This is a genomic window from Helicobacter pylori, from assembly GCF_011175115.1.
GTDB classification, from domain to species: Bacteria; Campylobacterota; Campylobacteria; order Campylobacterales; family Helicobacteraceae; genus Helicobacter; species Helicobacter pylori_DF.
In genome coordinates this window covers 1-57,671 of sequence record NZ_SHOW01000007.1, presented here as the reverse complement: position 1 = coordinate 57,671, position 57,671 = coordinate 1, and the positions used below count along the sequence as shown (strand labels likewise).

The window sequence follows — 57,671 nt, the reverse complement described above, 5'->3', positions numbered from 1 at the left end:
GGATTTATCGCTCATTAAAGCCATGACTTTTGCGCTCGGACCAATAAATTCCAAAGAATGGTGCGAGCAAATCTCTACAAAATTCTGATTCTCGCTCAAAAACCCATACCCGGGGAAAATTGCATCCGCTTCAAACAATTCCGCCGCACTGATGATCGCAGGGATATTCAAGTAACTCTCGCTGGATTTGGCCCCCCCTATACACACTTTTGCGTTAGCCGTATTGAGGTAGTGGGCGTCCTTATCAGCGATCGAATAAATGGCTATGGATTCTTTACCCATTTCTTGAATGGTTTGGATCGCTCTTAAAGCGATCTCGCCTCTATTAGCGATCAAAATGCGTGAAAGCTCTTTTTTTTCCACCTTTTTGTTTTCTTTATTCATGGATTTTAAAGCTTTTCAACTTTGATGAGTTTCGTGCCGTATTCTACCGGCTGAGCGTCTCCCACTTCAACAGAAACCACCTTGCAAGGGTATTCCACTTCAATTTCATTCATGATTTTCATCGCTTCTACAATGCCCACGATTTGCCCTTTTTTAAGCGTATCGCCCGCTTTGACATAAGGCTCAGCCCCAGGGGAGGGCGCATGATAAAAAGTGCCTACCATAGGCGAAAGCACGAAATCTTCTTTTTTATCTACAATAGGGGTGCATACCATAGGCACAGGGGCTTGAGCGCTTGGCATGCTCGCTTCTACCATAATGGGGGCTGGAGAATGGGCGGAATTTAACGCATTTTTTTTCGCATAAGCGGATTCTTTATCCAAAACCAACTCAAAATGCTCATGCTTTAATTTCAAATGCCCCAAATCAGAAGCTTTAAATTCTTTGATCAACTCTTCAATTTCAGAAAGGTTCATAACGATTTATTCCTTATATTATTTTAAAATATGCTACAAACGCATAATCTTACTAACCATAAGCGTTTTTAGCAAAAAATTATTGTTATAATAACATAATTATTAACAAACTTTAAAGGCTTTGTGCGTATGGGATTGAAAGCGGATTCTTGGATTAAAAAAATGAGTTTAGAGCATGGCATGATTAGCCCTTTTTGTGAAAAGCAAGTCGGTAAGAATGTGATCAGCTATGGTTTGAGCAGTTACGGGTATGATATTAGAGTGGGGAGTGAGTTCATGCTCTTTGATAACAAAAACGCTTTGATTGACCCTAAAAACTTTGACCCCAACAACGCAACCAAAATTGATGCGAGTAAAGAAGGGTATTTTATCTTGCCCGCTAACGCGTTCGCTCTAGCCCATACGATAGAGTATTTTAAAATGCCTAAAGACACTTTAGCGATTTGTTTAGGCAAAAGCACTTACGCCAGGTGTGGGATCATTGTGAATGTTACGCCTTTTGAGCCGGAATTTGAAGGCTATATCACGATTGAAATTTCTAACACTACTAATTTACCGGCTAAAGTCTATGCCAATGAGGGGATTGCGCAAGTGGTGTTTTTGCAAGGCGATGAAGTGTGCGAGCAAAGCTATAAAGACAGAGGCGGTAAGTATCAAGGGCAAGTGGGCATCACTTTGCCTAAAATTTTAAAGTGATTTAAAGAAAGATAAAAGCATTTATCCTTTGGGCGTTGTTTATTTTTAAATACAAACAATACCGCAATTTCTCAAAAATGTATTATAATACGAAACTTCAGTTTGATTGAGTTACACACTCTTTGAGAACAAAACGCTAAACCATTTAGGAAATTACCATGCTAAAACTCGTTAGCAGAACGATTTGTTTGTCTTTAATCGGCTTATTCAACCCTTTAGAAGCCTTTCAAAAACACCAAAAAGACGGCTTTTTTATAGAAGCTGGGTTTGAAACTGGGTTATTAGAAGGAACGCAAACTAAAGAAGAAGTCATAACCACCCAAAAAATCTATGAAAACCCCCTAACCCACCCCCAAACTAAAGAACAGCCTAAAGAACAAAACAAAAGCGATACAGCCACCCCACAAAGCGTCTATGGGAGATACTACATCCTCCAAAGCACCATTTTAGAAAAAGCGACCGAACTATTCACCACGGACAATATAGAGAATGGCTTAACTTTTTATTCTCAAAGCCCTGTGTATGCGAATATGGTTAATGGGAGCGTAACCATACAAAACTTTCTGCCTTACAATTTAAACAATGTTGAGCTGAGTTATACAGACGCTCAAGGCAAGGTAGTCAATTTAGGCGTGATAGAGACTATCCCTAAGGATTCTCAAATCATTCTGCCTGCAAGCTTGTTTAATGATTCAGAATTTGAACAAGCTGATAGCTTTAATTACCAACAACTTCAAGCCACTGCCACACAATTTTCTGACGCTAACACGCAAAGTTTGTTTGAAAAGCTCAGCAAGATCACAACCAATGTAACGATGAGTTATGAAAACGCCGATACCAACAATTTTAAAGGTAATTGCAATGATTGTGTGTCAGATTTCACCCCACAAACCGCAGAAGAATTGACCAATTTAATGCTAGATATGATAGCGGTGTTTGACTCTAAATCGTGGGAAGAAGCCGTTTTAAACGCTCCTTTCCAATTTTCTAACAGCCCATCAGAGTGCGGCTCTGACTTTCCTAAGTGCGTGAATCCTTTCAATAACGGGCGTGTCGCTCCCATCTATGAAAAATACGTGCTAACCCCACAATCCGTTATAAATGCGTTTAGAAGAGCGATCAATCTTGAAGTGAATATCCTAAAATCAGGGTTTGTAGGGCTAGGGTATGAACTTGATGATAATGATGGTAATCTGGGGATAGAAGCTTCTGCCTTAAATCCCGAAAAATTGTTTGGTAAAACTTTGAACAAAGTTGATATTGTGGAATTAAGAGACATTATCCATGAATTTAGCCACACTAAAGGCTATACGCATAATGGGAACATGACTTATCAAAGGGTGCGCTTGTGTCAAGAAAACGGCGGAGCTATACAAGAATGTGAGGGTGGGAAAGAAGAATTGGTCAATGGAAAAGAAGAACTAAAATTTACAAACGGAAAAGAAGTAAAAGATCAGGATGGTTACACCTATAATGTATGTTCTTTTTATAAGGACAACCACCAAGTCTATACAGCGGGCAATTACCCCAATTCCATCTACACCAATTGCGCTCAAGTCCCCGCTGGGCTTATAGGCGTTACCACCGCTGTCTGGCAACAGCTCATCAATCAAAACGCCCTCCCCATTAATTTCGCTAATTTAAATAGCCAAGCCAACTATTTAGACGCCAGTTTGAACGCAAAAGCTTTTGTTGGCTCTGTGTTTAACGCATTCAATCAAAGTTTTTTAACTTCTAGTGCCCAACAATCTTTTAGAAGCCCTATTTTAGGCGCTAATATTAAAATAGGCTACCAACATTATTTCAACGACTACATAGGGTTAGCCTATTACGGCATCATTAAATACAACTACGCTCAAGCTAACGATGAAAAAATCCAACAATTAAGCTATGGTGGGGGAATGGATGTGTTGTTTGATTTCATCACCACTTATACCAATAAAAAGCAAAACAATCCCACTAAAAAAGTTTTTGCTTCCTCTTTTGGGGTGTTTGGGGGGTTAAGGGGCTTATACAATAGCTACTATGTTTTCAACCAGGTCAAAGGAAGCGGTAATTTAGATATAGTTACTGGGTTTAATTACCGCTACAAGCATTCTAAATATTCTGTAGGCATTAGCGTTCCTTTAATCCAAAGCGATATTAAAATCGCTTCTAATAATGGCATCTATGCGAACTCTGTTGTTTTGAATGAGGGGGGCAGTCATTTTAAAGTGTTTTTTAATTACGGATGGATTTTCTAGGATTTAAAATCCCCAATAACCCCCTAAATTTGCGCGATACTCGCCACAAACACGCATGCACTCTCAGACTTTAGCACCATATCTAACGGGATGCGATAAATTTCACGCTCTTTAAAATATTCTCTTTCTGGTTCGCTAAAGCCCCCTTCAGGCCCTATGATAACGCCTTTTTCAAAACCCATGCTTGTGGGCAAAGTTTCGCCCTTAAAATCCAAAACGCTCGCTTTTGGGTAGGCGTTTAACACCTCTTTGGTGTTTGAAAACGCTTCCAATTCCATTAAAGCGCTGCGGCCGCATTGCTCGCAAGAATGGATCAAAATCTTTTGAAAACGCTCTAATTTGGCGCTGTCTATCTTTTCATTGCGTTGGCTAAAATCCGCATAGAATAAACTCAACTTGCTCACGCCTAACTGATTTAAAAAGGGTAGGATTTTTTCAATGCTTTTGATTTCAATCACGCTTAAAATCAAATGCGTTTTTTTATTAGCCATAATCTCTAATGGTTGCGCGCCCACTAGCCTTAAAAGGGCGTGTTTTTTAGTGATTTCTGCATGCTCATAGGTGTATAAAAATCCGTCTTTTAAATTTCTTAAATCCAAACGACTCGCGCTTTTGATACGCCTTGAGCGGTATAAATGGATATAACTCTCGCCTTCTATTTTTAAAACAGGCTCTTTGGCTAAAGGGTGGTAGACAAAACGCATTCAAAGGCCCATTAACACAACAATAAGAATCGTTTCTAAAAAATACAGGATTTTAGCCTTTTTGATATACGCTTCCATCCTTTCTTTTTTAGTGATAGCGAATTTCACGCTTTTATGGCGTTTGATTTCTGCGATAAGCATCAACAATAACCCTAAAAGCATGATAACAGCGCTAAAAGAAAATTCAAATTGCTGCATCGCCCAAATAAAAACCCCGCTCAAGAAAGCGATGCTTAAAAGAATGTAAATCGCTGGCATGACAAGATAGATTTTTTTGTTCAATTGGATAAAATTCTTTTCTTTAAAAAGGGTGTAAAGATTGATCATAAAGGCTAGGGAAAGCAAAGCGGCAAAAAAGGCATGGACAAGCAAGGATTGAGCCATCACAGAAGAATCTTGTGTATTTAATGCTTGCAAACTCATCTCTAACATTAACTTCTTTCTAACGATTTATTTTTTATTAATCGTTTTATTTTAGCATGTGCTAATGAATTTAATCAATGAAAAGCTTAATAATTTAAAAAATAACGCCATAAAATCCCCTAAAGAAGCGGTCATTCTTTTGAATATGGGAGGGCCTAACAGCCTTTATGAAGTGGGGGTGTTTTTAAAAAACATGTTTGATGACCCCTTTATCCTTACCATTAAAAATAATTTCATGCGTAAAATGGTGGGTAAAATGATTGTCAATAGCCGCATAGAAAAATCCAAAAAAATCTATGAAAAATTAGGAGGCAAATCCCCTTTAACGCCTATCACATTCGCCCTTACAGAGCGTTTGAATGAATTAGATCCTTCTCGTTTTTACACTTATGCGATGCGTTATACCCCCCCTTATGCGTCTATGGTCTTGCAAGATTTAGCCTTAAAAGAGGTAGAAAGCTTGGTGTTTTTTTCCATGTATCCGCAATATTCTAGCACCACCACGCTTTCTAGTTTCAATGACGCTTTTAGCGCTCTCAAATCTTTAGAAACTTTCCGCCCCAAAGTGCGACTAATAGAGCGTTTTTATGCCAGCACAAAGCTTAATGAAATCATTTTAAACACGATTTTAAGCACCCTAAACAACCGCAAAAGCCAGGATTTTGTCTTAATCTTTTCCGTCCATGGATTACCTAAAAGCGTTATTGATGCCGGCGATACTTACCAGCAAGAATGCGAACACCATGTGAGCTTGTTAAAAGAGTTGATGCAACAAAAAAATATCCCTTTTAAAGAAGTTTTACTCTCTTATCAATCCAAGCTAGGGCCTATGAAATGGCTAGAGCCAAGCACTGAAGAGCTGATAGAAAAGCACCGCAAGTCTAATATCATTATCTACCCTTTAGCTTTCACGATTGATAATTCTGAAACGATCTATGAATTAGACATGCAATACCGCTTGATGGCAGAGCGCTTGGCGGTTAAAGAATATTTAGTTTGCCCATGCTTAAACGATTCTATAGAGTTTGCAAAATTTATCATTGGATTAGTTAAAAACCTTAAAAGTGAGTGAAATTTGCATAAAAAACGATTATTATAGTAAAATACCGAGTTTTCAAATCTATTAAAAAATAAAGGTTATTACATGTTTTCACTTTCTTATGTTTCCAAGAAATTTTTAAGCGTTTTATTATTGATTTCGCTGTTTTTAAGCGCTTGCAAATCCAACAATAAAGAAAAGTTAGATGAAAATCTTTTAAGCTCTGGCTCTCAAAGCTCCAAAGAATTGAACGATGAGCGAGACAATATAGACAAAAAGAGTTACGCCGGTTTAGAAGATGTTTTTTTAGACAATAAGTCTATTAGCCCCAATGACAAATACATGCTTTTAGTTTTTGGGCGTAATGGTTGCTCCTATTGCGAAAGGCTTAAAAAAGATCTCAAAAATGTCAAAGAATTGCGCGACTATGTTAAAGAGCATTTTAGTGCTTACTATGTCAATATCAGCTATTCTAAAGAGCATGATTTTAAAGTCGGCGATAAGGATAAAAATGATGAAAAAGAAATCAAAATGTCTACAGAAGAATTAGCGCAAATTTATGCCGTCCAATCCACCCCTACGGTTGTTTTATCCGATAAAACCGGTAAAACCATCTATGAATTGCCCGGCTATATGCCCTCTACGCAATTTTTAGCCGTGTTAGAATTTATCGGCGGTGGGAAGTATCAAGACACAAAAAACGATGAGGATCTCACTAAAAAATTAAAGGCTTACATCAAGTATAAAACCAACCTTTCTAAAAGCAAATCCAGCTAGGAAAGTCTAATGAAGAATCTCAAAAGCCTGCTTTCTTTTTTGCTGGCTTCTTTTTGGGTCGCTATCCCTTTAATCGCGCTCTATGCCTTAGCGTGCGCGATAGCCACTTTTATAGAAAACGATTACGGCACGAGCGCGAGTAAGGCGATTGTGTATAACGCCCCTTGGTTTAATTTCTTGCATGCGTATTTGTTGGTGGTTTTAATAGGCACATTCATTAGCTCTAAAGCTTTGAAGCGCAAAAGATACGCCAGCCTTTTTTTCCACAGCTCCTTGATTTTAATCATTTTGGGGGCAGCCATCACGCGCTTTTTTGGCGTGGAAGGGCTTATGCATGTGCGAGAAAATAGCGCGCAAAGCTCTTTTGAAAGCGCGGACACTTACCTTAATATCACTCTTAATGACACCACTAAACTTTCTTTAAAAACGCCTTTAACTTTTTATTATTCCAAACGATTAAGACCCATTCATGCCACTTTAAATCACAAGCCTCTGATTTTAGAACCTTTAGAGATTTACAAGCAAAACGCCATTAAAAAAGATGACGCTACCATTTTAGTGTTAAAAGCGACCTATAACGGCGTGAGCCGCAAATTCAACCTCATTAAAAACAACAGGAATGAAGGCATAGAAGAAAGCGAGATGTTTAAAGACGACAAGCTCTCTTTAAGTTTTGGATCCGCTTACATTGGATTGCCCTTTCAAATCAAACTGAAGCGTTTTGAATTAGAGCGCTACGCCGGCTCTATGAGCCCTTCATCTTACGCTTCAGAAGTGGAAGTGTTGAAACTGGATAACACTTTAATCAAGCCTTATAGGATTTTTATGAACCATGTTTTAGATTATGAAGGTTATCGCTTTTTCCAATCTTCTTATGACATGGATGAAAAAGGCACGATCCTTTCTGTCAATAAAGACCCGGGTAAAATCCCCACTTATTTAGGGTATGCGATGCTTATTTTGGGGGCTTTGTGGTTGCTTTTGGATAAAAATGGGCGTTTTTTAAAGCTTTCACGCTTTTTAAAATCCCAACAAGTTGCTACTTTCTTATTCGCTTTAATTCTAATCAGCCCTTTTACTTCTTCGTTCGCCAATGAAGGCCAAATTGACATGCATGGGGGTAAAAGCGCTAAAATAGAACGACAGAATGTAGAAAATCCCGCCAATAAAGAGGATTCTAAAAGCACGATTTTAGAGCGTTTGAAACATTTAAGAGAGTATTCCAAAGACCACTTAAAAGCCTTTCAAAGACTTCAAGTTCAGGATTTTGACGGGCGTATCAAACCTTTAGACACCATTAGCATTGAATATATCCATAAGATTTTAAAAAAAGATGATTTTCAAGGGCTAAACGCCATGCAAGTGCTTTTAGGAATCATGTTTTTCCCCAATGATTGGCGCAGTATTAAGATGATTTACACTTCCACTAAAGCCTTAAGAAAGCTTATCGGCACGCCTTTAGACGAAAGCCGTATCGCTTTTAGAGATGTTTTTGATAGCCGTGGGTATAAATTAAAAAATCTGGTTGAAGAAGTCAATCAAAAATCCCCTAACGCGCGCAACGAGTTGGATAAAGATGTCTTAAAAGTAGATGAACGCATCAATTTAGTTTATACGCTTTTTAGCGCTCAATTTTTACGCATTTTCCCTAGCGATAAAACCAGCGCTTGGCTCTCGCCCATTGAAGCGATCAACAGCCCCAATAAAGAAATTTCAAGCGTGGCAACGGAGTTTTTAAAAAATATTTTTAGCGGGTTTGATGACGCTTTGAAAACCAACCAATGGGATAAAGTAGAAAAAACCCTAAAAGATTTGAGCGTCTATCAGCAAGAGCATGCCAAAAATCTCTATTTATCTTCTTCTAAAGTGGATTCTGAAATTTTTTTAAACCACACCAATTTTTTTAACAGCCTGACCTTGCCTTATATCCTTCTTGGGTTATTGCTTTTTATCGTTGTGATCAGCTCTTTGGTTAAAAACACGATTCCAAATATTTGGCTCACTAAAATCCTTTATATCGCTATTTTGCTTTGCGCGATCGCTCATTCTATGGGGCTTGTTTTGCGCTGGTATGTGAGCGGGCATTCGCCTTGGAGCAACGCTTATGAGTCCATGCTTTATATCGCATGGGCTTCTGTTATTGCAGGGTTTGTTTTACGCTCCAAACTCGCGCTATCGGCCTCTAGCTTTTTAGCCGGTATCGCGCTCTTTGTGGCCCATTTAGGCTTTATGGACCCTCAAATTGGCCATTTAGTGCCGGTGTTAAAATCCTATTGGCTCAATATCCATGTTTCTATTATCACCGCTAGTTATGGCTTTTTGGGCTTGTGTTTTGTGCTAGGGATTTTGAGTTTGGTTTTGTTTATTTTGCGCAAACAAGGGCGTTTCAATTTGGACAAAACCATTCTCTCCATTAGCGCTATCAATGAAATGAGCATGATTTTAGGCCTGTTCATGCTCACAGCCGGGAATTTCTTAGGTGGGGTGTGGGCGAATGAATCTTGGGGGCGCTATTGGGGGTGGGACCCTAAAGAAACTTGGGCGTTGATTTCTATTTGCGTCTATGCTTTAATCTTGCATTTGCGTTTTCTAGGCTCTCAAAATTGGCCCTTTATTTTAGCGAGTAGCAGCGTTTTAGGGTTTTATTCGGTTTTGATGACTTATTTTGGCGTGAATTACTACCTTTCTGGCTTGCACAGCTATGCCGCAGGCGATCCCTTGCCTATCCCTACTTTCTTATACTTTTTGGTAGCGATACCTTTTGCTCTCGTGATCTTGGCGTCTTTCAAACGCCATTTGAGTTTGCCTAAATTAATTTAAAGGATAAGAATGTTTCAACCTTTACTAGACGCTTATACAGACAGCACCCATTTAGATGAAACAACCCATAAACCCCCATTAAATATAGCCCTAGCCAATTGGTGGCCATTAAAGAATAGCGAAAAAAAGGATTCAGAGACTTCATTTTACATGTCATCCTAAAACAACGCTATAAAATCATTCTCCACCAAAACCCCAACGAACCTTCAGATCTAGTCTTTGGCAATCCTTTGGAACAAGCCAGAAAAATCTTATCGTATCAAAACACCAAAAGAGTGTTTTATACTGGCGAGAATGAAGCGCCTAATTTCAACCTCTTTGATTACGCCATAGGCTTTGATGAATTAAATTTCAACGATCGTTATTTGAGAATGCCTTTGTATTATGCCTATTTGCATTATAAAGCCGAGATTGTTAATGACACCACTTCACCCTATAAACTCAAAGCTGACAGCCTTTATACCTTAAAAAAACCCTCCCATAAATTTAAAGAAAACCACCCACATTTATGCGCGCTAATCAATAATGAAAGCGATCCTTTGAAAAGAGGGTTTGCCAGTTTTGTAGCGAGCAACGCTAACGCTCCTGTTAGGAACGCTTTCTATGAGGCTTTAAATTCTATTGAGCCAGTGGCTAGTGGAGGGAGCGTGAAAAACACTTTAGGCTATAATGTCAAAAACAAAAACGAATTTTTAAGCCAATACAAGTTCAATCTCTGTTTTGAAAACTCACAAGGCTATGGTTATGTAACCGAAAAAATCCTTGATGCGTATTTTAGCCATACTATCCCTATTTATTGGGGGAGTCCCAGCGTAACGAAAGATTTTAACCCTAAAAGTTTTGTGAATGTGCATGATTTCAACAACTTTGATGAAGCGATAGATTATATCAGATACTTGCACACGCACCAAAACGCTTATTTAGACATGCTCTATGAAAACCCTTTAAACACCATTGATGGGAAAGCTGGCTTTTACCAAAATTTGAGTTTTGAAAAGATCTTAGATTTTTTTAAAACGATTTTAGAAAACGATACGATTTATCATTGCGATGGCTCTTCTTATTCTGCTTTGCATCGTGATTTGAATGAGCCGTTAGTTTCCATTGATAATTTGAGAAGAGATCATGATAATTTGAGAAGAGATCATGATAATTTGAGGGTTAATTATGATGATTTGAGGGTTAATTATGATGATTTGAGGGTTAATTATGATGATTTGAGGGTTAATTATGATGATTTGAGAAGAGATCATGAACGCCTCTTATCAAAGGCTACCCCTTTATTGGAATTATCCCAAAACACCTCTTTTAAAATCTATCGCAAAGCTTATCAAAAATCCTTGCCTTTGTTGCGCGCTGTAAGGAGATGGGTTAAAAAATTGGGTTTGTAAAATTGGGGGTAATCAAACCCCTTGCGCTATCATCGCAGACGCCACTTTTCTAAAACCAGCGATATTAGCCCCTAAAACAAAATTAGTAGGGTCTTTAAACTCTTTAGCGGTTTGAGAAACATTCTTATAAATCTCTTTCATGATGTGGTGTAATTTCGCATCCACCACTTCAAAACTCCAAGGGTGCATGCTCGCGTTTTGCGCCATTTCCAAGCCGCTCACGCTCACCCCCCCAGCATTAGCCGCCTTGCCTATACCATAAGAAATCTTAGCCTGTAAGAACAATTCAATCGCTTCATTGCTTGAGGGCATGTTCGCCCCTTCAGCCACGCATTTACACCCGTTAGAAAGGAGGGTTTTAGCGTCTAAAACGCTCAATTCATTCTCAGTCGCGCTAGGAAAAGCCGCAAAACAGGGCACATGCCACACCGCATTCCCCCCTTTGGGGTAATTTTCTGTTGGGGTGTATTTCGCGCTAGTTTTTTCTAAAGCGTATTCTTTGATCCTCCCACGACGCGCCTCTTTAATCTCTTTTAAAAGCTCTAAATCAATGCCGTCTTTATCATAAATCATGCCATTAGAATCGCTCGCCGTTACCGGTTTGGCTCCTATTTGAAGCAATTTTTCAATGGTATAAATAGCGACATTACCGCTCCCAGAAACGCTGCAAACCTTACCCTCTAAAGAGCTGTTCCTTTCTTGCAACATTTCTTCAGCAAAATACACGCACCCATAGCCGGTAGCTTCTTTTCTGCACAAGCTCCCCCCATAAGTGAGCCCTTTACCGGTCAATACGCCCTCAAAACGATTGACTAATTTTTTATATTGCCCAAACAGATAGCCAATCTCTCTTTCGCCCACTCCAATATCCCCGGCTGGCACATCAGTCGTGGCTCCAATATGGCGGTATAATTCGTTCATGAACGCCTGGCAAAAACGCATGATCTCATGCTCGCTCTTCCCTTTAGGGTCAAAATCGCTCCCCCCCTTAGCGCCCCCCATAGCCAAAGTGGTGAGCGAATTTTTCAACACTTGCTCAAAGCCTAAAAACTTGATCACGCTTTCATTCACGCTAGGGTGGAATCTCAAGCCCCCCTTATAAGGGCCAATAGCTGAATTGAATTCAACCCTACACCCCCGATTGACTTGGATTTGATGGTTATCATCTAGCCAACACACCCTAAAAAAAATCTCCCTTTCAGGCTCAATCAAACGCTCTAAAATCGCATGCTTTTCATAGCTTTTATCGCTGTCTAAAAGGGGTTTTAAGGAAGTGATAGCTTCATAGACAGCTTGATGGAACTCTTTTTGATAAGGGTATTTTTTCTGTAAAGACTGGAGGATTTTTTCAACATACATGAGCGGCATCCTTTATTGTTTTAAGTGTTTTTATTGTAACATTAAAAGGGTAATTAAATTTTAACTTTATCTTAAAAAACTTTTTAAAACGCCTATAAACCCTCTATCAAAGCCGCTCAAATCCTTGTAAAACTCTGCATCATAACCGCAAAATTCCAAGCATTCTTTCAGGCTTTTTAACTGATCATGCCCCATTTCACAAGCCAAAAAAGGGATTTTTAATGCAGCGGCTAAAAAGATGATTTCTTTTAAGATTTCATCGCCTTTAACCCCCCCAAAAAGGGCTTCATGCGGTTCTTTGAGAACGGATTTTTCCAAAGGATAACCTCTAGCGATATAGGGCGGGTTAGAGACAAGCATTTGTATCGTTGGCATGCGATCCCAAAGATGCGTTTTTTTTAAGAAAACACGCTCTTTTAAATTAAAGCGTTCAATATTTTTGGACGCCACTTCTAAAGCTTTTAATGAAATATCGCTCGCATGAATGGAAATTTTGGGGTTTTCTAAAGCCAAACTGACAGACACGCAAGCGCTCCCTATGCCTATTTCGCCTATCTCTTTTAAATGGTATTGAGAAATAACATCAAGGGCTTTTTTGACTAAAATCTCCGTTTCAGGCCGTGGGATTAAAACATGCTCATTCACAAAAAAAGAGCGCCCATAAAAATCACAGCTTTCTAATAAATACTCTATGGGGCAGTCATTCAAACGCTTTTCTACCAATTCAAAAAAGCATGCCTCTTCTTCGTGGTTTAACTCTAAATAAGCATGCGTGTGCAAAAAAACCCTTTCTTTTTGCAAGACAAAGCCTAATAAAATTTCAGACTCTAATCCCCCCCTAAAACCTTTTTGCGACAATCCTTTTTTGGCTTTGTTTAGGGCTTGTGAAAGGGTCATTCAATTTCATAATCCAAAGCTTTCAAGCGCTCTAATAAGGGCGGGTGCGTGAAATGCAAGAAAACATAAAAAGGGTGCGAATGGGGGAACGCTTTATTTTCGCTCACAATAGACACTAACGCTTTGGCTAAAACCTCTTTGGAGCTTAAACTCGCTCCAAATTTGTCCGCATTGTATTCATTCTTTCGGCTAAAAAACCCGATCAAAGGCATAGCGTAAAAAGAAAATACCGGCAAAAACAAGAGTAAAATCGCAATCAAACTCGCTGGCGTTTGTGAAACATTAAAGCCTTCAAAAACGATCGGTGGCAAATGAGCGATCAAAGCAAAAACAAGAGCGAGCAACCCTCCCATAATCCCTAAACTTTTCAGTAAATCCTTATTTTTAAAATGCCCTAATTCATGCCCTAAAATGGCTAAAAGCCCTTCTGTCCCAACTTTAGAGATTAAAGTGTCAAACAACACCACCCGCTTGTTTTTACCCAAGCCCCCAAAATACGCATTCAAACGCCCGTTCCTCTTGCTAGCGTCCATCACAAAGATGCCTTCGGATTTAAAACCCACCTTATCCATCATGCTCTCAATTTGACTCTCCAAATCCCTATTATTCAAGGGGGTGAATTGGTTGAAAAGCTGGGCGATTTTAGGGTAAAAAAGATTAGCCAAGATCATAAAAACAAACACGACAAAAAACGAGCTAATCTCCCAATGTTCCACATGTTCAATGATCATAATAAGAGTGTAAATCAACAACAATCCCACGCTCAAAGTGAGCAATAACCCTTTGAAAAAATCCTTAAAAAACAACGACAAGCTCACCTTAGAAAAGCCAAATTCCTTATCCAAATGCATGGTGGTGTAGTAGCTAATGGGTAAGGATAAAACGCTTTGAATCGCTAAAAACAACAAGGCAAACACCAAGTAACCTAGCGTTTCAGAAAGGTTTAAATAATGCGTGAGATCTTCTAAATGCGTCAAACCAAAAAAGACCCAACCAGCAAAGATTATCCCGTCTAAAATTTGAGAAATAATGGATAATTGCATTTTCCTAATGGCATAATTTCCCGCTTCTTCATAATCCTTTTGTGGGAGTAAAACAGGCTTCTCGCAGAGCTTTTGACGGATAAATTTCAATTGCAAAATATCGCCTACAATGTAAGGAGTCGTAAAAAAGAGCAAATAAAAAATACAAATTATCATATCTATCCATATGTCAAGCATGTTCTAAACTCCTTTCTCCATTAAATTTACCAATAAAAGTGTAGGAATTATAACAATTTTTCAAAAATTTACCATAAAATTAAATAAATATGGTAGAAAAAAGAGGCTGTTTTTGAGCGTTTTTAATCCAATCATAAAAAAGCCGTGTTATCCAACCCGCTATCAATAAAAAGGTCTGTCATGCCCTATTCTTTTAAAAAGCGTTTTTTAATCGTTTATACCCTTTCTACCTTGCTTTTAGTGGGGGTTTTGTTAGCGTTATTTTTCTTTTATGCGAAAAATAACCTATTAGAAAACACCCAAATACGCATGCAATACACCGCTGATGCGATCGCTAAAAGCCTTTTAGAATTAAATAATGTCTCTTCTTTAGAGCCTTTAAAAATCTTAGAAGAACGATTCAAAAACACCCCCTTTGTCTTATTAGACGCGGATAACAAAGTCAAGTTTTCTAATATCGGGGCGTTTGTGGCCTCTTTTAAAAATGACGCTTTGATCAAAACCCCTTATTTTGCACTTAAAAAACAGGGCTTTTATCTCACAGACAGCGCCCCAACTAACCGCTTAGGGGTTTCTAAAATCATTATTGCAGAAGAAGAAATTCAAAAAAATTTTATCCCCCTTTATAAAATGATAGGCTATGCGTTTTTGGGCGTGAGTTTGTTTGTCGCGCTAATAGCCGTGTGGCTTTATAAAGTCCAATAAAACTATTTTTCCACCAACACAGGCTTATTTTTAAAGCTTTTAGTTGCATTTTCAAGCTGTTTTAGGGCTTCTTCTTTCGTTTTATAAGGGCCAATCAAATAATGCGTGAGGGAGTCTTTTTTCTTTATTTGGTAAGGGAAAGTTTTGAGCGTTTGCAAAAAATCCTTACTGGGCGCGTTCAAAAAAGCCCCAATTTGCAAGTAATACCCTTTAGGGACACTCGCATCTTTTAAGCTAGGTTTTACTAAGCTCTTTTTATTCTCGCTTTTAGGCGGTTCTTTTTTTAAGGGCTGGGATTGCTTAATAGCAACCTCTTGCTTATGGGCTTTCTTGATTTTTCTTTTCACCTTTTTGCTCTCTATATAAAAATCATATAAATCATGGATTCTTTGCTTCACATAAGCTTCATAGCAATTCTTATAAATCGGGCTATTTTCAATAGAAGCCTTAGGGCTTATTAGCATGACCAACGCCACGCATTCTTCATGGGCGACTTTGAGCCATTCTTCTTCGCTTTGCTCTAGGATTTCTTTGATCTTAGGGAATTCATACTGCGTGCTTTTTCCCATATTGTCTAACATTTTAATCAGATCTTCATGGGCTTGGTCAAGCCTTAATTGGATAGGGGGTAAATTTTTGGGCGTATTTTGAACGCTTTTAGGATCGGCTTTTTTATCCTCTAAACCAACAGCGTTTCTTAAAAAGAGGAAAACCAACAACAGAGTCATTTTTAATATACTTTTTTGCATTTACCACTCCCATGTCAAGCTTTCTATCTTGTTACTTTATGGTAATCAAAAATACCAAATACCGCCATAAGAATGGTTTAAAACATGGGGTTTTAGTTACTTTATTTTATGCTAAAAGCCATTACCTTAAGGGGATAGGGGTATTTTGCGATAATTCAATAGCTTTGATATAATAACTTTTAAAAACCATGAAAGGCTTACTATGCAATCTTTAAGTTTATTAAACCAATTGGGCGCTAAAATTGATGAATTGATTGAAAAAATCCAAAAACAAGAAGAAGAGTTGAACGCTTTACGCCAAGCAAACACCACCTTGAATGCACAAAATGAAGAAAAAGACATTCAAATCGCTATTTTATACGATGAATTGAGCGCTAAAGATAAGGGCATTCAAGGTCTTTATGACAAAATCTCTGATTTATTGTCATAAACCATTAAAAACATGTCTTTAGAAAACGATAGCTTAGAAATCACTTATTTAGGCAAACGCTATAAAATCTTTCTCAATAACACCTTTAGCGATGAGATGAAACGCACCCTAAAGGAGCGTTTCCATAACCAAGAATTAAACGCCTTAGAGCTTTTAAAGGACTATTTGCATGAAAGTTGCCAGAACGAGTATTTGCACAATGAACTCCAAAAGCTTTTAGAAAAAATCTCATCATGTTCTATTACTTGATCGCTCCTTTAAAAAATAAAACCCCCCCTTTAACTTACTTTTCTAAAGAGCGACATAAAAAAGGAGCGTTAGTCAATATCCCCTTAAGGAATAAAACGCTTTTGGGCGTCGTTCTTGAAGAAGTTTCAAAACCCTCTTTTGAATGCCTAGGGTTAGAAAAAACCCCTTATTTTTTACTCCCCTTTCAAATAGAGCTCGCTATTTTTATCGCCCAATATTACTCGGCTAATCTTTCTTCAGTCTTAAGCCTTTTCACCCCTTTTAAAGAATGCGATTTAGTGGGATTAGAAAAAATTGAGCCTACCCTCAATGTTTTAAGCCAAACGCAAACCAACGCCTTAAAAGAATTGCAAAAGCATTCAGCAAGCTTGCTTTTTGGCGATACGGGTAGCGGGAAAACCGAGATCTATATGCATGCAATCGCTCAGGCTTTAGAGCAAAAAAAAAGCGCTTTGTTGTTAGTGCCAGAAATCGCCCTCACCCCTCAAATGCAACAACGCCTTAAAAGGGTCTTTAAAGAAAATTTAGGCTTGTGGCATAGCAAACTCTCTCAAAATCAAAAAAAACAATTTTTAGAAAAGCTTTATTCGCAAGAAATCAAATTAGTTGTAGGCACACGAAGTGCGTTGTTTTTACCCCTTAAGGAGTTGGGTTTAATCGTTGTAGATGAAGAGCATGACTTTTCTTATAAATCCCATCAAAGCCCTATGTATAACGCTAGGGATTTATGCTTGTATTTATCCCATAAATTCCCTATTCAAGTGATCTTAGGCTCTGCTACGCCAAGTTTGAATAGTTACAAACGCTTCAAAGATAAGGCTTTAGTGCGCTTAAAGGGACGCTACACCCCCACGCAAAAAAACATTATTTTTGAAAAAACGGAGCGTTTTATCACGCCCAAACTCCTAGAAACGCTGCAACAAGTGATAGACAAAAACGAGCAAGCCATTATTTTTGTGCCTACAAGGGCTAATTTCAAAACCTTGCTGTGCCAAAATTGCTACAAAAGCGTTCAATGCCCTTTTTGCAGCGTGAATATGAGTTTGCATTTAAAAACCAACAAACTCATGTGCCATTATTGCCATTTTTCAAGCCCTATCCCTAAAATTTGCAACACGTGTCAAAGCGAAGTTTTAGTGGGTAAAAGGATAGGCACCATGCAAGTGCTAAAGGAATTAGAGAGCCTTTTAGAGGGGGCTAAAATAGCGATTTTAGATAAAGATCACACCAGCACGCCAAAAAAACTCCACAATATTTTAAACGATTTCAACGCTCAAAAAACGAATATCTTAATCGGCACTCAAATGATAAGCAAAGGGCATGATTACGCCAAAGTGAGTTTGGCGGTTGTTTTAGGCATAGATAATATCATTAAATCTAATAGTTACAGGGCTTTAGAAGAAGGCGTGTCGTTACTTTATCAAATCGCTGGGAGGAGTGCTAGGCAAATTTCTGGCCAAGTGTTCATTCAAAGCACCGAAACGGATCTATTAGAAAATTTCTTAGAAGATTATGAAGATTTTTTACAATACGAATTGCAAGAAAGGTGCGAACTTTATCCGCCTTTTTCAAGGCTGTGTTTGTTGGAGTTTAAGCATAAAAACGAAGAAAAAGCCCAACAATTGAGCTTAAAAGCCTCCCAAACCCTTTCTTTGTGTTTAGAAAAGGGCGTAACGCTCTCTAGCTTTAAAGCCCCCATTGAAAAAATCGCCTCTTCTTACCGCTACCTGATTTTATTGCGTTCTAAAAACCCTTTAAGCCTAATCAAAAGCGTGCATGCGTTTTTAAAAACCGCCCCTAGTATCCCTTGCAGCGTGAACATGGATCCTGTGGATATTTTTTAAAAAACTTTGTATATTATTTCAAAAAACTCATGTTTTTCTGGCGATCAACAGCGTGAAATTCACCCATTTAAACAGCGCTTCCACATGCTTAAACCCCACGCTTTCTAAAAGAGCGATATTTTCTTTTAAACTATAAGGCACAAGCACATTTTCTAACGCTTCCCTTTTGAAAGCGATTTCATTGTGGCTGTAGCCTTGATTTTGTTTATAAAGGTAGTATAGCTCTATCATTTGCTTGTCTAATATCCGATCTTCGCTCATGATCTTTTCGCCCACCAATAAAACCCCATTCAACGCAAGGCTGTTATAAATCTTTTTGAGCAACACCTCTCTTTGCATGGGGCGGACAAATTGCAACACAAAAAGCAATGAAAACGCGCTCGCTTCTTTAAACTCAACCTCTAAAAAATCCATGCATTCAAAACGGGCATTGTTAAAATCTTTTAATTTTTCTTGCGCTTTTTTAAGCATGGGCATGGAATTGTCAATCCCTACAAGCTCAATCTCTTGTTGGATTTGCCGGTTAAGCGCGATAAAAAAGTTCCCGGTAGAACAGCCCAAATCATAAATCAAGGGATTAGGATTGAGATTTTCTTTTAAGTTTTGAGCGATAAAATACGCCCCCAAATCCAACATTTCATAATAATAGGGGATGGAGCGCTCCAGCATGTCATCAAAAACATGGGCGACTTTCTCATCAAAGCAAAAGCGTTTGTTTAGGGATTGATTAAACAGAGTGTCTTTCATTCAAAAAAGAAGCGTGGTTTAAAAATCTTTAAACCACAATAGCCGTAACGCTTAAGCTTTTTTATGCACCAACTCATTGATGTAATAATCCACTGAGCCTAAGCCTTCTTTTTTCGCCCACTCATAGCATTGAGAAACGAAATGCCAATTGATATGCCCATAGAATTTTTCCAAATACACAGGGCGCGCGTTTTTGTGGTCAATATAATAAGCATGCTCCCACACATCCACCACTAAAAGCGGCACTTTTTTATCCGTAACCGGGGTTTGAGCGTTGCTCGTTTGAATGATTTCAATTTTTTGAGTGTCTAAATTATACGCTGCCCAATTCCAACCAGAGCCAAACAAAGTGGTCGCGCTCTTAATGAAGTCTTCTTTAAATTTTTCCAACGATCCGAAATCTTTTTCTAAAGCCCCTTTTAACTCATCGCTTAAAGCAGTCGCTTTGGGGCTTAGGCAATCCCAATAAAAATCGTGGTTATAAATTTGAGCGGCGTTATTAAACACGCCTCCGCTAGACTTCGTCAAAATAGCGAACAAAGAACTTTTCTCAAAATCCGTACCTTTGATGAGATTGTTCAAATTATTCACATAAGTTTGATGGTGTTTCCCATGGTGGAAATCAAACGCTACAGGGCTTAAAAAATCCCCCATGCTGTCTTTAGCAAAAGGCAATTCTCGTAATGTAAACATGTTTTCTCCTTGTGATTAGGTGGGACTATTGTAATCATTTTTTAACACTTTTTGGTAAATCTTTTCTTAAAAATTAAATCGTTATGCAAATTTTGTAGATTTTAAGGGGTTTTTTAAAATGAAAACAACTTTTTAAACAAATTCTTTTTAAATTTTTTAAAAGTTAATCTTAATTGACTATTATTCTAACGCAATATAGCAATTCATTAGAAAGGATTTAACCATGCAAAAAGTTACTTTTAAAGAAGAAACATACCAATTAGAAGGGAAAACCTTAAAAGTGGGCGATAAAGCCCCTGATGTGAAATTGGTGAATGGCGATTTGCAAGAAGTCAGTTTATTGAAGCCAGGCGTGCGTTTTCAAGTCATTAGCTCGCTCCCTAGCTTAACCGGATCGGTTTGCTTGCTCCAAGCCAAGCACTTCAATGAGCAAGCCGGCAAACTGCCTTCTGTGAGTTTTAGCGTTATTTCTATGGACTTGCCTTTTTCTCAAGGGCAAATTTGTGGTGCTGAAGGCATTAAGGACTTAAGAATCTTAAGCGATTTTAGGTATAAGGCTTTTGGGGAAAATTACGGCGTGCTGTTGGGCAAAGGCTCTTTTCAAGGCTTACTCGCTCGATCGGTGTTTGTTCTTGATGATAAGGGAGTGGTTATCTATAAAGAAATCGTTCAAAACATTTTAGAAGAGCCCAATTATGAAGCGCTTTTAAAAGCGTTGAAATAGGAAATCCTTAAAAGGAGGGGGCTACAATTTAGTGAATCTCAATGCAAAAAGCCCCACTTGTTAAAAAGCGTTGGCGATAAAAACTAAAAAATGAGAAGTTCTCTTTAATCCACTTAAAAAATTTTCACGCTATTTTTAAAAGAAAAGATTGAAAAAGACTCTATTTTCAATCAAACACTACCGCTTGATTTTAATCAAGCTTTTAATGGGGTAGGTCTTTCTCAAAACCCATAAGGGTTTGATAGAAAAGGTTTTAAAAGTCTTTTTTTAAGATTTCTTCCACTCTTAAAATGGTTACGAGTCTGTCGTTTTGTTTCCCAATGCCATAAGTTAAATTATTATTATCGCTCAAAGTCTCTGGCACTGGGTCAATATCCGTTTGCTTGATGCGAATGGCTTCAGTTAAGCGATCAATGAAAAACCCAGCGATCTGATCGTTATGGCGCACCACCAAATAACGAGTGTCTTTGTTTTGTTTTTCAGCTTTCAAGCCAAATTTTAAACGCAAGCTAATCAATGGGAAGACATTACCCCTTAAATTGAACACGCCAAGCACATAGTTTGGGGTCTCAGGGACTCGTGTGTAACCAATGGGTTTGACGATTTCTAAAATGTTCAAAATAGGAATGGCGTATTCTTCATCGCCAATGATAAAGCCGATGAATTGCAAAATTTCTTCATTGTCTTCTGGTTTAGAGCCTGCACTAGCTTCTTTTTGTCTTTCAAATAAATCTTTTAATTGATTGCTCACGATTCGCCTCCTTCTAATTTAATACTGCGCTTCACTACGGTGGTTAAATATTCACCGCTATAAGGTTTGGTGATGTATTCAGTCATGCCGGATTCAACGCCACGCATTCTGTCCGTTTTAGTCACCCGACTGGTAACGGCGATCAAGGGCAAGTTTTTGAATTTATTGTATTTACGCACTTCAGAGGCGAAAGTGTAACCATCCATTTTAGGCATTTCAATATCCACTAAAATAGCGTCCGGAATCTTATCGCCATTTTTAAGCATTTCTAAGCCCTCTAACCCATTAGTGGCCTCTAAAAGCGTGATGCCTAATGGTTTTAAACATTTGCGGATAATCGCTCTATCCGTGCTGCTGTCATCAATCGCTAAGACAATATAATCGCTAGGGGAATTTTTGCTCTTCGTGTTTTCGGATTCGTTCATTAAGGTAGTGATATTGACCTTGATGCTTTTTGCCATATCCATCATCGCCCCCACATCTACAATAAGGGTGATTTTCCCATCGCCTCTCACCGTAGCGCCAGCAATGCCTCTAGTGTTTTTAAGATAGTAACCTAAAGATTTAATGACCACTTCTTCTTGACCGATCAAATAATCCACAATCACGCCAATTTTTTGATCAGCCAAGCCAATGATGACCACATACACATCAGAGTTGGATTCTAAAATAGCATCCACTTTAAAAATATCAGAAAGGCGTACCAAAGAAAGCACCTCATCTCTCAAACGCAACACGCTCTTGCCATCAACGGTGTAAATTTCATCCTGGCTGATGCGCACGGTTTCTAAAACTGAAGAAAGCGGGATAGCGTAATATTCTTCTTGAACGCCCACGAGTAAAGCTTGAATGATAGCTAAAGTGAGAGGGATTTTAAGCTTTTGAGTCGTGCCTACCCCCACTTCTGAATCGATTTCAATGATCCCATTAAGCTTTTCAATATTGGTTTTCACCACATCCATGCCCACGCCTCTGCCTGAAACATTGGAAACGACTTTTGCGGTAGAAAAGCCTGGCTTGAAAATGAGGTTAAACGCTTCCCTATCGCTCATGCCTTCAGCGTCTCTTTCGCTAATCACCCCTTTTTCAATCGCTTTTTCTTTAAGCATCACAGGGTCTAACCCCTTGCCATCATCAGAGATTTTGATCACAATGTGATTGCCCTCATTATACGCGCTCAATTGCACCTTACCGGTTTCAGGCTTGTTAAGCCTTCGTCTTTCTTCTAAAGGCTCAATCCCATGATCGCATGAGTTGCGGATAATGTGGATGAGTGGATCGCCAATCTCTTCTACAATGGATTTATCAAGCTCGGTTTCTTCGCCCTCAATAATCAATTCAATGCTTTTGCCTAATTCCCGGCTCAAATCCCTCACCATGCGAGGGAATTTATTGAACACTTTGCCCACTGGTTGCATCCGGGTTTTCATCACCGCAAGCTGCAAGTCTGTCGTTACCGCTGAAATAGAAGAAACCACCTGGTTTAATTCCTCTAAAAACTTTTCCCCATCATAGCGTTCTTCCACATCGCCATAAATTCTAATCAAGCGATTCTTCCCTAACACAAGTTCGCCGATTAGATTCATCAAGTGATCCAAGCGGCGCACATCCACCCTAACGGTTTGCTCCACGCCAATAGAAGGGGCTTTATTTTCTTCGGTATCGGCTTTAGCCTTAGCTTTAGTTTCGGTTTTAGGGGCTTTGGGGGTTTCTGTTTTGGGGGGTTCTTTTGTTGGGGTAACTTCTTGTTTGGCTTCTTGTTTTTTTTGGGCTCTTCGTTCTTTATCGGCCTCTTGGCGTTTGTTAAGCAGGCGTTCAATTTCCGCTTCCACTTCTTCAGCGCTCATGTTAGCATAATCCAAATCCGGCTCATCGGCTAGCGGGTTATCGCTTGCGGTGTTTTCTGCAGTAGGGGCTTTTGCCTTGTTTTCTTTATTTTCTTCTTTTGCTTCTTCTTTATTTTCTTTTTGGGGGGTTTCTTTAGTCCCTGAAGTTTCTTTAGCACTCTCTAAATTTTGACTCGTAATGGCTTGAAGCTGTTTGACCGCTTCTTCAATCTCGTTTTCCTTGCCGTTATTGGTATCCGATCCGGTGTCTCTAATCGTTACGAGCAAGGTTTTCATCAAATCAATGGAGCGCAACACGACATCCATAATATCCGGCGTGATTTTAATTTCGCCCTTTCTGGCGCGATTTAAGACATCTTCCATGTTGTGCGTGAGGTGCGTAAGGATATTAAGATTCAAAAATGAGCTAGAGCCTTTAATGGTGTGAGCGACTCTAAAAATGCGATTGAGCAAGTCCAAATCTTCAGGGTTATGCTCTAATTCCACTAAATCCTGATCCAACTGCTCGTTCATTTCAAAGGCTTCAATCAAAAAGTCTTCCATTATTTCTTGCAAATCATCCATTTAAAACCCTTTTTAGCGTTTGAGATAAGAGTATTTTACAATTTTATAAAAAGAATTATGCATTCTTGTCTAAAATCTTAGAAATTTCTTCGGTGAATTTTTCTGCGTCAAACTTGACTAAATACGCTACAGCCCCCATTTCTTTAGCCCTTTCAGCACTATAATTATCGCAAATAGAAGAATTAAAAATCACAGGAATATAAGCGAACCTGGGGTCTTTTTGGAGCTTGAATAAGAAATGATAGCCATCCATTTTAGGCATTTCAACATCTGAAATAATGAATTTCAAATGTTTCCTCAAATCGTCCCCGTATTTTTTGAATAACATTTCTAATTTGTTCAACCCGTCTTCCCCATCCACAGCTTCCGTGATGCTAAAACCCAATTTGCTCAAATGGTTTTTTAAGGTTTTCCTCGCCGTTCTGCTATCGTCTAAAAATAACACTTCGCCTTCAAAACGCTCTTTAGGGGTGTCTTTGGTGTTTTTAGCGTCTTCATTAAGTTTTAAATCGTCTAAAATGCTTTCTAAATCCAAAATAAGCAGGGTTTTGTCGTTTTCAATGCGTGTCGTGCCGGTGATATTTTCTTTATTGATGCTATTAGAGGCGCTAAAGGATGCAGGCTCCACATCTTTCCAGCTAATGTGCCTGATACGCCTAGCGGAATGGACCAAAAAGCCCATTTTAACGTTGTTAAATTCAGTGATGATGACGATTCTTTCATTTTCCTTGCTTTTATCCGGGACAATCCCTATCCATTTGGCCAAGTCTATAAGCGGAATGATCGTGGAGCGCAAATCAAACACGCCGATAATGTAATCCAGATTAGTGGGGTATTCAAAAAGGGTAGGCATGGGGATGATTTCTTGGACTTTAGCCACATTGATGCCATAAATCCCCTCATAAGGGACGCCCTCTTGCATGCCATAAATACGAAAATCCACGAGTTCTATCTCGCTTAGTTTTAAATCGTTAGCTGTTTTTTCTGCCATGTTAGGCGTCCTTATTTTGAGATGGTTCTAAAACGCTTGATGATACCTTAAAAAGGCTTTGTTCGTAATAAAAGGAAGGCAGTGGGCAGTAAATAGGCGCGCTTAAGGGGATTTTTGCGTTGCTTTTGAGGTGAAAATGCCCCTCTATAATGCCGTCAATGCTATCAATGTTAAGATCTTTAATGTAGTTTTGATAGGCTTTTAGGCGCTTTTCAATAAAGGCTTTTAATTCTTTTGGCTCTAATTCCCAAAGACGGATGGGTTTTTGATAGATGCGTTTTTTCAAAAAAGGGTATAAGGTTTTAAAACTTAATAAATTTAAAAAAGTTAAAAAAAATCTAGCCCAAGTGGAAGTGAGCTGCGTGATGTAAAATTCATACGCTTTAGTAATGAATAAATCCCCATGGGCTAGTAAAAAGCGTTTGTTATCGTATTGGAATAATACGGGCTGGTTTTGGCGCTCAAAAACCATTACTTTGGAATCGAATACAAAACGCATGGAAAAATCATGGTTGCCTTCAAAATAAAAGACTTGTGAAATTTCGCTTAACGCATGGATTAAATCAATGATTTTTTGCTGCTCTCTATCTAGGGGTAAATAGCCCACAAGCACATGGAAAATATCGCCCATGAAAAAGACTTGTGGGGGTTTGGCGCTTAAAAGTTCTTGAAGCGTATGGATTAAATGAGGGCTTTTAGGCAAAAAATGCGCATCAGAGATAAAAACAGCCCCATTTTTAAGCGCATAAGTTTCTAGCATCTTACTCTTTGAACAAAAAAGAGCCAATCCTTAAAAGATTCGCCCCGCAAGCAATCGCTAATTCAAAATCATCACTCATGCCCATTGAAAGAACGCTCGCATTCTTTATTTGGTCAAAAAGCTTTTTGGTGGTGATAAAGGATTTTTCAATTTCCTTTTCATCATCGGTGTGTGCCCCTATACACATAAGCCCCTTAAGCTTGAGGCACTTGCAAGTTTCACTGATTTGAGAATAAATTTCTAGCGCTTCTTCAGGCACCACCCCGCTCTTACTTTTCTCATACGCGCTATTAACCTGTAAAAGAGCGTTTAAATTGACGCCCAATATTTCGCAACGCTTTTCTATTTTCAAAGCGAGTTTTAAAGAGTCTAAAGAATGCAAAAGGGCGGGTTTTAAATTCAAAAGCGCATTGATTTTATTTTCTTGTAAAGAGCCTATCATGTGCCATTCAAGGGGTAAATGCTCTAAAGAGTGCATTTTAATCTTTAAATCTTGAACTCTATTTTCTCCAAAAGCCCTTTGAGAGCAGTTGTAGTAATGTTGGATAGCTTCTGGGGAAGCGTTTTTTGAAACAGCCACGATTTTGACAATATGGTGCCTTGAATAGGCGGTGCGAGCCTTTTCTATTTTGGTGATGAGAGTATCAATCTTTTGGCGGTAATCTAACATAATCCTTCTTTATGGCTTCTTCTTTATAGATCTTCTTTGTGCGTGCTGAAAGAATGCGTGAGATGGAATTTTTGATTTAAAGTTTCAAAATCTTTTAAAAGCCCTTTCTTTTTCAAATTTTCTATGACTTCCATGGAGCAATTGGTTTCGGTGGGCCATTCTCTAAAATGTTTATCCATAACGCCCTTATTGGTAGCGTCTATAAAAAAACAATGTTTAGAGGTGAGAATATCACGCTGCGCATCAATATTATTAACGATGCGCCATAACAGCATGTAAGGGTTGTTCAAATCGTTGCTGGTATGCTCTACAAAGATGACAATGCGTAAATGCTCTTCAAAACCGAGCAAGTTTTTAGCCAATTCAATGACGCTTTTGTCTTTCTTTTCCACGCTAATGACGCAAATGGGGTTACGAGTGTGCGGGTAATATTGCTTCAAAAGAACGATATTTTGCATTTTATCTTGTAAAAGCGCTAGTAGGGCGTTATCGTTTAAAAGCGTGGGGTGGGGGGTATTGCTTTTAGAGGTCGCATCAATACCGAGTTTCCCCCCCATAGCGTATTCAGGGCTTGCATGATCTAAAGCGTCGCATACGCCTTGAGAGATGAGCGCGTTTTCTTTAGAAAAATTTTCCAGTATATACTCAATGATAGCGTTGGTGTCTCTTAGATTAGGAGCGTCTTCATTGACAAAAATTGCATGTTTGACAAAGCTCATCTGCCCCACACCCCAAAAAGCGTGCATGACTTGTTTGGCATGAGCGTTATAGCGCGTGTGTATTTTAGCTAAAATCAAATTATGAAACACCCCATTTTCTGGCATGTAATAATCTATGAGATTGGGGGCGTTCATTTGAAGTAAAGGCAAGAACAAGCGTTCAGTCAAATACCCCATGTATTTATCTTCTAAAGGAGGCTTACCCACCACAGTGGCTAAGTAAATGGAATCTTTTTTATAGCTAATGGTTTTGACTTCTAAAACAGGGTAAGGCTCAATGGGGGTATAATAGCCAGTGTGATCCCCAAAAGGCCCTTCAAGCTCTAGCTTTTCGCAATCCACAAACCCTTCTATCACAATATCGCAATCGCTTGGCACGCTCAAAGGATTGCTCAAGCATGGCATTACGCGTGCTTTTTTTCCTCTCATAAACCCATAGAGCATGAGTTCATAAATCCCATAAGGTAAGGGGGCTGTCGCGCACCATGTGTAGAGCAAATCCCCGCCAATAGCGATACTGACAGGCATTTTGACTTTAGCCTTAGCGTATTCATGGAAAAAGAGTTGGGAGTCTTTATGGATTTGCCAGTGCAAGCCTAAATGGTTTTTATCATAAACTTGCAAGCGGTACATGCCTAAATTCTTTTTTTTATGATCTAGGCTTTGGGTATAGACTTGCCCCATAGTGATAAAAGCCCCGCCATCTTTTTCCCAAGTTTTTAAAACGGGCAGATCCAACAAATTGACTTCTTTATCTTGCTTGGTGATGAGATCTTTGGGGCGAGCGGTTTTTTTAGGGAAAACGTGTCTTAAATCCCATAAATCTTTTAAAGCTTTCAAACCCTCAGTGAAATTTTTAGGAGCACTAAAGTGCAAGAACGCTTGCATGCGTTGTTGTAAATCCTCTATAGGGGTTTTTAACAAAAGATCCAAGCGTTTGAAAGAGCCAAAAGCGTTCATCAAAACAGGCATGCCAAAGGTTTTGATCTGGTCATGCTCTTTTCTTATGGGTTGCGTGAATAAAAGGGCTTTGCCTCCATCAGGCTTTTTCGCTTCTATATACGCCAGATGAGCGATTTCTAAATCCACTTCAAGGGGGGTGTCAATGACTTCTAATTCATTATGTTTTTTTAAAAGCTTTAAAAAATCTCGCATCCAACTACCTTAAATAACCACATAATGAACGCTTAAGCATGCAGGAATGTTTTTAAGCTCTTCTAAAACTTCCAAAGAAACTTCTTCATCTACAATAATGAGCGCTAAGGCTTCTTTTTGCGTGTTGCGCCCCAAACGAAAATCAGCGATGTTAATCCCATGCCTAGCGAACGCATTCCCCACACTCCCAATAACGCCTGGAATATCCGTATTCCTGAATAAAAGCATTTTACCCTTTGGCTCTATATCAATATGAAACCCATCAATCTCGGTGAGTTTTAAAATATCTTCTTCAAACACCGTGCCGCTCACGCTGATTGCGCCATTAGCCGCATTGAGAGTTAAAGAGAGCATGTTTTTATAGGGCGAAGCGCTTTCTTTAAGGCTAACCTTGATTTCAATGCCTCTTTCTTTGGCCACAAAGGGGGCGTTAATGTAATTGATCTTATCCCCTACAACGGGTTTTAACACCCCTACTAGCGTAAAAGCGACAAGGGCGTCTTTGAATTGGTTGATCTCCCCACAAAGACTGAGTTCAATTTTTTGGCACACGCCCTTATGGATTTGACTGGAAAAATAACCCAGTTTTTGCGCTAAATTCAAGTAGGCTTTAGCGCTTGCATCAAAAGCTTGCATGGGTAAATTTAGAGCATGCGGGTGGCTTGAACCCCTTAAAGATTCCATAACCCCTTGAGCGGCTTGTTTGGAAATTTCTTCTTGGGACTCTAAAGTGTTCGCGCCAATATGGGGGGTCGCATACACATTAGGCAAGTCTAAAAGTTTGTTATGAATGCCAGGCTCTTTAGAAAAGACATCAATGCCAAGCCAACGCACTTTTTTGGTTTCTAAGGCTTCATAAAGAGCGTCTTCATTATAAAGCCCCCCTCTAGCGCAATTGATCAAAATAACCCCTTTTTTCATGCGTTCAATCTCTTTAGCGCCTATCATGTTAATGGTTTCTTTGTTTTTAGGGGTGTGGATAGTGATCATATCGCATTGCAAAATGTCTTCAAAATTTTTTGTGTAAATGACCCCTAAATCAGTGGCTTTTGAAGAAGGGATATAAGGATCATAGGCTAGAACCTCCATTTCAAAAGCTTTAGCCCTAATGCCCACCCTAGAGCCAATATTCCCAAAACCAATGATGCCCAGCTTTTTATTTTTCAATTCCGTGCCATACCAATCTTCTCTTTTCCATAACCTTTGGTGTTTGATTTGATCATTTGCGCAAGGGAATGAACGCACCGCATTGATCAAATGCGCCATGGTCAATTCCACAGCGGCAATCGTGTTAGCGGTAGGGATATTCATCACCACAATCCCTTTTTGAGAGCAGCTTTCTAAATCAATATTATCCACTCCCACGCCCGCTCTCACAATGGATTTTAAGTGGGTTAAGGGCTTTAAAAAATCGCTTGTGATAGGGGTCATGCTGCGAGTGATGAGCGCATCCATAGGAGTGAGTTTTTCTAAAAGCTCCTTTTTGGGGCATTTGGAATAATCATGCAAGACAATGTCTTTTTGAGCTTCTAAGATTTGAATGCCTTTAGCATGGATGGGGTCGCAAATGGCTACTTGATACATTTTTATCCTTTGAATTTAAAAAACAGCATGATAGCGTATTTTATAATAGTCTAAATCAGCTAAAAAGCGTTCTTTTTTATTTTCATCTAAATAGATGATGAGGTTAGGTTGGTTTTTGGTGCTATCGTAAGCGTAATCAATTTGTTCTTTTTTAAGGATTTCTTTTAAACACCACCATTGATAGTCCTTTAAATCCTTAATGATAAGCTTTGAATACTCCCTTTTTTTTTCTTCAAAAGGGATTTCAAAATGATGCTCTATAACGGGGTAATTGATAGATTCTTGAGCATCAAGATTTTGAGAAAGGGCGTTATTGCGATCTTCTTCGTTATGGGAGGCTTTTTCATCGTTAGGGGTATTAGGATTATTGGGGCTTTCTTCTAGGTTGATTTCATGGCTTTTTGCATCTGTTTGAGAGAGGCCTTCATTGGTTTGAGAGATCGCATGAGAAGTAGCGGGCATTTCTTTTTTAACGCTTAAAAACAAATAGGCTAAAACGCCAAGAGCGACAGCTAGGGAAATAAAAGCAACAACACCCTTAAATCTCATGCCATTCTCATGTTTTTAAAATCGCTCTTTAGAGTTTTTCTTTAAGAATATCCCCTAAAGTCATTTTATCATCGCTCGTATTAAAGGCTTGCAATTCTTCTTTTTCTTTTTTGCGCTCTAACCTGTGCACAGAAGCGCGCACCTTGTTGTTAGACTTTTCAATCGCAACAACCACGCAAGTGATTTCTTGCCCTATTTTGATTTCATCTTTTTTCAAGGGGTTCAAATCTTCATTTTTGATCAGCACATCAATGCCATCAGCATGAATGAAAACGCCAAAATCCTTGATACTCACCACTTTGCCTTGAATCACGCTGTCTGTTTTATGCTTTTGAGCGAATTCTTCTGTAGGGGAAGTAACCAAGTGCTTCGCACTCAAAGAAATCTTTTTATCTTTTTTGTTGATTTTAAGGATTTTGACTTTGATCACATCGCCAATTTTATAGTGGTCTTTGCATTTTTTATCTTTATCCCAAAAAGCGTCGTGATTGTGGAGCAAGCCATCCACCCCACCCAGATTCAAAAACGCCCCAAAATCCGTTAAAGTCGCCACTTTGCCCTCTACAATATCCCCCACTTGGTGTTTGGATTCAAAAACATCAAAAGGCCTGTTAGTGAGTTGTTTTAAAGAAACCCTTAAGCGGCGGTTTTTAGGATCAATGTCAATGATCTTCACATCAATCTCTTGCCCCACGCTCAAGTAATGGTTAGGGTGGCTGACATTTTTATCCCAAGAGATTTCAGAAACATGCAAAAAGCCTTCAATATCATTACCAATATCCACAAACACCCCATAATGTTCAATATTGCTCACCACCACCTTAATGGCGTATCCGGGTTTTAGCTTGTCTTGGATCTCTTCCCATGGGTCTTCTATGGTCGCTTTTATGGAGAGTGAAAGGCGTCTTTTTTCTTCATCATAAGCGATAGCTTTGACATAGACTTCATCGCCCTCTTTGTAGTATTTTTCAGGGTTTACTGGTCCTTTATGGCTGATTTCAGAATAATGGACCAAGCCCTCAATCCCCTTAACTTCTACAAAAATACCAAAAGGGGTGATCTGGCGCACGACCCCTAACACCGGCTCTGTGGCTTCTAACAATTCTTTAGAAATCTCAAGCTGTCGTTTGTCATTGACTTCAAAGAACCGTTTGCGAGAAATATTGATAGAATGGTTTTCCTTATCCACACGAATGATGCACGCTTTAATGCGTTTGCCGATATGGTTTGCGTCATTCTTTAAAGAAGAGTGCGAGCGGGAGAGGAAATACTCCACGCCTTGAGACTCCACGATATAGCCTCCTTTATTCTTACCTACAATCTTGCCCTCAATAATGGCGTTTTCATAGTTTTCGCCCAATTCTTCAATTTTAGCTTGAATCTTTTGTTGGGAGATGGCCTTTTTGTAAGAAACGCTAGGGTGCTCGCCTTTTTCGGACACATGCACGACAATGGGGTCATTTTTTTGATACATCAATTGCCCCTTTTCATCGGTGATCTCATTCAAAGCCAAACGGCCTTCTGTCTTACCGCCCACGCTCACCATGGCATACCCATCATTCTCATTGATGGAAACGATTAGCCCTTCTTTAATAGTGCCTTTTTCTAGAGTTTCTTCTTTTTCTAAGAGTTTTGCGAAGTCTTCCTCCTCGTCATTAAAATACTGATCATCTGCTATCTTGCTCATTGACTGCCTTACTATAAAATAAATATAAAATCCTTAAGGGCATTGTATCCTTTTTTGGCTTACAAAATCGTTTAAAAACTAACAATTAGCGGTTTTTTTAAAGAAAATTTTCAAAATGTGTTAAATCGTGCTGATTTTTTGCTTGACATTTTCTATAATCCAGTCCGGCGTGGAAGCCCCAGCGGTAATCCCGCACAATTTTTTATCCTTAAACCACGCTAACTCTAATTCGTTTTCATCTTCTACCAAGTAGCTGTCTTTACAATGCTGTTTGGCGATGCTTAAGAGCTGTTTGGTGTTTGAAGAAGTTTTACCGCCCACGACTATCATAATATCCACTTCCTTACTCAAATCCAAAGCGGCTTTTTGGTTGTAGGAAGTGGCGTTACAAATCGTGTTAAAAATACGCACTTCAGTGCATCTTTCCACCAAATAGGAAGCGATTTGCAAGAGTTTTGGGGTTTGTTTGGTGGTTTGAGAAACTAAAGCCACTTTTCGTTGCAATTTTTTTTCTTGCAATTCTTCTAACGAATTGACGACCAAAGCCTGGTTAGTGGCATAGCTGATCACGCCCTTGACTTCAGGGTGGTTAATATCCCCAAAAAGCACGATTTGATACCCTTCTTTACTCATGGATTCCACAATTTGTTGAGGTTTGATCACATACGGGCAAGTCGCATCAGTGATTTTAACCCCCTTATTTTTCAAGTATTCTAAATCCTGCTTAGGAATGCCATGGGTTCTTATGATCACGCTCTTATTTTTAGGGATTTTTTTGGGATCTTCTTCAATTTTCACATTGAAATTTTTTTCCAAACGATTGATTTCTTTAGCGTTATGAATGAGCGAGCCAAAAATCAAGCTGTTTTGATTTTTTTCAGCGATTTGTATCGCTCTTTTGACGCCAAAGCAAAAACCATAATCCTTAGCCATTTTAATTTCCATTAAAACTCCCTTTTTTGAATAGATTGAGTAAGCGTTTGAATTGCGGGAAAGAAATGTTTGCACATTCTAAATTATCAATTTCTAAAGGCAACGCTAAAGTTAAAACAGCAAAACTCATCGCAATCCTGTGATCATTGAAGCTTTTGATAAGGGGGGGTTTAATCCTAGAAAAATGCTGTTTTAATGGGCTTATATCTTCTAATCCCTCTATGTAAAACCCGTCTTCAAACTCTTCGCACTCAATCCCTAAAGCTTTGAAATTAGAAACAACCGCTTTAATCCTATCGCTTTCTTTAGCCCGTAAATCTTTAGCGTTTCTCACCATGCTTTTGCCTTTTGCAAAAAGCATAGCGATGCTTAAAGCGGGGATTTCATCAATAAGGCTGGCGGTATTTTGATCAATACTGATCGCTTTTAAAGGGGCATGCTCTATATAAATATCGCCAATGATTTCTAAATCTTTAGATTGGATAACATACTCTATATGAGCGCCCATTTTTTTCAAAACTTCAAAAGCTTCTATGCGAGTGGGGTTGAGCAAGACATTTTTTAAAAGAAGGCGGCTTTTTGGCGTAATCGTGCAAGAAAGGGCGAAAAAAAACGCGCTAGACGGATCATTGGCTATGGTAAAGTCAAAGGATTCTAGAGGTTTTTCTAGGGGTGAAATCGTTAAAATGCCGTCTTGATTTTGAATATCAGCTCCCAAGCTTTTAAGCATGATTTCTGTGTGGTTACGGCTAAGCTCATTTTCTTTATAGGTGCTTGAGTCTTGAGCTTGTAGGGCGCTTAAAATAAAAGCGCTTTTGACTTGAGCTGAAGCGATAGGGCTTTCATAATCGCAAGCTTTTAAAGGACTCCCTAAGATCACTAAGGGGGCGAAATGGTTATCCTCTCTCCCTAAAATCTTTGCCCCAAAAGCTTTCAAAGGCTCAATGATTCTTTTCATGGGGCGCGCGTTTAAGGAATTGTCCCCGCTTAAAACAAAAAGGCCTTTTTGAGCGCTTAAAAGCCCGCTGTATAAACGCATGCTAGTGCCAGAATTGTTGCAATTTAAAATCTTGTTAGGCTCTTTTATAGCCGTTGGGGGCGTGATTTTAAAAGAATTTTTGGCGGTATTTTCCACTTTAGCCCCTAAATTTTGAGCGATTTCCAAAGAACTTAAACAATCTTCTCCCATTAAAAAATTCCGCACGAAACAAGGCTTTTGAGCGAGTAGGCTAAAAATAACGGCTCTGTGCGAGAGCGATTTATCGCTAGCGTTAATGTCAAGCTCTATCACGTATTATCCTTTGCTATCTTTTATCCTTTAAGGCGGGCGTTAAATTCTTTTTCTAAAATTTCAAGCGCTTTTTGCACGGCTGAATTGACCTCTTCATCATTTAAGGTTTTTTCTAAAGAATGGATCACACAACGCACGCTTAAGGCTATGGAATTATGACTTTCTTTAAAAATATCAAGGGGTAGAATCTCGCTTAAATTAGGGATTTGAGCGTCTTTTAGGGCTTTTTTAATCCCACTAAAAGCGGTATTTTCATCAATGATGAGAGTCAAATCCCTAACACTGCTAGGGTAAATGCTAAAGGGTTTTAATAGCATAGCAGGGCGTTTGAGTTTAGAAGCGTCTATCTCAGCGTAATAGCTTTCAAACAAATCTAATTCCTGGATCACTTTGGGGTGGATTTTAGCGATTACGCCTATGATTTCATTGTTTTGAATGATTTTAGCGCTCTGGTAGGGGTGGTTAATGGGGGTTTGAATGGTTAGTTTTTCTAGGCTAAAATCCCCTATAATTCTTGAAACGCATTCAGCGAAAGAGTAAAAATCCCAAGCCTTGCCCTTAGCGTAAGGGTAGCTCTCTTTCTTTTGTAAGCCGCTTATTAAAAAGCCTAGTTTTTGGATCTCTTCTCTTTTAGAGTTATACACGCTCCCTTTTTCATAAAGGGCGATGCTTTTAAACCCTAAATTTTTATTCCTTAAGCTGGCGTCTAAAAGCCCGCAAATAAGACTCGTTCTTAGGGTGTTTAATTCCGTTGTGATAGGGTTTTGCAATTCTAGGGGATCTTCTAAAACTTCAAAGCCCAGTTTTTGCTGTTTTTCTTTAGAGTAAAACACATAATGAATGACTTCTTTAAAACCGCAAGCGAGAGCCTTGTGTTTAAGGTTTTCAAAAAAGCGGTGCGTGTCATAATGGGGGTTTGAATTTTTGCTACTGACGCAATTAAGGGGCTTTGAGATCAAATTATCAATCCCTACAAAGCGCAAGATTTCTTCAGCAATATCTTGGATCGTTTTAATGTCATGCCTGAAATTGGGAACGATAACCTCTAAAATTTGGGGTTTTGAGTTTGGCTCTTTTGCACTAACTTTAAAACCTAAATTTTTTAAAATGCCTTGAATTTTTTCTGCTTCTATAACAAGCCCCAAAATTTCGGTGATGTCTTCAAGTTGGAATTTAAGGGTGCGATCTTTTAAAGAATGCTTGGTTTGTTTGCTTTCTAAAATCGTGGCTTTTAAATGAGCGCTTAAAAAATTCAAGCCGTCTGATAAATTAGGGTTACTCCCCCTAGCGCTCCTATAAACAAGGGCGTTGTTTTTTTGAAGCGTTTTATCTTTTAGGGCGTGTAATTTTAAAGACAGGCTTATCGGATCAATATAGCTTGCTTCTAAAAGCAAATGCTCGCTCAAATCTTTTTGAACTTGATGCTTGATAGCGATCGTGGAGCGTTTTTGATGGTTGATATAAACGCTTTCAAGGTTGTTTTCATCGTTTTTGACGATCAAATCCATAGGGGTTTTATTCAGGCTATAAGCGTTCATTATTACCCCACTAAAATGCATGCCAAATTCTATGAAATTGTTCAGGTCGTTCTCGCTTAAGGCGTTATTGTGAGCGAGCGAAAGCTTGATATTTAAAGGGGTTTTTAAAGAATGATTATAAATCAAATAATAAGCCAGATGCGATTCAATATTTTCACCCGTAATAAGCGTGATCAAATCGCTTTTTGGCGTCAAATTTAAAGCCTTGATAGGTTTTAGGGGCGTGTGATAAAAGGCGCTAATTTCTCTGGCAATACCTAAAACGCTCAAGCAATCCCCACGATTGGGAGTCAATGAAATTTCTAAAACATGCGTGTTGAAAGGGGCGTATTCATTTAATTCTTTCCCTAAAACCAACTCCCCAACGCTCTCATCTAATTCCAAGATGCCATCATTGATTTTAGGGAAGCCTAATTCGCTGCTAGAGCAAATCATGCCATGGCTTTCAACCCCCCTAAGCTCCGTTTTAGCGATGGTGGTTGAGCCTATGATCGCTCCTTTGAGGGCGACTGGCACAAATTGGTTTGGGGCGACATTTTTAGCCCCGCACACGATTTGCAACACTTCTTTACCCACATCCACTTGACACACGCTGAGTTTTTCGGCGTTTTTATGGGGGGCTTTTTCTAAAACCTTACCCACAACCACATTTTTAGGAGCGACACAAGGGATACAGCTTTCCACTTCTAAACCTAAGCAGCTCAAATTTTCACAAAGTTTAACTATATCTTTAGGCGTATTGACAAAAACATTCAAATCATTAACGCTCAGTTTCATTAAAAGCTCTCCAACACCCTCAAATCAGTTTCAAAGAAACTGCGCAAATCATTGATTTGGCAAGTCAGCATGGCTAATCTTTCAATCCCCATGCCAAAAGCAAACCCGCTCACATTTTCATACCCTATGGCTTCAAACACCGCATTATTGACCATGCCACAACCCAACACTTCCAGCCAGCCTGTGTGCGAGCAAACCCTACAGCCTTCTTGCTTGCAAAACACGCAACTAATATCCACTTCAGCGCTTGGCTCTGTGAAAGGGAAAAAGCTAGAGCGCCATCTTAATTTCACGCCCCCAAAGAAATAATGCAAAAAGTCTTCGATCACGCCCTTTAAGTGCGTGAAACGGATATTCCCTTTTTGATCCACGACAAGCCCTTCAATTTGGTGGAACATGGGCGTGTGGGTCAAGTCATAATCGCGCCTAAAGGTTTCGCCTAAACAAATCATTTTAATGGGTGGGGTTTGTTCTTGCATGGTGTGGATTTGCACGGGCGAAGTGTGGGTCCTTAAAAGCTTGTGATCTTTAAAATAAAAAGTGTCTTGCATGTCTCTTGCAGGATGGTAAGGGGGCAAGTTTAAAGCACTGAAATTATGGAAATCATCTTCCACTAAAGAGCCGATTTCAAGCTTGTATCCTAATGGGGTGAAAAATTCAATGATTTTATTTTTAGTATAATTCAAAGGGTGAGAAGAGCTTGTTTTGATAGCGTTAAACAAACTCACATCAATTTTTTCTTTTTTCAAGCGTTCTTCTAATTCAAGCTCCAAAATAGCCTTTTTTTTCAATTCAAAGGCTTTTTCAAACGCTTGCTTATAATGGTGGATTTCTTTAGCAAAGGCGTTTTTTTCTTCGCCGTTTAGATTTTTGAGTTGGTTGAATTTATCCGCAAAAACCCCTTTTTTACCCAAAGCGTTCAAGCGCGCTTCTTCTAATTCTTTGCTGTTAGTAACCTTTTCTAAGCGTTCTATTAAGGTGTGCAATAACGATCCTTATATTTTTTATTTTTAAAAAGCTATAATACAACTTTAATAAAAGAAAAACCTTAAAAGGGAGCAAAAAGAGCATGAATGTGTTTGAAAAAATAATCCAAGGCGAAATCCCTTGTTCTAAGATTTTAGAAAACGAGCGTTTTTTATCCTTTTATGACATTAACCCTAAAGCCAAAGTGCATGCGTTAGTGATCCCTAAGCAAAGCATTCAGGATTTTAATGGCATCACCCCAGAGCTTATGGCGCAAATGACAAGTTTTATTTTTGAAGTGGTGGAAAAATTAGGCATCAAAGAAAAGGGATACAAGCTTTTAACGAATGTGGGTAAAAACGCAGGGCAAGAGGTGATGCATTTGCATTTTCATATTTTAAGCGGAGACAAACATTAAAAGCGTTGGTGGTATTTCGTGCAAGCGTTTTTAAACAGGAGTTTTGCTCCCTTACTCAACCCTAACGAGAGTCCTTTAGAGCAAGTTAAATCCAGTATTATCTTAAAAAAAGGGGTGTCTTATTTTGACTGGGGGGCTTCAGGTTTAGCGAGCACTTTAGTGGAAAAGCGCGTGAAATCCTTACTGCCTTATTACGCGAACGCTCATTCTGTCGCTTCTAAACATGCGATTTTAATGGGCATGCTTTTAAAAGAGTGCCAAGAAAAGTTGAAGCGTTCTTTAAATTTGAGCGATGGTTATTGCGTCTTGAGCACGGGGTATGGGGCGAGTTCAGCGATTAAGAAATTTCAAGAAATTTTAGGGGTGTGCATCCCTTCAAAAACGAAGAAAAATTTAGAGCCGTATTTGAAAGATATGGCTTTAAAGCGTGTGATTGTAGGGCCTTATGAGCATCATTCTAATGAAATCAGCTGGCGTGAAGGCTTGTGTGAAGTGGTGCGTATCCCTTTAAATGAACATGGTTTATTGGATTTAGAAATTTTAGAGCAAACTTTAAAAAAATCCCCTAACAGCTTGGTTTCTGTGAGCGCGGCTTCTAATGTGACCGGAATTCTTACGCCTTTAAAAGAAGTTTCATCATTGTGTAAGAAATATAAGGCCGATTTGGCTTTGGATTTAGCGAATTTTAGCACGCATGCTAACCCTAAAGATTGCGAATACCAAACCGGTTTTTATGCACCTCATAAGCTTTTAGGGGGTATTGGAGGGTGCGGTCTTTTAGGCATTGCTAAAGATTTGATTGACACGCAGATCGCCCCGAGTTTTAGCGCAGGGGGCGTGATTAAATACGCTAATTGCACACGGCATGAATTTATTGATGAATTGCCTTTAAGAGAAGAGTTTGGCACGCCAGGATTGTTGCAATTTTACAGGAGCGCTCTAGCGTATCAATTGAGAGATGAATGCGGTTTGGATTTTATCCATAAAAAAGAAAACAACCTTTTAAGAGTGCTAATGCATGGCTTAAAAGACTTGCCCGCTATTAATATTTATGGGAATTTAACAGCGAGTCGTGTGGGGGTAGTGGCTTTTAATATTGGGGGGATTTCGCCCTATGATTTAGCGAGAGTTTTAAGCTATGAATACGCTATTGAGACCCGAGCAGGTTGCTCTTGCGCGGGGCCTTATGGGCATGATTTATTGAATCTTAACGCTCAAAAGTCAAGCGATTTTAACGATAAACCCGGATGGCTTAGAGTGAGCTTGCACTTCACGCACTCCATAAACGATATTGATTATTTGCTAGACAGCTTGAAAAAAGCGGTTAAAAAATTGCGTTAAGCTAAAACTATTTTTAAGGAAAGATTTGGATATTTTAGATTTGAACAAAGCGCAAGCGGTGCAACAAAATGAACAAGAGGTAGAGAATAAAGAAAAAGAGTCTAAAGAGCCGGTGGTTTTAGAAGATTTGAGTGCTTTAGCATGGCTTGAATTAGAAGAGTTTAGCCGCCTTTCAGGGATTCCTAAAGAAAGGATCTTAGAATTAGTGAATCTTGGTAAGATTAAAAGCAAAATAAGCCACAACAAGCTTTTAATTGACGCGAGCAGCGGGACAAACGCTTTAATCAAAAAGGTAGAAAATAATTTGATTTCTATGGATATGAACGGGCGTTCTTTAGAGCCTGTGTTTGTGGAAAAGACCATTAACACGATTTTAAACTTGCATGATAAGGTCATTGGCGCTAAAGACGAAACGATTTCAGCCTTTAAAAATGAAAACATGTTTTTAAAAGACGCTTTAATCTCTATGCAAGAAGTCTATGAAGAAGATAAAAAAACCATCGATCTTTTGCGCGATGAACTCAATCAAGCGAGAGAAGAAATTGAATTTATGAAGAGGAAATACCGCTTGATGTGGGGGAAAGTCGCTGACATGAGCAGCGTGAATAAAAAGTAGTTTTAAATTAACGCCCATGCTTTGAGGGATCATTAGCGGTAATTTTAGGTGAATACATGTTAGAATTTGGGGTGTTTTAACAGAATGCAAGCTTGAAGGAGAACCATGTCCATTTCACGCAGAAGTATCCTAACAAAAATCCCAATCGCGCTCGCTAGCGCTAATGTTTTAAAAGCTGTTGGTGTTTTTGAAAAAGTAGAATCCATTCCGCATGCAACGCATTTTGGCCCTTTTATCGCAAAGGTTCAAAATGGAGTGATTAAAGATATTGTCCCCCAAAAGAGCGATTATAACCCTACCATGATGTTAAAAGCGATGGCAGATAGGGTGTATTCAGATAGTAGGGTGAAGTATCCTTGCGTGCGTAAGAGCTTCTTAGAAAACAAAAAAAACCACAAAGAATTGCGCGGGAGAGAAGAGTTTGTGCGCGTGAGTTGGGATGTGGCGTTGGATTTAGCGGTTAAAAAGCTTAAAGAAATCCCTAAAGAAAACATTTATAATGCCAGTTATGGTGGTTGTGGGCATGCGGGCAGCTTGCATCGTTGCCATCATTTAGCATGGCGTTTTTTTAATACGACTTTAGGGGGGGCTATTGGCACTGATGGGGAATATAGTAATGGCGCGGCCGCAAGAATAAACCCTATGATTGTAGGGGATATGGAAGTTTATTCGCAACAAACCACGCATGAAGAGATGATTAAAAATTGTAAGGTGTATGTCATGTGGGGGGCGGATTTATTCAAGTGCAACCGCATTGATTATTTTGTGCCAAACCATGTCAATGACAGCTACTACCCTAAGTATAAAAGAGCCGGTATTAAATTCATTAGTATTGATCCCATTTATACCGAAACCGCTCAAGCCTTTAACGCTGAATGGATACCCATTCGCCCTAACACTGATGTAGCGTTAATGCTAGGCATGATGCATTATCTTTATACAAGCAATCAATACGATAAAGCGTTTATCGCTAAATACACTGATGGTTTTGATAAATTTTTACCCTATTTGCTAGGAGAGAGCGATAATGCGCCTAAAACTTTAGAATGGGCGTCTCAAATCACTGGAGTGAGTGCAGAAAAAATCAAAGAATTAGCGGATTTATTTGTCTCTAAGCGCACTTTTTTAGCGGGTAATTGGGCCATGCAAAGAGCTCAGCATGGCGAGCAACCGGATTGGGCGTTAATTGTTTTAGCCAGCATGATTGGTCAAGTGGGCTTATCGGGTGGGGGCTTTGGCTTTTCTATGCATTATGGAGGAAACGCTCAAGCGAGCTCAGGGGCAAGAATTGTTCCTATGATTTCGCAAGGGCATAATTCTGTAAAAAGCGTTATTCCAGCATCTAGGGTTTCTGAAGCGATTTTAAATCCGGATAAAGAAATTGATTTTATGGGTAAAAAACTCAAATTACCTAAAATCAAAATGATTTATAATTGTGGGGCGGATTTGTTAGGGCATGAAGCTGATACAAACGAGCTGATTCGCGCTTTAAGGACCTTAGATTGCGTGATCGTGCATGAGCCTTGGTGGACGCCTACGGCAAAATTTGCTGATATTGTCTTTGCTTCTACTAGCACTATGGAAAGAGATGATATTACTTTTGGAGAGAGTTATTCTAAGAACGTGGTTTATGCCATGCGTAAAGTGGTAGAGCCTGTTTATGAATCCAAAGACGATTATGAGATTTTCAGACAGCTTGCTTTACGCATTGGGGGCAATGAAACAGAGCAGAAATTCACTGAATCTAAGAGTTACATGGAATGGATTAAGGGCCTTTATGAAAAAAGCGATGGCCCTACTTTGAAATCGTTTGATCAATTTTGGAGGGATGGCTTTGTGGAGTTTGAAATCCCTGAAAATGCGAGAAAGTTTGTGCGTCATGCGAAATTCAGGCAAGACCCTATTAATAATAAGCTGGATACAGAGAGCGGGAAAATTCAAATTTTTTCTCAAAAATGCGCGGATTTTAAACTGGCTGATTTTAAAGGGCATCCTGCTTGGTTTGAGCCAGCTGAGTGGCTAGGCTCTAAAATGGCTGAGGCTTATCCGTTTCATTTAATTTCTCCGCACCCAAAATACCGTGTCAATTCACAGCTTGATAACACTTGGGTTAGAAATGTGTATAAAATTCAAGGCAGAGAGCCTGTAATGATCAACGAACTAGACGCTAATAAATTAGGCATTAGGCATGGTGAAATTGTAGAAGTGTTTAACGCTAGGGGGAGGTTGTTAGCAGGGGCGTTTGTAACTAAGAATATCCGTCAAGGGGTTTTGAGTATCCAAAAAGGGGCGTGGTATGACCCAGAAGATGAGAGGGTTAGAAACCCACGATGCAATGCAGGGCATGTGAATACGCTCACTTCTTTACGCCCCACAAGCAGCATGACGCAAGCCATTTCAGCCAATACCGCTTTAGTCAATATCAGAAGACTTAGAAGGTATGAATTAGTCAAACCCTATCATTCTATTTCAACACCAAGCATCATTGGGGCTTAAACGGAGTGAAAATACTAGCATGAGAGTGTTTTAGAAAGACTTAAGCGCTAAAGACTTGAGCACTAGCCAAGCTAAAGCGTAATTCTCAATTTTTATATTATAATACCCAATCAATGCGTTTAATTTCTGTTTTCAATATTGACACTTAAAGGATAAAAGATGAATATTTTTCAAACGAGTTTGAAATGTTGCGTGGGGTTGGTTTTATTTATAGGGGTCTTATTAGGGGATTCTAAAGCTTTTAAGGTTAGGGTGGATAAAAGTTTGACTCCGCCCTTTTTGAATGTGCTTTCATTAGCTTTTAAACAAGACATGAAAAAAGAGATCATTTTTGTGGTTACCAAAAGCAACAAATTGAGTAAAAAAGTGCTTTGTGATTTTGACGCTTTTTTATTGCCTGAGACTCTGATGAGTGGCATGCCTAAAAAAGCGCTATTCCATAAGGAGTTTTTATTCCAATCTAAAGAAAATAAGACGCTCTATGTGTTTTCGCTGATTGATTCTCAATATTGCTCAAAAGGTGGAAATTACAGATACGAACTAGAAAAATTAGAACGCTGGTTTGTGCAAAAAGCGCCTGAGTTGGCTGAAAGCTATAGGGTGAATTACAAAAATCAATACAATAAAACACAGATCCCACAAAAATAAAGAATGAGCGATGATTTTAGTATTAGATTTTGGGAGCCAATACACACAGCTGATTGCTAGAAGATTGAGAGAGAGCGGGATTTATGCAGAGATAGTCCCTTTTTTTGAAAGCGTAGAAAATGTTCAAAAAAAAGCCCCTAAGGGATTGATTTTGAGCGGGGGGCCAGCGAGCGTGTACGCTAAAGACGCTTACAAGCCCAATGAAAAAATCTTTGATTTGAATTTACCGATTTTAGGGATTTGCTACGGCATGCAGTATCTGGTGGATTTTTTTGGGGGGGTAGTGGCCTATGCGAATGAGCAAGAATTTGGTAAGGCTGTTTTAGAAATCACTCAAAATTCTGTGATTTTTGAAGGCGTGAAGATTAAAAGCCTTGTGTGGATGAGCCACATGGATAAAGTCATAGAATTGCCAAAAGGCTTTACTACCCTTGCAAAAAGCCCTAATTCGCCCTATTGCGCGATTGAAAGCGATAAGATTTTTGGCTTGCAATTCCACCCAGAGGTCGTTCAAAGCGAAGAAGGAGGCAAGATTTTAGAAAATTTTGCCCTTTTGGTTTGCGGCTGTGAAAAAACTTGGGGGATGCAGCATTTCGCTCAAAGAGAAATTGTGAAACTGAAAGAAAAAATCGCTAACGCTAAGGTTTTGTGTGCGGTGAGTGGGGGAGTGGATTCTACGGTGGTCGCTACGCTATTACACAGAGCCATTAAGGATAATTTGATCGTTGTTTTTGTGGATCATGGCTTGTTGCGTAAAAATGAAAAAGAAAGGGTGCAAGCGATGTTTAAAGACTTGCAAATCCCTTTAAACACGATAGATGCTAAAGAAATCTTTTTGTCTAAATTAAAGGGCGTGAGCGAGCCTGAATTGAAGCGAAAAATCATCGGCGAAACCTTTATTGAAGTGTTTGAAAAAGAAGCCAAAAAGCACCATTTAAAAGGCAAAATTGAATTTTTAGCCCAAGGCACTTTATACCCTGATGTGATTGAATCTGTGAGCGTTAAAGGGCCTTCAAAAGTGATCAAAACCCATCATAATGTGGGCGGACTGCCTGAATGGATGGACTTTAAACTCATAGAGCCTTTAAGGGAGTTGTTTAAAGATGAGGTGCGTTTGTTGGGTAAGGAATTGGGCGTTAGCCAGGATTTTTTAATGCGCCACCCCTTTCCAGGGCCTGGGCTTGCTGTAAGGATTTTAGGCGAAATCAGTGAGAGTAAGATCAAACGCTTGCAAGAGGCGGATTTTATTTTTATAGAGGAGCTTAAAAAAGCTAATTTGTATGACAAGGTTTGGCAAGCCTTTTGCGTGCTGTTGAATGTCAATTCTGTGGGGGTGATGGGGGATAATCGCACTTATGAAAACGCTATTTGCTTAAGGGCAGTAAATGCGAGCGATGGCATGACGGCGAGCTTTTCATTTTTAGAGCATTCTTTTTTAGAAAAGGTTTCTAACCGCATCACTAATGAAGTGAATGGTATTAATAGGGTGGTGTATGATATTACTTCTAAGCCACCAGGGACGATTGAATGGGAATGATTATCTTAAAAATAGCGCTAAAAGTGGGATTTTTTGGGTAAGATTAGGAATTGATTTTAAAGAAAAAGAAAGAAAGGAATTTAATGAAAAAAGGTAGTTTGGCAATCGTTTTAGGATCGTTATTAGCGAGTGGGGCGTTTTATACGGCTTTAGCTGATGGAATGCCTGCAAAGCAGCAGCACAATAATACGGGCGAGTCCGTGGATTTGCATTTCCACTATCCTATTAAAGGCAAGCAAGAGCCTAAAAATGGCCATTTAGTTGTCTTAATCGATCCTAAGATAGAGGCTAATAAAGTTATCCCTGAAAATTATCAAAAAGAGTTTGAGAAGTCTTTATTCCTCCAATTGAGTAGTTTTTTAGAGAGAAAAGGCTATAGCGTTTCGCAATTTAAAGATGTTAGTGAAATCCCTCAAGACATCAAAGAAAAAGCGTTGCTCGTTTTACGCATGGATGGGAATGTGGCTATCTTAGAAGATATTGTAGAAGAGAGCGATGCGCTTAGCGAAGAAAGAGTGATAGACATGTCTTCAGGGTATTTGAACTTGAATTTTGTTGAGCCAAAAAGTGAAGACATTATCCATAGTTTTGGTATTGATGTTTCAAAGATTAAGGCCGTGATTGAAAGAGTGGAATTGCGGCGCACCAATTCTGGAGGTTTTGTCCCCAAAACTTTTGTGCATAGGATCAAGGAAACCGACCATGATCAAGCCATTAAAAAAATCATGAATCAAGCCTATCACAAAGTGATGGCGAATATCACCAAAGAGTTAAGCAAAAAACACATGGAACATTATGAAAAAGTTTCTAGTGAAATGAAAAAGCGAAAGTAGTTTTTTAGAAACGAAAAGCTTAGAATCATTTAGAGCTGTTTTTAAAAAAAAGTAGCTTTTTAAAAGGGTGGGGGAGTTGGATTAATATAATTTTTGAGTGCCGCTTCTGATTTTAGCGGTATTTTTGAAAAATTACGCTCAAAAATTAGAAAATTCAGTTATAATAACGCTTCATGTGAAAATTTCGGGGCGTAGCGCAGTCTGGTTAGCGCACTTGGTTTGGGACCAAGGGGTCGAAGGTTCGAATCCTTTCGCCCCGACCACTTTTTGCGTAATTTGTTGTTCTGTTTAAAATTCTTTGGTAAAATATCGCTTCCTTTCATTGAATGGTGGGAGTAGCTCAGTCGGTTAGAGCATCAGATTGTGGTCCTGAGGGTCGTGGGTTCGATTCCCATCTTCCACCCCATCTCATAAAATAAGCGTTTTACCGAGTTTATGTTAGTTATTCCTTTATTTGAATTGTAAGCGTTCGTAGCTCAATTGGATAGAGCACCAGACTTCGGATCTGGGGGTTAGGGGTTCGACTCCCTTCGGGCGCACCACCTAACGCCAGTATCATGCGCTTGTAGCTCAGCTGGATAGAGCAACAGCCTTCTAAGCCGTAGGTCGCAGGTTCGAGTCCTGCCAAGCGCACCACTTTTGACATTCTTTAAAGAGGAGTTATGGATTCTTTAGAGTGGGGATTACTCATTTTCTTAATTCTTGTTTTTCTTATAGGCATAGGATACTACATTTTTATGGTTTTTTCTTCTAAAGATTGATCATTAAAATAGTCCAATCACAAGAAGGTAAGGTTGGAAATCTCTAAAACATAGATCTTACATGAAAACATTAATAAAATATAAAAATATTAAATAAAGCAAGACTTGTTAAAAATTAAGGCTCTGTTTTTAATTGAACTTCAATCATAAAATTAAAAAATACTCAAAGCCATCAAGCAGTATAGCGATCTGAAAAGAGACTCACAATTGGGATAAAGCCCGCTTTTTAGGGATAAATAAAAAGCGCTTTCAAATTGCATGGGCAACTTTATGGGGTGAAGCGTTTCTAATTTTTGGTATAATCGCTAGAAATTGTGAGAAAGATTTTATCTTGTTTTAGTGGGGTTTTGCATGCGTTTATTGTTGTGGTGGGTATTGGTATTATTATTGTTTTTAAATCCTTTGAGAGCGCTTGAAGAGCATGAAACAGATGCGATTGATTTGTTTTTGATTTTCAATCAAATCAACCAACTCAATCAGGTCATTGAAACTTACAAGAAAAACCCTGAAAGAAGCGCTGAAATCTCTCTGTATAACACCCAAAAGAATGACTTGATTAAAAGTTTGACTTCTAAAGTGTTGAATGAAAGGGATAAAATTGGCATTGACATCAATCAAAACTTAAAAGAGCAAGAGAAAATCAAAAAGCGTTTGTCTAAAAGCATTAAGGGCGATGATTTCTACACTTTCATGAAAGATAGATTGTCTTTAGATATTTTGTTGATAGATGAAATTTTGTATCGTTTTATAGATAAAATTAGGAGCAGTATTGATATTTTTAGCGAACAAAAAGACGTGGAAAGTATCAGCGATGCTTTTCTTTTGCGTTTAGGGCAATTCAAACTCTACACTTTCCCTAAAAATTTAGGCAATGTCAAAATGCATGAATTAGAGCAGATGTTTAGCGATTATGAATTGCGTTTGAACACTTACACTGAAGTCTTGCGTTACATTAAAAACCACCCTAAAGAAGTGCTTCCTAAAAACCTGATCATGGAAGTGAATATGGATTTTGTGTTAAACAAAATCAGCAAGTTTTTGCCTTTCACAGCCCATAGCTTGCAAGTGAGTAAGATCGCGCTGGCTTTGATGATTTTAGCCTTATTGTTGGGCTTAAGGAAGTTGATCACTTGGCTTTTAGCTTTATTGCTGGATTGGATTTTTGAAATCATGCAACGCAATAAAAAAATGCATGTCAATGTGCAAAAAAGCATTGTTTCGCCGGTTTCTGTCTTTTTAGCCCTGTTTAGTTGCGATGTGGCTTTAGATATTTTCTACTACCCTAACGCATCGCCCCCTAAAGTTTCTATGTGGGTGGGCGCGGTGTATATCATGCTTTTAGCATGGTTAGTGATAGCGCTTTTTAAAGGCTATGGGGAAGCGTTAGTTACGAATGTGGCTACCAAAAGCACGCACAATTTTAGAAAAGAAGTGATCAACTTGATCTTAAAAGTCGTGTATTTTTTGATCTTTATTGTCGCGCTTTTAGGGGTTTTGAAACAACTGGGGTTTAATGTTTCAGCCATCATCGCTTCTTTAGGGATTGGGGGGTTAGCGGTGGCTTTGGCGGTTAAAGATGTGTTGGCGAATTTTTTTGCTTCTGTCATTTTATTATTAGACAATTCGTTTTCTCAAGGGGATTGGATCGTGTGCGGTGAAGTGGAGGGCACGGTGGTGGAAATGGGGTTAAGACGCACCACGATCAGAGCCTTTGACAACGCTCTTTTGTCCGTGCCTAATTCAGAATTAGCCGGAAAACCCATCAGGAATTGGAGCCGTCGTAAAGTGGGAAGGCGTATTAAAATGGAAATAGGTTTAACTTATAGCTCCAGTCAAAGTGCTTTACAGCTTTGCGTGAAAGACATTAAAGAAATGTTAGAAAATCACCCTAAAATCGCCAATGGAGCCGATAGCGCTTTGCAAAACGCGAGCGATTACCGCTACATGTTTAAAAAGGATATTGTTTCTATTGATGATTTTTTAGGGTATAAAAACAATCTGTTTGTCTTTTTAGACCAGTTTGCGGACAGCTCTATTAATATTTTAGTGTATTGCTTTTCTAAAACAGTGGTTTGGGAAGAGTGGCTAGAAGTCAAAGAAGATGTGATGCTAAAAATCATGGGGATTGTGGAAAAGCACCATTTGAGTTTTGCTTTCCCATCACAGAGTTTGTATGTGGAGAGTTTGCCAGAAGTTAGCCTGAAAGAAAGGGCTAAAATCTAAAATTATTGGTAGATGTATTCTTTGGTTAAGGGGAAAGTGTTATCCACGCTGTTGGTTAAAAGCAATTGGAATAAATCCGCACTCCCCACCCTAAAGGCGGACGCGCAAGTCCTTAAATACAGATCCCACATGCGGATAAAGCGTTCGTCATAGCCGAGTTTTTTCACTTGATCTAGATTGTGGTTGAAGTTGTTTCGCCAAATGTCTAAAGTCTTAGCGTAATGGATGCGTAAGCTTTCAGCCATGAGCAAGTGGAAGTCGCATTCGCTCATCACGCTCATCACTTCCCTTAAAGAGGGCAAGTAGCCACCCGGAAAGATGTATTTATCCACCCATGCGTTAGTCTTGCCTTCAAAACAGCATAAAATGGAGTGGAGCAAAAACATCCCGCCTCTCTTTAACACTTCTTTAACTTTTTTGAAATAAAAGGGCAAATTATCCTTACCCACATGCTCAAACATGCCCACGCTCACCACTTTATCAAAGCGGTACAAACGCCCGTCTAAATCCTGGTAATTCAATAACTTGATCGTTACCCTATCTTCTAAGCCTAGCTCTTGGACTCGTTTGTTGGCCTGTTTGTATTGCTCGCTAGAAATGGTGATCCCCATCACTTCCGCCCCGTATTCTTGCGCGGCTTTTACAGAGAGATAGCCCCAACCACAGCCTATATCCAGCAGTTTTTCGCCAGGCTTTAAATGGAGCTTTTTTAAAGTGTGATCTAATTTTTGGAGCTGGGCGGCATGGAGGGTGTCATCGTCTTTTTTGAAATACGCGCATGAATAGCTTAAGGTTTCATCCAGCCAGATAGAATAAAAGTCATTCCCTAGATCGTAATGTTTAGAAATGTTGGAGCTTTCTTTGATGGGTTTTTGGATAGCTTTAGCATTGTCATGTTTGTGCAAATGCTCATAATTGGTTTGCAAATACAAAGAATGCATCACCTCATCCATAGAGCCTTCAATATCAATCACGCCGTCCATATAAGCCTCAGCGATCGTCAAAGACATGTCTTTTTTAATATCGCTAAATTTTAGGGGGCGATGGATTTTAAGGGTGAATTTAGGCGAATGTTCGCCATTCCTATAAACGCTATTATCCCAAAAAACGACCTGATAATCGCCGTTTTTCCACTGCTTGAACATGCTTTTGAGCAAAAATTTTGAAATCATCTGTCTATTCCTTAACTCATTTTTCAATTTTTTGAGCGTTAATTATAATGAATTTTAAGCTAAAAACACCCCACAAATAAGCATAAATGCAATCTCTATTCTCTAAATTTTTAAAAGCATGTTAAAATTAAGAGATTTAAACAAATTTAAGGTAACACGATTATAAAGATGCAAAAATCACTGATCACAACCCCCATTTATTATGTGAATGATGTCCCTCATATTGGCCATGCTTATACGACTTTGATTGCGGATACTTTAAAGAAGTATTACACGCTTCAAGGCGAAGAAGTCTTTTTTTTAACCGGCACCGATGAGCATGGGCAAAAGATCGAACAAAGTGCGAGATTGAGAAATCAAAGTCCTAGAGCTTACGCCGATAGCATTAGCGCGATTTTTAAAGACCAATGGGATTTTTTCAATTTAGATTATGATGGTTTTATCCGCACCACAGACAGCGAGCATCAAAAATGCGTGCAAAACGCCTTTGAAATCATGTTTGAAAAAGGGGATATTTATAAAGGCGCTTATAGCGGGTATTATTGCGTGAGCTGTGAGAGTTATTGCGCGGCTTCTAAAATGGACAATACGAACGATAAAGTCTTATGCCCTGATTGCTTGAGAGAAACCACGCTTTTAGAAGAAGAGAGTTATTTTTTCAGATTGAGCGCGTATGAGAAGCCTTTATTGGATTTTTACGCTAAAAATCCTGAAGCGATTTTGCCCATTTATCGTAAAAATGAGGTAACTTCTTTCATTGAGCAGGGTTTATTGGATTTATCTATCACGCGCACGAGCTTTGAATGGGGCATTCCTTTGCCTAAAAAAATGAACGATCCCAAACATGTGGTGTATGTTTGGCTGGACGCTTTATTGAATTATGCGAGTGCGCTAGGGTATTTGAATGGTTTAGACAATAAAATGGTGCATTTTGAACGCGCTAGGCATATTGTGGGTAAGGATATTTTGCGCTTCCATGCCATTTATTGGCCAGCTTTTTTGATGAGTTTGAATCTGCCCTTATTCAAACAGCTTTGCGTGCATGGGTGGTGGACGATAGAGGGCGTGAAAATGAGTAAGAGCTTGGGTAATGTTTTAGACGCTCAAAAAATCGCTATGGAGTATGGGATTGAAGAATTACGCTATTTTTTATTGCGTGAGGTGCCTTTTGGGCAAGATGGGGATTTTTCTAAAAAAGCGTTAATAGAACGGATTAATGCGAATTTGAATAACGATTTGGGGAATTTGTTGAATCGTTTGTTAGGCATGGCTAAAAAATATTTTAACTATTCTTTAAAAAGCACCAAAATCACCGCATATTATTCTAAAGAGCTAGAAAAAGTGCATCAAATCTTAGATAACGCTAATTCTTTTGTGCCTAAAATGCAGTTGCATAAAGCTTTAGAGGAATTGTTTAACGTTTATGATTTTTTGAACAAACTCATCGCTAAAGAAGAGCCGTGGGTTTTGCACAAAAACAACGAATCAGAAAAATTAGAAGCCTTATTGAGCTTGATCGCAAACGCGCTGTTGCAATCAAGTTTCTTGCTCTATGCGTTCATGCCAAAGAGCGCTATGAAATTAGCGAGCGCTTTTCGTGCAGAAATCACGCCCAATAATTACGAACGCTTTTTTAAAGCTAAAAAATTACAAGATATGGTTTTACAAGACACCGAGCCTTTATTTTCCAAAATGGAGAAAATTGAAAGGACTGAAAAAGCGGGAGAAGTCCCACCAGAAAAAAACGAAAAAGAAAAAAAAGATACAAAAGAAAAAGCCCCACCAACACAAGAAAATTATATCAGTATTGAGGATTTCAAGAAAGTAGAGATTAAAGTGGGGCTTATCAAAGAAGCTCAAAGGATTGAAAAATCCAATAAATTACTGCGCTTAAAAGTGGATTTAGGCGAAAATCGTTTGAGGCAGATCATCTCAGGGATCGCTTTGGATTATGAGCCTGAAAGCTTGGTGGGTCAAATGGTGTGCGTGGTGGCTAATTTAAAACCTGCAAAGCTTATGGGCGAAATGAGTGAGGGCATGATTTTAGCGGTGCGAGATAATGATAATCTGGCTTTAATCAGCCCCACCAAAGAAAAAATCGCAGGAAGTTTGATCAGCTAAATGCGATTAGGGGTGAATGAAGCCGTAGAGTTGAGTTTGGGCGAATTGCAAAACACGCCCTCAATCAGCTATTTTAATTCTATTGTTTTGTCTTTAAATAAAGTCCAAAAAGGCTCTTTATTTGTAGCCAAAGATCATGCACTCATTCCTAAAGCTTTAGAGTTAGGGGCTTATGGGATTTTATACACAGGAGAATATCCTTTAAGCGATAAGGATGTGGCATGGATCAAGCTTAAAGATATAGAGCATTCTTTGAACCATTTGTTTAAATTTTGCTTGTTGAACGAGCGCGTGGTCGGAGCGTTATTAAGCCCCATAGAATTAGAGATCGCTTCTAAAATCATCGTGAGCGGATTTGTGTGGTGCTTGAAAGAGAGCCTTGAAGATTTATTCATTATGGAGGGGTGTAAAATAGCCTTTTTTGATAAATTGGAGTGGTTTCATTTGTTTTATAAGCAAGAGCGCTTGAAAGAAGATTTAAAAGAAAGCCGTTTAATCATTCTCAACCAATCGTTTTTTTGCAGCACTTTAGTCTATGAAAAACAAGAATACGAATTAAAAATGCCATGCATCTTTTTAGAGCCTTTAAAAAGGGTGATTCAATTGTGCGAGAAATTACAAATTGAGTTTGATTTGAATCTTTTGGGCAAAAAAGAATACCCTTTAGATCATTGCAAGCCCTTTTTTGTGAATAAGAATCTAGAAATAGCCCCTTATGGCGCAACGGCAAGGGTGGTTGTTGCTGAGACTTCAAAAGAATTGTTTGAAATGATGCTTCAAAAAGCCTTTGAGACTTTATCGTGGGGGAAAATTGTCGTGTTTTGTCATAAAAACAGCGCGGCTTTCTTTAAAAAAACCAACCCTTATTTTTACACCACCCAAAACAACTTAAAAGAGCAATTAAAAAATTTAGCGTTTAATTTCGCTTTTATTTATGGGATTAGCTCTCATCATTTAGAATCCCTTTTAAACCCCCCCCTTTTTAAAAAAACCCCCACGCTATGGTAAGTCATGCTGATTTGTAACGATAAATTCAATCCAAAAACCCTTTTAGAAGAAATCATGGCGTTAAGGCCATGGCGTAAAGGCCCTTTTGAAATTTCTCAAATCAAGATTGATAGCGAATGGGATAGCTCTATTAAATGGGATCTAGTCAAAAACGCCACTCCTTTAAAAGATAAGGTTGTGGCTGATGTGGGTTGCAATAACGGCTATTACTTGTTTAAGATGCTAGAACATGGGCCTAAAAGTTTGGTGGGGTTTGATCCGGGCGTTTTAGTCAAAAAACAATTTGAATTTTTAGCCCCCTTTTTTGATAAAGAAAAAAAAATCATTTATGAGTCTTTGGGGGTAGAGGATTTGCATGAAAAATACTCTAACGCTTTTGATGTCATTTTTTGCTTAGGAGTGCTATACCACAGAAAAAGCCCGCTAGAGACTTTAAAAGCCTTATATCATGCTTTAAAGATAAAAGGGGAGCTGGTGTTGGATACCTTAATCATTGATTCGCCCCTAGACATCGCCCTTTGCCCTAAAAAAACTTATGCTAAAATGAAAAACGTTTATTTTATCCCTAGCGTTAGCGCGCTAAAAGGGTGGTGCGAAAGGGTAGGGTTTGAAAATTTTGAGGTTCTTAGCGTTTTAAAGACCACGCCTAAAGAACAGCGTAAAACGGATTTTATTTTGGGGCAAAGTTTAGAAGATTTTTTGGATAAAACGGATCCCTCTAAAACTTTAGAGGGGTATGACGCTCCTTTAAGGGGGTATTTTAAGATGCTCAAACCAAGCAAGCTTTCAATAAAGGATTAAATAGTGCAAGAATCAGTCGTTCGTGTGGATTATGACTCTTTAGAGACTTGTAAGAATTTCAAACCAAGCGTTGGCACTGAATTGGTCGTTTTAGAAAAAGATATAGCCCATGCGCGTTTCAAGGGCAATGAAAGCATGGTGTATGAAGAAAATTTTGTGCATGCCGGGTTTGTGCTTATTGCGTGCAATTATGCGGCCTTGTGCGCGTTGAATAAAAGACACAGCGTAGTAGTTTCTAATAACATCAATTTTTACGCCCCCCTAGAATTGAATCAAGAAGCGCTCATTAAAGCGCAAGTCATTCAAGATGGCGTGAAAAAAGCTGAAATAAAAATAGAGGCGTTTGTGTTAGACATTCAGGTTTTAGAGGGAATGGTAGAAATCGTGGTGTTTGATAAAAAGCCTTTTAAATTCAATTTTAAAGAAGAGTAGTTAAATGGTTATTGTTTTAGTCGTGGATAGCTTTAAAGACACCAGTAATGGCACTTCTATGACAGCGTTTCGTTTTTTTGAAGCGCTGAAAAAAAGAGGGCATGTGATGAGAGTGGTTGCCCCTCATGTGGATAATTTAGGGAGTGAAGAAGAGGGGTATTACAACCTTAAAGAGCGCTATATCCCCCTAGTTACAGAAATTTCACACAAACAACACATTCTTTTTGCCAAACCGGATGAAAAAATCTTAAAGAAGGCTTTTAAGGGAGCGGACATGATCCATACTTATTTGCCTTTTTTACTAGAAAAAACAGCCGTAAAAATCGCGCGAGAAATGCAAGTGCCTTATATTGGCTCTTTCCATTTACAGCCAGAGCATATTTCTTATAACATGAAATTGGGGCAATTTTCTTGGTTTAACACCATGCTTTTTTCGTGGTTTAAATCTTCGCATTACCGCTATATCCACCATATCCATTGCCCGTCAAAATTCATTGTAGAAGAATTAGAAAAATACAACTATGGAGGGAAAAAATACGCCATTTCTAACGGCTTTGATCCCATGTTTAGATTTGAACACCCGCAAAAAAGCCTTTTTGACACCACACCCTTTAAAATCGCTATGGTAGGGCGCTATTCTAATGAAAAAAATCAAAGCGTTTTAATCAAAGCGGTTGCTTTAAGCCGATACAAACAAGACATTGTGCTATTACTCAAAGGCAAGGGGCCTGATGAGAAAAAAATCAAACTTCTAGCCCAGAAACTAGGCGTAAAAACGGAGTTTGGGTTTGTCAATTCCCATGAATTGTTAGAGATTTTAAAAACTTGCACCCTTTATGCGCACACGGCCAATGTGGAAAGCGAAGCGATTGCGTGTTTAGAAGCCATTAGCGTGGGGATTGTGCCTGTTATCGCTAATAGCCCTTTAAGCGCGACCAGGCAATTCGCGCTAGATGAACGATCGTTATTTGAGCCTAATAACGCTAAAGATTTGAGCGCTAAAATAGACTGGTGGTTAGAAAACAAGCTTGAAAGAGAAAGAATGCAAAATAAATACGCTAAAAGCGCTTTAAACTACACTTTAGAAAATTCAGTCATTCAAATTGAAAAGGTTTATGAAGAAGCGATCAAAGATTTTAAAAATAACCCCCATCTCTTTAAAACCTTATCGTAACAAAAGGATAAAAAATGCAAGAAGTCCATGATTATGGGATTAAATTTTGGAGCAATAACGAATTTAAGATAGAAAAAGGCTTGGTTAAAGTTTGCCATGGCAAAAACCCCTCGCTTTTAGAAATCGTTCAAAGCGTGCGCGATAAGGGCTATAGAGGGCCTTTGTTGGTGCGATTCCCCCATTTGGTGCAAAAACAAATCAAAAGCCTGTTTGATGCGTTTTCTTCAGCGATTAAAGAGTATCAATACAGCGGGGCTTTTAAGGCGGTTTTCCCTTTAAAGGTCAATCAAATGCCCTCGTTTGTTTTGCCTTTAGTACAAGGGGCTAAGGGTTTGGATTATGGTTTAGAGGCCGGGAGTAAATCCGAACTCATCATTGCGATGAGCTACACGAACCCCACAGCCCCTATCACCGTGAATGGCTTTAAAGACAAGGAGATGATTGAGCTTGGTTTTATCGCTAAAAGCATGCAGCATGAGATCACTTTAACGATTGAGGGTTTGAATGAATTGAAAACCATTATCGCTGTGGCTAAACAAAACGATTTTGTAGCCTGCCCTAAAATTGGTATTCGCATCCGTTTGCACAGCGCTGGCACCGGTGTTTGGGCAAAGAGTGGGGGGATCAATTCTAAATTTGGCCTTAGCAGCACGGAAGTTTTAGAAGCGATGCGCCTTTTAGAAGAAAACGACTTACTAGAGCATTTCCACATGATACATTTCCACATAGGCTCTCAAATCAGCGATATTTCGCCCTTAAAAAAGGCTTTAAGAGAAGCGGGCAACTTGTATGCAGAATTGCGTAAAATGGGCGCTAAAAATCTCAATAGCGTGAATATTGGAGGGGGGTTAGCCGTAGAATACACCCAACACAAACACCACCAAGATAAAAACTACACTTTAGAGGAATTCAGCGCTGATGTGGTGTTTTTATTGAGGGAAATTGTGAAAAACAAGCAGGAAATAGAGCCGGACATTTTCATTGAATCAGGCCGTTATATTTCCGCTAACCATGCCGTTTTAGTGGCCCCGGTGTTAGAATTGTTTTCGCATGAATACAATGAAAAATCCCTAAAAATTAAAGAAAATAATAACCCCCCCTTGATTGATGAAATGCTAGACTTGCTCGCTAATATCAATGAAAAAAACGCCATTGAATACTTGCATGATAGTTTTGATCACACCGAGTCGCTATTCACGCTTTTTGATCTGGGCTATATTGATTTGATTGACAGGAGCAACACTGAAGTTTTAGCCCATTTGATCGTCAAAAAAGCGGTGCAATTGCTTTATGTTAAGGATCATAACGATATTTTACGCATTCAAGAGCAGGTCCAAGAGCGCTATTTATTGAATTGCTCGTTTTTCCAAAGCTTGCCGGATTATTGGGGTTTGAGACAGAATTTCCCGGTCATGCCCTTGAATAAATTAGATGAAAAGCCCACCAGGAGCGCGAGCTTGTGGGATATTACTTGCGATAGCGATGGGGAAATCGCTTTTGATTCCACGAAGCCCTTGTTTTTGCATGATATAGACATAGATGAAGAAGAATACTTTTTAGCGTTCTTTTTAGTGGGAGCGTATCAAGAAGTTTTAGGCATGAAGCACAATTTATTCACGCACCCTACGGAATTTAGCGTGGTTTTTGATGAAAAAGGCGATTATGAGGTGGAAGATATTTGCGAAGCCCAAACGATTTTAGATGTGCTAGACGATTTAGACTATGACACTAAAGAAATTGAGCGCCTTTTAAAACAAAAAATTGAAGACAACAACCAACTGGACATGGAAGAAAAGAAAGAAATCATGGGGCGCTTGTATGTCATGCTGAGCGAAAACGGGTATTTGCGCACGATTTCTTAAGAGAATGCTTATAAATGGATTTAAACGCTTTTTTAACTTTAATCAAAAAACATTGACTAATCAATAAAAGAGCGTTAAAACTAAAATAAGCAAGCAAATTGAAAAATAAAGATACAAGAAAAAAAAGAGAGATTAAAAAAAAGAGACCCCACAAGGGGGGGTTTTATTCTACATTACCCTCCGCATTATTTAACTCCTCGCCAGTGATAATGTCCCTCTCCCTAATCACATTCCCCTCCTCATCATAATCCTCATCTCTAAAACCATAAGACCAAAGATTATCAGCTAAAACTCCAGGAGTTAAGCCTACGCATGTTAAATCGTATTTATTGATACCACCATCGCATAAGAGTTGAGCTACAAATTTTGCCTCTTCTTTATTTCTCGGTAAAAACCTCGCCCACTCTTCCAAAGTTACCCCACTACTCTTACCATCAGGCCTTTTTAAGTTTTTCGCATAAGTTTCAATCACTTTACAGAATAGAGTAACATCACCCATCAGCATATCATCAAAAGTGTCAAAGAAACACTCATCAGTATTTCTGTTTTCAATCATAGCATTCCATTCCGCATCGCTATGATGCTTTAAATCAGCCATAAAAGAAAGCGAATGAATGATAATCAAACTCGCTTGAAACCCCATTCCACCATAACTCATCGGCGAGAATAACAAACCAAGTCTTTTGCTTCTTTTTTCGTTAGCGTAAGTGTTAGCAAACACCATAAAAGGGCTAGTAGTATCATCAGGGAAATCAAAGTCCAATTTAAATCTGCTTTCTTTTTCTTTAGGAGTAGAAGTCCTTTCCTTAACACTCGGTCCGCTAGTTACAATTTTAAGACCTTTCAACAAATCATCAGCGTTATCTTTTTTGTTTT

The 57,671-nt window shown here is 38.9% G+C and carries 48 protein-coding genes, 4 tRNA genes and 2 pseudogenes (1 of these 54 running past the window's edge); 29 read left to right on the top strand and 25 right to left on the bottom strand.

Features of this window, described 5'->3' with window-relative positions; genetic code table 11:
• Both EXS92_RS06820 and accB read right to left on the bottom strand, forming a co-directional pair.
• Positions 1–384, bottom strand: the beginning of a protein-coding gene (locus tag EXS92_RS06820) for an acetyl-CoA carboxylase biotin carboxylase subunit (protein ID WP_165515974.1). The gene continues 984 nt to the left of window position 1, outside the view; only the first 384 of its 1,368 coding nucleotides appear in the window; the start codon lies at positions 382–384; its stop codon lies off the left edge, out of view.
• A gap of 5 nt (positions 385–389) precedes the next feature.
• On the bottom strand, positions 390–860 hold the full coding sequence (gene accB / locus EXS92_RS06815) for an acetyl-CoA carboxylase biotin carboxyl carrier protein (protein ID WP_165515973.1): 471 nt from the start codon (positions 858–860) through the stop codon (positions 390–392).
• 129 nt (positions 861–989) lie between these two features.
• Here accB and dcd point away from each other — a divergent pair, with 129 nt between their 5' ends.
• Positions 990–1,556 (top strand): dCTP deaminase, encoded by a 567-nt coding sequence (gene dcd / locus EXS92_RS06810; protein WP_000523107.1) that lies wholly within the window; start codon positions 990–992, stop codon positions 1,554–1,556.
• Positions 1,557–1,714: 158 nt separating this feature from the next.
• Entirely contained in the window at positions 1,715–3,799 is a 2,085-nt protein-coding gene (locus tag EXS92_RS06805) for a porin family protein (protein ID WP_165515972.1), read from the top strand.
• 23 nt (positions 3,800–3,822) lie between these two features.
• Here EXS92_RS06805 and EXS92_RS06800 read toward each other — a convergent pair whose 3' ends face one another.
• Together EXS92_RS06800 and EXS92_RS06795 are read right to left on the bottom strand one after the other, a co-directional pair.
• Positions 3,823–4,503: a 16S rRNA (uracil(1498)-N(3))-methyltransferase gene (locus tag EXS92_RS06800; protein WP_165515971.1), complete on the bottom strand. Its 681-nt coding sequence runs from the start codon at positions 4,501–4,503 to the stop codon at positions 3,823–3,825.
• Positions 4,504–4,935, bottom strand: a complete 432-nt coding sequence (locus EXS92_RS06795; protein WP_165515970.1) for a hypothetical protein — start codon at positions 4,933–4,935, stop codon at positions 4,504–4,506.
• A 55-nt stretch (positions 4,936–4,990) separates the two neighbouring features.
• Between EXS92_RS06795 and hemH the strand changes: the two genes are divergently transcribed.
• The 4 genes and pseudogenes from hemH (at position 4,991) to EXS92_RS06775 (ending at position 10,953) form a co-directional block, all read left to right on the top strand.
• The gene (gene hemH / locus EXS92_RS06790; RefSeq protein ID WP_165515969.1) at positions 4,991–5,998 is read left to right on the top strand and encodes a ferrochelatase; all 1,008 of its coding nucleotides are present in this window, start codon (positions 4,991–4,993) and stop codon (positions 5,996–5,998) included.
• A gap of 72 nt (positions 5,999–6,070) precedes the next feature.
• On the top strand, positions 6,071–6,742 hold the full coding sequence (locus tag EXS92_RS06785) for a SoxW family protein (RefSeq protein WP_165515968.1): 672 nt from the start codon (positions 6,071–6,073) through the stop codon (positions 6,740–6,742).
• A 9-nt stretch (positions 6,743–6,751) separates the two neighbouring features.
• Complete coding sequence (gene ccsA / locus EXS92_RS06780; RefSeq protein ID WP_165515967.1) at positions 6,752–9,562, top strand: cytochrome c biogenesis protein CcsA; 2,811 nt, start codon at positions 6,752–6,754, stop codon at positions 9,560–9,562.
• Positions 9,563–9,571: 9 nt separating this feature from the next.
• A pseudogene (locus EXS92_RS06775) lies at positions 9,572–10,953 on the top strand (glycosyltransferase family 10 domain-containing protein).
• A 12-nt stretch (positions 10,954–10,965) separates the two neighbouring features.
• On the opposite strand, the gene gdhA reads toward EXS92_RS06775, so the two are convergent.
• From gdhA to EXS92_RS06760, 3 genes are all read right to left on the bottom strand, one after another.
• Positions 10,966–12,312 (bottom strand): NADP-specific glutamate dehydrogenase, encoded by a 1,347-nt coding sequence (gene gdhA / locus EXS92_RS06770; protein WP_000289171.1) that lies wholly within the window; start codon positions 12,310–12,312, stop codon positions 10,966–10,968.
• Between the two features lie 66 nt (positions 12,313–12,378).
• Positions 12,379–13,209, bottom strand: coding sequence for a peptide chain release factor N(5)-glutamine methyltransferase (locus tag EXS92_RS06765; protein ID WP_165515966.1), 831 nt, complete (start codon positions 13,207–13,209; stop codon positions 12,379–12,381).
• Entirely contained in the window at positions 13,206–14,429 is a 1,224-nt protein-coding gene (locus EXS92_RS06760) for a M48 family metallopeptidase (protein ID WP_165515965.1), read from the bottom strand. Before EXS92_RS06760 ends, EXS92_RS06765 begins: the two co-directional genes overlap by 4 nt.
• Positions 14,430–14,609: 180 nt before the next feature.
• Between EXS92_RS06760 and EXS92_RS06755 the strand changes: the two genes are divergently transcribed.
• On the top strand, positions 14,610–15,134 hold the full coding sequence (locus tag EXS92_RS06755; protein ID WP_165515964.1) for a hypothetical protein: 525 nt from the start codon (positions 14,610–14,612) through the stop codon (positions 15,132–15,134).
• A 2-nt stretch (positions 15,135–15,136) separates the two neighbouring features.
• Here the strand turns inward: EXS92_RS06755 and EXS92_RS06750 are convergent, their stop codons facing one another.
• On the bottom strand, positions 15,137–15,883 hold the full coding sequence (locus EXS92_RS06750; RefSeq protein WP_165515963.1) for an SPOR domain-containing protein: 747 nt from the start codon (positions 15,881–15,883) through the stop codon (positions 15,137–15,139).
• Positions 15,884–16,085: 202 nt separating this feature from the next.
• On the opposite strand from EXS92_RS06750, the gene zapB reads away from it, so the two are divergent.
• From zapB to EXS92_RS06735, 3 genes are read left to right on the top strand one after another with little or no spacing between them, the layout of a single operon-like run.
• Entirely contained in the window at positions 16,086–16,313 is a 228-nt protein-coding gene (gene zapB, locus EXS92_RS06745) for a cell division protein ZapB (RefSeq protein ID WP_001191194.1), read from the top strand.
• Positions 16,314–16,325: 12 nt separating this feature from the next.
• A complete protein-coding gene (locus EXS92_RS06740; RefSeq protein WP_151090549.1) occupies positions 16,326–16,562 on the top strand; it encodes a hypothetical protein in 237 nt (78 codons plus the stop codon).
• Positions 16,547–18,406: a primosomal protein N' gene (locus tag EXS92_RS06735; protein ID WP_165515962.1), complete on the top strand. Its 1,860-nt coding sequence runs from the start codon at positions 16,547–16,549 to the stop codon at positions 18,404–18,406. The genes EXS92_RS06740 and EXS92_RS06735 overlap by 16 nt, the downstream gene beginning before the upstream one ends.
• Positions 18,407–18,433: 27 nt before the next feature.
• Here EXS92_RS06735 and cmoA read toward each other — a convergent pair whose 3' ends face one another.
• The gene (gene cmoA, locus EXS92_RS06730; protein ID WP_120844041.1) at positions 18,434–19,153 is read right to left on the bottom strand and encodes a carboxy-S-adenosyl-L-methionine synthase CmoA; all 720 of its coding nucleotides are present in this window, start codon (positions 19,151–19,153) and stop codon (positions 18,434–18,436) included.
• 51 nt (positions 19,154–19,204) lie between these two features.
• Positions 19,205–19,846, bottom strand: a complete 642-nt coding sequence (sodB, locus tag EXS92_RS06725; protein ID WP_000494623.1) for a superoxide dismutase [Fe] — start codon at positions 19,844–19,846, stop codon at positions 19,205–19,207.
• 223 nt (positions 19,847–20,069) lie between these two features.
• Here sodB and tpx point away from each other — a divergent pair, with 223 nt between their 5' ends.
• Entirely contained in the window at positions 20,070–20,570 is a 501-nt protein-coding gene (tpx, locus tag EXS92_RS06720; protein WP_165508369.1) for a thiol peroxidase, read from the top strand.
• Between the two features lie 253 nt (positions 20,571–20,823).
• Here the strand turns inward: tpx and cheW are convergent, their stop codons facing one another.
• The 13 genes and pseudogenes from cheW to pheS all read right to left on the bottom strand — a co-directional run bounded on the left by cheW (position 20,824) and on the right by pheS (position 37,372).
• Entirely contained in the window at positions 20,824–21,321 is a 498-nt protein-coding gene (cheW, locus tag EXS92_RS06715; protein ID WP_000070765.1) for a chemotaxis protein CheW, read from the bottom strand.
• On the bottom strand, positions 21,318–23,732 hold the full coding sequence (gene cheAY2, locus EXS92_RS06710; RefSeq protein WP_165515961.1) for a chemotaxis histidine kinase/response regulator CheAY2: 2,415 nt from the start codon (positions 23,730–23,732) through the stop codon (positions 21,318–21,320). The genes cheW and cheAY2 overlap by 4 nt, the downstream gene beginning before the upstream one ends.
• 55 nt (positions 23,733–23,787) lie before the next feature.
• Positions 23,788–24,723, bottom strand: coding sequence for a chemotaxis protein CheV3 (gene cheV3, locus EXS92_RS06705; protein WP_165515960.1), 936 nt, complete (start codon positions 24,721–24,723; stop codon positions 23,788–23,790).
• 1 nt (position 24,724) lies between these two features.
• Positions 24,725–25,483 (bottom strand): UDP-2,3-diacylglucosamine diphosphatase, encoded by a 759-nt coding sequence (locus tag EXS92_RS06700; protein ID WP_165515959.1) that lies wholly within the window; start codon positions 25,481–25,483, stop codon positions 24,725–24,727.
• A 1-nt stretch (position 25,484) separates the two neighbouring features.
• Positions 25,485–26,153: a YggS family pyridoxal phosphate-dependent enzyme gene (locus tag EXS92_RS06695; RefSeq protein ID WP_165515958.1), complete on the bottom strand. Its 669-nt coding sequence runs from the start codon at positions 26,151–26,153 to the stop codon at positions 25,485–25,487.
• Positions 26,128–28,027, bottom strand: a pseudogene (locus tag EXS92_RS06690) (menaquinone biosynthesis decarboxylase). Before EXS92_RS06690 ends, EXS92_RS06695 begins: the two are co-directional and overlap by 26 nt.
• A gap of 9 nt (positions 28,028–28,036) precedes the next feature.
• Complete coding sequence (gene serA, locus EXS92_RS06685; protein ID WP_000285083.1) at positions 28,037–29,611, bottom strand: phosphoglycerate dehydrogenase; 1,575 nt, start codon at positions 29,609–29,611, stop codon at positions 28,037–28,039.
• A gap of 15 nt (positions 29,612–29,626) precedes the next feature.
• On the bottom strand, positions 29,627–30,160 hold the full coding sequence (locus tag EXS92_RS06680) for a hypothetical protein (RefSeq protein WP_127981732.1): 534 nt from the start codon (positions 30,158–30,160) through the stop codon (positions 29,627–29,629).
• Positions 30,161–30,188: 28 nt separating this feature from the next.
• The gene (locus EXS92_RS06675; RefSeq protein WP_165515956.1) at positions 30,189–31,847 is read right to left on the bottom strand and encodes a 30S ribosomal protein S1; all 1,659 of its coding nucleotides are present in this window, start codon (positions 31,845–31,847) and stop codon (positions 30,189–30,191) included.
• 120 nt (positions 31,848–31,967) lie between these two features.
• Positions 31,968–32,792: a 4-hydroxy-3-methylbut-2-enyl diphosphate reductase gene (locus tag EXS92_RS06670; RefSeq protein WP_000403575.1), complete on the bottom strand. Its 825-nt coding sequence runs from the start codon at positions 32,790–32,792 to the stop codon at positions 31,968–31,970.
• A complete protein-coding gene (gene aroA, locus EXS92_RS06665) occupies positions 32,782–34,071 on the bottom strand; it encodes a 3-phosphoshikimate 1-carboxyvinyltransferase (RefSeq protein WP_165515955.1) in 1,290 nt (429 codons plus the stop codon). Before aroA ends, EXS92_RS06670 begins: the two co-directional genes overlap by 11 nt.
• 20 nt (positions 34,072–34,091) lie before the next feature.
• Positions 34,092–36,386 (bottom strand): phenylalanine--tRNA ligase subunit beta, encoded by a 2,295-nt coding sequence (pheT, locus tag EXS92_RS06660; RefSeq protein ID WP_165515954.1) that lies wholly within the window; start codon positions 36,384–36,386, stop codon positions 34,092–34,094.
• Positions 36,386–37,372 (bottom strand): phenylalanine--tRNA ligase subunit alpha, encoded by a 987-nt coding sequence (pheS, locus tag EXS92_RS06655; protein ID WP_000557043.1) that lies wholly within the window; start codon positions 37,370–37,372, stop codon positions 36,386–36,388. The genes pheT and pheS overlap by 1 nt, the downstream gene beginning before the upstream one ends.
• 83 nt (positions 37,373–37,455) lie before the next feature.
• Between pheS and EXS92_RS06650 the strand changes: the two genes are divergently transcribed.
• From EXS92_RS06650 to EXS92_RS06595, 12 genes are all read left to right on the top strand, one after another.
• Positions 37,456–37,770, top strand: a complete 315-nt coding sequence (locus tag EXS92_RS06650; protein WP_001100349.1) for a histidine triad nucleotide-binding protein — start codon at positions 37,456–37,458, stop codon at positions 37,768–37,770.
• Positions 37,771–37,788: 18 nt separating this feature from the next.
• Complete coding sequence (locus tag EXS92_RS06645; RefSeq protein WP_165515953.1) at positions 37,789–39,111, top strand: aminotransferase class V-fold PLP-dependent enzyme; 1,323 nt, start codon at positions 37,789–37,791, stop codon at positions 39,109–39,111.
• Positions 39,112–39,136: 25 nt separating this feature from the next.
• A complete protein-coding gene (locus EXS92_RS06640) occupies positions 39,137–39,727 on the top strand; it encodes a DUF3972 domain-containing protein (protein ID WP_165515952.1) in 591 nt (196 codons plus the stop codon).
• 105 nt (positions 39,728–39,832) lie between these two features.
• Positions 39,833–42,223 carry a molybdopterin guanine dinucleotide-containing S/N-oxide reductase gene (locus EXS92_RS06635; protein ID WP_165515951.1) on the top strand — a complete coding sequence of 797 codons (2,391 nt, stop codon included), beginning with the start codon at positions 39,833–39,835 and terminating at the stop codon, positions 42,221–42,223.
• A 159-nt stretch (positions 42,224–42,382) separates the two neighbouring features.
• Positions 42,383–42,871, top strand: a complete 489-nt coding sequence (locus EXS92_RS06630) for a hypothetical protein (protein WP_165515950.1) — start codon at positions 42,383–42,385, stop codon at positions 42,869–42,871.
• A 10-nt stretch (positions 42,872–42,881) separates the two neighbouring features.
• Positions 42,882–44,408, top strand: a complete 1,527-nt coding sequence (guaA, locus tag EXS92_RS06625; protein WP_165515949.1) for a glutamine-hydrolyzing GMP synthase — start codon at positions 42,882–42,884, stop codon at positions 44,406–44,408.
• 83 nt (positions 44,409–44,491) lie between these two features.
• Positions 44,492–45,241: an HpaA2 protein gene (hpaA2, locus tag EXS92_RS06620; RefSeq protein WP_165515948.1), complete on the top strand. Its 750-nt coding sequence runs from the start codon at positions 44,492–44,494 to the stop codon at positions 45,239–45,241.
• Positions 45,242–45,426: 185 nt separating this feature from the next.
• Positions 45,427–45,504: transfer RNA gene (locus tag EXS92_RS06615), tRNA-Pro, on the top strand.
• Between the two features lie 66 nt (positions 45,505–45,570).
• Positions 45,571–45,647, top strand: a tRNA-His gene (locus EXS92_RS06610).
• A gap of 59 nt (positions 45,648–45,706) precedes the next feature.
• Positions 45,707–45,783: transfer RNA gene (locus EXS92_RS06605), tRNA-Arg, on the top strand.
• Between the two features lie 17 nt (positions 45,784–45,800).
• A tRNA-Arg gene (locus EXS92_RS06600) sits at positions 45,801–45,877 on the top strand.
• A 476-nt stretch (positions 45,878–46,353) separates the two neighbouring features.
• Positions 46,354–48,225: a mechanosensitive ion channel family protein gene (locus EXS92_RS06595; RefSeq protein WP_165515947.1), complete on the top strand. Its 1,872-nt coding sequence runs from the start codon at positions 46,354–46,356 to the stop codon at positions 48,223–48,225.
• A 2-nt stretch (positions 48,226–48,227) separates the two neighbouring features.
• On the opposite strand, the gene cfaS is transcribed toward EXS92_RS06595, so the two are convergent.
• Positions 48,228–49,397 (bottom strand): cyclopropane fatty acid synthase, encoded by a 1,170-nt coding sequence (gene cfaS, locus EXS92_RS06590; RefSeq protein WP_165515946.1) that lies wholly within the window; start codon positions 49,395–49,397, stop codon positions 48,228–48,230.
• 168 nt (positions 49,398–49,565) lie between these two features.
• On the opposite strand from cfaS, the gene metG reads away from it, so the two are divergent.
• From metG to speA, 6 genes are read left to right on the top strand one after another with little or no spacing between them, the layout of a single operon-like run.
• Positions 49,566–51,518, top strand: coding sequence for a methionine--tRNA ligase (gene metG, locus EXS92_RS06585; RefSeq protein ID WP_165515945.1), 1,953 nt, complete (start codon positions 49,566–49,568; stop codon positions 51,516–51,518).
• Entirely contained in the window at positions 51,519–52,526 is a 1,008-nt protein-coding gene (locus EXS92_RS06580; RefSeq protein ID WP_165515944.1) for a ferrochelatase, read from the top strand. It begins immediately after the preceding gene.
• Positions 52,527–52,529: 3 nt separating this feature from the next.
• On the top strand, positions 52,530–53,327 hold the full coding sequence (cmoB, locus tag EXS92_RS06575) for a tRNA 5-methoxyuridine(34)/uridine 5-oxyacetic acid(34) synthase CmoB (RefSeq protein ID WP_165515943.1): 798 nt from the start codon (positions 52,530–52,532) through the stop codon (positions 53,325–53,327).
• Between the two features lie 3 nt (positions 53,328–53,330).
• A complete protein-coding gene (locus EXS92_RS06570; protein WP_001158317.1) occupies positions 53,331–53,759 on the top strand; it encodes a hotdog domain-containing protein in 429 nt (142 codons plus the stop codon).
• 4 nt (positions 53,760–53,763) lie between these two features.
• Complete coding sequence (locus EXS92_RS06565; protein WP_165515942.1) at positions 53,764–54,933, top strand: glycosyltransferase family 4 protein; 1,170 nt, start codon at positions 53,764–53,766, stop codon at positions 54,931–54,933.
• A gap of 14 nt (positions 54,934–54,947) precedes the next feature.
• Entirely contained in the window at positions 54,948–56,795 is a 1,848-nt protein-coding gene (gene speA, locus EXS92_RS06560) for an arginine decarboxylase (protein WP_001158565.1), read from the top strand.
• A 163-nt stretch (positions 56,796–56,958) separates the two neighbouring features.
• On the opposite strand, the gene EXS92_RS06555 is transcribed toward speA, so the two are convergent.
• On the bottom strand, positions 56,959–57,671 hold a 713-nt coding region (locus EXS92_RS06555; RefSeq protein ID WP_242673991.1), incomplete at its 5' end, for a hypothetical protein.

Bases quoted from the DNA above. Each gene is read 5' to 3' on its own strand.
- accB (WP_165515973.1), bottom strand. From the start codon at position 860: ATGAACCTTTCTGAAATTGAAGAGTTGATCAAAGAATTTAAAGCTTCT.
- dcd (WP_000523107.1), top strand. From the start codon at position 990: ATGGGATTGAAAGCGGATTCTTGGATTAAAAAAATGAGTTTAGAGCAT.
- EXS92_RS06805 (WP_165515972.1), top strand. From the start codon at position 1,715: ATGCTAAAACTCGTTAGCAGAACGATTTGTTTGTCTTTAATCGGCTTA.
- EXS92_RS06800 (WP_165515971.1), bottom strand. From the start codon at position 4,503: ATGCGTTTTGTCTACCACCCTTTAGCCAAAGAGCCTGTTTTAAAAATA.
- EXS92_RS06795 (WP_165515970.1), bottom strand. From the start codon at position 4,935: ATGTTAGAGATGAGTTTGCAAGCATTAAATACACAAGATTCTTCTGTG.
- hemH (WP_165515969.1), top strand. From the start codon at position 4,991: ATGAATTTAATCAATGAAAAGCTTAATAATTTAAAAAATAACGCCATA.
- EXS92_RS06785 (WP_165515968.1), top strand. From the start codon at position 6,071: ATGTTTTCACTTTCTTATGTTTCCAAGAAATTTTTAAGCGTTTTATTA.
- ccsA (WP_165515967.1), top strand. From the start codon at position 6,752: ATGAAGAATCTCAAAAGCCTGCTTTCTTTTTTGCTGGCTTCTTTTTGG.
- gdhA (WP_000289171.1), bottom strand. From the start codon at position 12,312: ATGTATGTTGAAAAAATCCTCCAGTCTTTACAGAAAAAATACCCTTAT.
- EXS92_RS06765 (WP_165515966.1), bottom strand. From the start codon at position 13,209: ATGACCCTTTCACAAGCCCTAAACAAAGCCAAAAAAGGATTGTCGCAA.
- EXS92_RS06760 (WP_165515965.1), bottom strand. From the start codon at position 14,429: ATGCTTGACATATGGATAGATATGATAATTTGTATTTTTTATTTGCTC.
- EXS92_RS06755 (WP_165515964.1), top strand. From the start codon at position 14,610: ATGCCCTATTCTTTTAAAAAGCGTTTTTTAATCGTTTATACCCTTTCT.
- EXS92_RS06750 (WP_165515963.1), bottom strand. From the start codon at position 15,883: ATGCAAAAAAGTATATTAAAAATGACTCTGTTGTTGGTTTTCCTCTTT.
- zapB (WP_001191194.1), top strand. From the start codon at position 16,086: ATGCAATCTTTAAGTTTATTAAACCAATTGGGCGCTAAAATTGATGAA.
- EXS92_RS06740 (WP_151090549.1), top strand. From the start codon at position 16,326: ATGTCTTTAGAAAACGATAGCTTAGAAATCACTTATTTAGGCAAACGC.
- EXS92_RS06735 (WP_165515962.1), top strand. From the start codon at position 16,547: ATGTTCTATTACTTGATCGCTCCTTTAAAAAATAAAACCCCCCCTTTA.
- cmoA (WP_120844041.1), bottom strand. From the start codon at position 19,153: ATGAAAGACACTCTGTTTAATCAATCCCTAAACAAACGCTTTTGCTTT.
- sodB (WP_000494623.1), bottom strand. From the start codon at position 19,846: ATGTTTACATTACGAGAATTGCCTTTTGCTAAAGACAGCATGGGGGAT.
- tpx (WP_165508369.1), top strand. From the start codon at position 20,070: ATGCAAAAAGTTACTTTTAAAGAAGAAACATACCAATTAGAAGGGAAA.
- cheAY2 (WP_165515961.1), bottom strand. From the start codon at position 23,732: ATGGATGATTTGCAAGAAATAATGGAAGACTTTTTGATTGAAGCCTTT.
- cheV3 (WP_165515960.1), bottom strand. From the start codon at position 24,723: ATGGCAGAAAAAACAGCTAACGATTTAAAACTAAGCGAGATAGAACTC.
- EXS92_RS06700 (WP_165515959.1), bottom strand. From the start codon at position 25,483: ATGCTAGAAACTTATGCGCTTAAAAATGGGGCTGTTTTTATCTCTGAT.
- EXS92_RS06695 (WP_165515958.1), bottom strand. From the start codon at position 26,153: ATGTTAGATTACCGCCAAAAGATTGATACTCTCATCACCAAAATAGAA.
- serA (WP_000285083.1), bottom strand. From the start codon at position 29,611: ATGTATCAAGTAGCCATTTGCGACCCCATCCATGCTAAAGGCATTCAA.
- EXS92_RS06680 (WP_127981732.1), bottom strand. From the start codon at position 30,160: ATGAGATTTAAGGGTGTTGTTGCTTTTATTTCCCTAGCTGTCGCTCTT.
- EXS92_RS06675 (WP_165515956.1), bottom strand. From the start codon at position 31,847: ATGAGCAAGATAGCAGATGATCAGTATTTTAATGACGAGGAGGAAGAC.
- EXS92_RS06670 (WP_000403575.1), bottom strand. From the start codon at position 32,792: ATGGAAATTAAAATGGCTAAGGATTATGGTTTTTGCTTTGGCGTCAAA.
- pheT (WP_165515954.1), bottom strand. From the start codon at position 36,386: ATGAAACTGAGCGTTAATGATTTGAATGTTTTTGTCAATACGCCTAAA.
- EXS92_RS06650 (WP_001100349.1), top strand. From the start codon at position 37,456: ATGAATGTGTTTGAAAAAATAATCCAAGGCGAAATCCCTTGTTCTAAG.
- EXS92_RS06635 (WP_165515951.1), top strand. From the start codon at position 39,833: ATGTCCATTTCACGCAGAAGTATCCTAACAAAAATCCCAATCGCGCTC.
- EXS92_RS06630 (WP_165515950.1), top strand. From the start codon at position 42,383: ATGAATATTTTTCAAACGAGTTTGAAATGTTGCGTGGGGTTGGTTTTA.
- guaA (WP_165515949.1), top strand. From the start codon at position 42,882: ATGATTTTAGTATTAGATTTTGGGAGCCAATACACACAGCTGATTGCT.
- hpaA2 (WP_165515948.1), top strand. From the start codon at position 44,492: ATGAAAAAAGGTAGTTTGGCAATCGTTTTAGGATCGTTATTAGCGAGT.
- EXS92_RS06595 (WP_165515947.1), top strand. From the start codon at position 46,354: ATGCGTTTATTGTTGTGGTGGGTATTGGTATTATTATTGTTTTTAAAT.
- cfaS (WP_165515946.1), bottom strand. From the start codon at position 49,397: ATGATTTCAAAATTTTTGCTCAAAAGCATGTTCAAGCAGTGGAAAAAC.
- metG (WP_165515945.1), top strand. From the start codon at position 49,566: ATGCAAAAATCACTGATCACAACCCCCATTTATTATGTGAATGATGTC.
- EXS92_RS06580 (WP_165515944.1), top strand. From the start codon at position 51,519: ATGCGATTAGGGGTGAATGAAGCCGTAGAGTTGAGTTTGGGCGAATTG.
- cmoB (WP_165515943.1), top strand. From the start codon at position 52,530: ATGCTGATTTGTAACGATAAATTCAATCCAAAAACCCTTTTAGAAGAA.
- EXS92_RS06565 (WP_165515942.1), top strand. From the start codon at position 53,764: ATGGTTATTGTTTTAGTCGTGGATAGCTTTAAAGACACCAGTAATGGC.
- speA (WP_001158565.1), top strand. From the start codon at position 54,948: ATGCAAGAAGTCCATGATTATGGGATTAAATTTTGGAGCAATAACGAA.